Here is a 55,325-nt window from a genome sequence, read left to right as displayed (position 1 = left end):
GGAGGGCAACGTCTCCCGCGTGGGCCTCGCCGAGGTCGTGATCGAGGACGGCGTGCCCACCGGTGTCGAGCGCCGCGGCGTCGTCCTCGCCCCCGACGCCGGCTGGGAGCGCGGCAAGAACAACGCCGGCGTGGAGGACCCCCGTACGACGTGGATCGAGGCGCTGGGGCTGCACGTCATGTCCTACGTCGCCTACGGCCCGCTCGGCCCCAAGCCGGCGCTGGCCGTCTCCACGGACCTGGTCACCTGGGAGCGCCTGGGCCCGATCCAGTTCGCCTACCAGGCCGATCTCGACACCGACCTGAACCTCTTCCCGAACAAGGACGTGGTGCACTTCCCCGAGCCCGTCCCGGGCCCGGACGGCGAGCCCTCCTTCGCCATGCTGCACCGCCCGATGTGGGACCTCGGCTGGTTCCGCCCCGGCGAGGGCGTCCACCTGCCGGCCGGCGTGACCGACGAGCGGCCCGGCATCTGGATCTCCTACGTCCCCGTCTCCGAGGTCGAGAAGGACCTGGGCGCCCTGGCCCGCCCCCGCAACCACCGCCTGGTGGCGCTGTCCGAGCACCCCTGGGAGGAGCTCAAGATCGGCGCCGGCCCGGCCCCGATCCGCGTCGAGGAGGGCTGGCTGCTCATCCACCACGGCGTGTCCGGCACGATCGACGACCCCTTCGCCCAGCAGCAGAAGGTCAGCTACGCGGCGGGCGCGATGATCCTCGACCCGCAGGACCCGGCCCGGATCCTCGCCCGCACCGACGAGCCGCTGATGGAGCCGGAGACGGAGGAGGAGCGTTCCGGCACCGTGCCCAACGTCGTCTTCCCGACCGCGATCGAGGAGATCGACGGCGTCCGCTACGTCTTCTACGGCATGGCCGACGCACACATCGGCGTCGCCCGCCTGGACCGTGCCGAGTGACTGCGCTCGGTCTGGGCCTGGCCGGCTGCGGCGCGTTCGGCGCCTACCTGCTGGACGCCGTCGCCGACCTGCCCGGCATACGTGTCGTGGCGTGCGCCGACCCCGACGGTGACCGTGCCGCCGCCCTCGCGCGGCGGCACGGCGCCGCCGTCCACACCGACGCCGCCGCGCTGGCCGGCGTGCCCGGGGTGGACGTCGTGGCGATCGCCACTCCCCCGGCCACGCACGCGGAACTCGCCGTCGGCGCGCTGCGCGCCGGCAAGCACGTCTTCTGCGAGAAGCCGCTGGCCGTGACGCTGGAGGACGCCCTGCGGGTGGAGGCGGAGGCGGAGCGCTCCGCCGGGGTGCTGGTCGTCGACCACGTCCTGCGCTACAACCCCGTGTTGCGGATGCTCGAGCGGCTGCGCGAGGAGGAGCTGCTGGACCCGCTGGTGCGCTTCGCCTTCGAGAACGACGCCGCCGACGAGGACCTGGGCCCCGGCCACTGGTTCTGGGACCCCGCCCACAGCGGCGGCATCCACGTCGAGCACGGCGTGCACTTCTTCGACGCCGCCCGCGCCCTGATGGGCAGCGAGCCCGTCGAGGTGCACGGCACGGCCGTCCGCCGCGACGGCGGCCCGGTCGACATCGTCGTGGCCACCGCCGTCCACCCCGGCGGCGCCGTCGCCACCCACACCCACTCCTTCACCCACGCCCACCGCGCCGAACGGCAGTTGATGCGCCTGGACTACGGCTTCGCCGAGGCCCGGGTCACCGGCTGGATCCCCACCCATGCGACGGTCACGGCCTGGACGGACGAGCGGGACGCCCGCCGCTGGGAGGAGCTGCCCGCGCGCGCCGCCGGCCTGCTGGCCGTACCGGGGCTGCGCCCGCACGGCGAGGAGCGGATCACCGTCGCGGTGGAACGCGACGCGGGCCCGGCGGCCCCGGCCCGCGGCCGCGGCGTGGAGCGCACCGTCCCGCACCGGGTGACCTGCGTGGTCGACCTGGGTGGCGAGGCGCGCAAGCAGCACGTGTACGCCGAGAGCGTGCGCGCCGCCTTCACCGACCTGCTGCGCTGCGCGACCGGGGGCGGCACCCCGGTGGCCGACGCGTGGTCCGGACGGACCGCGGTCGCGGTGGCCGAGGCCGCCACCCGCTCCGCGCGGACCGGCCGGACCCTGCCCGTCCCGGCCGGGCGGCCAGGAGCATGAGGAGCACCGTGAGCAGCACCACCGGTCCGGAGCCGGCCGCGCCCTGGTGGCGGGACGCCGTCTGCTACGAGATCCACCCGCGTGCGTTCGCCGACGGGGACGGGGACGGCGTCGGCGACCTCGCCGGCGTCGCCGCCCGCCTGGACCACGTTGCCCGGCTGGGCGCGGACGCGGTGTGGATCACGCCGTTCTACCCGTCCCCGCTGGCCGACGGCGGCTACGACATCGCCGACCACACCGCCGTCGCCGCCGACCTCGGCACCGACGCCGACTTCGACGCCTTGGTCGCGCGCGCCCACGGCCTGGGACTGCGGGTGCTGATCGACCTCGTCCCCAACCACACCTCCGACACACACCCCTGGTTCCGCGAGGCCCTGGCGGCCGGCCCGGGGAGCGCGGCCAGGGGCCGCTACCTCTTCCGCCCGGGACGCGGCGCGGACGGGGAACTCCCGCCGAACGACTGGCAGTCGGCCTTCGGCGGCCCGGCCTGGACGCGGGTCCCCGCGCCCGAAGGCGGCCCGGGCGAGTGGTATCTGCACCTGCACGCGCCCGAGCAGCCGGACCTCGACTGGCGGCACCCGGAGGTCGTCGCGGACTTCGAGCGGATCCTCCGCCACTGGCTCGACCGCGGTGTCGACGGCTTCCGCATCGACGTGGCCCACACCCTCTTCAAGGCCCCCGGCCTCCCCGACGCCGGGCCCGGGCAGCACCAGGACATCCTGCGCAACCACCTGATGCCGTACCACGACCAGGAGGAGCTGCACCCGCTGTTCCGTTCCTGGCGCCGGCTCCTGGACACCCATCCGGCCCCGCCCGGCGCGGTCCCTCCGGGGCAGCGCGTGATGGTGGCCGAGGCCGCCGTGTTCGAGCCGTCCCGGCTGGCCCGGTACGTCAGCCCCGGCGAGATGCAGCAGGCCTTCAACTTCGCCTTCCTCGAGGCCCCTTGGGAGGGCCAGGAGCTGCGCGCGGTCGTCGGGCGGTCGGCCGCGTCGATGCGTGCCGTCGGGGCGCCCGTCACCTGGGTCCTGTCCAGCCACGACGCGGTCCGTCCGGTCACCCGGTACGGCGGCGGGCCGCTCGGCCGGCGACGGGCCCGGGCCGCCGCGCTGCTCATGCTCGCGCTGCCCGGCGCCGCCTACGTCTACCAGGGCGAGGAACTGGGCCTGCCGCAGGCCCACGTGCCGGACGACCGTCTGCGCGATCCGCTCTGGGAGCGTTCCGGCCACCGCGAGCGCGGCCGCGACGGCTGCCGGGTGCCGCTGCCCTGGGAGGGCACGGCGGCACCGTACGGGTTCAGCACCGCCGCCCCGGACGCGTGCTGGTTCCCGCAGCCCGATGACTGGGCGGACCTGACCGTCCGGGCCCAGGAGGACGACCCCGCGTCGATGCTCGCCCTGTACCGCTGCGCGCTGCGGCTGCGGCGGGGAGCGCCGGTCCCGGCGGACGCGGCGCCGGTAGTGGAAGGGCCAGCGGACGGTTCCTGGTTCGCCTTCGACCGCGCGCCCGGGCTGCGGTGCCTGACCAACTTCGGCCCGGAGCCGGTGCCCCTCGCGGACGGGGACGAGGTGCTGCTGGCCAGCACCCCGCTCGACGGCCGCTCGGTGCCGGCAGACACCACCGTCTGGCTCCGCACCGCCGGGAACACGACCGCGATCGCGTCCTGAGCCGGCGGTCCCCGGGGCGTGAGCGTCCACGTGCGCGCGCCGGGGCCCGCGGAGGTACCGGGGACGTGTGTCCGCGGGCCCCGCCGCCGTCGGGCGACGGCGGCCGCGACCTGAACAGGCGTGATCACCGATGCGCCACAACGGCTCGCAGCCCTGCCGGACCCCGGCTGACCAACGGCGTTCCATCCCCGCGAGCAGCACCACCCCGACCGGACCCGTGGAACCCGGCGCCCATCCGACGCGACAGCCGGGCCCCGCGGACTGCCCATCATCAAGCCCGAACCCCGAAACGGCCCACCGCAGAAACCGACGCACCGTCACGTGAGATCGGGGCTAGACGGCGATCGTCTGCTCGGTCCAGATGGTCTTGCCGCGCTCCCGGTAGCGGGTGCCCCAGCGCTCCGCGAACTGGGAGACCAGCAGCAGGCCGCGGCCGCCCTCGTCGGTGGTGCGGGCGTGCCGCAGGAAGGGTGCCGCACTGCTGGTGTCCGAGACCTCGCAGGTCAGTGCCCGGTCGCGGATGAGCCGGAGCTGGATGGGCGGTGTGGCGTACCGGATGGCATTGGTGACCAGCTCACTGACGATCAGTTCGGTGGCGAAGCACTCCTCCTGCAGGGCCCAGGCAGAAAGCTGACGAGTCGTCAGAGTGCGGGCGGTGGCCACCGCGGCGGGGTCGCACGGCAGGTTCCAGGTGGCGACGGAGTCCGGGCCCAGCGGCCGGGGGCGGGCCACCAGCACCGAGGCGTCGTGGCCCGGGTCCGCGGGCACCAGCGCGTCGGTGAGCAGCAGGCTCATGTCCTGCGGGGAGTCGCAGGGTGTGGCCAGCAGCCGTTCGAACTCCGCCCGGCCGGGCTCCTCCGGGTGGCTCTGCAGGAGTCCGGGGGTGCGGAGCACCAGCATGCACTCCTCGGGCAGCTCCAGGGTGGTCGTCCCGAACGACGGCCCGGGGCGGCCGAGCGGCTCGCCGGCGGGGGCCGCCGGGGTCCACACGGTGTGGTCGGGGTACACGACCGAGGGCGGCGGATGGCCCGCCGACGCCATGGTGCTCTGCCCGGTCACGGGGTCGTAGACGAGGTAGAGGCAGGTGGCGCCGGCCGGAAAGCCGGAGCCCGTGCCCGCGTGCTCCTCGGCGAGGTTGCGCACCAGGTCGTCCAGGCGGGCGAGGACCTCGTCCGGATCCTGGTCCAGGTTGGCCAGGGTGTGCACGGCCGCCCGCAGCCGGCCCATGGTGGCGGCCGTGCGCATGCCGCGGCCCGGCGTGCTGCCGCTGACGAGGGCGACCCGTGCGCCGGGCAGCGGGATGACCTCCGTCCAGTCGCCGCCGGCACCGGAACGCACCAGGTGGTGGCCCCACTCCACGGCGCTGGGCGCGGGCAGCCGCTGGGGCAGCATGCCGCGCTGCAGGGCCAGGACGGCGTTGCGCTCACGCACATAGCGGTGGGCGTTGTCCAGCGCCATCGCGCCGCGGCCGGCGAGGTCGACGGCGAGCGCGAGGTCGTCCTCGTCGAAGGGCCCGAGGTCCGGGTCCCACCGGTGGAAGGTGACCAGGCCCAGCACGCAGTCGCGGACCAGCAGCGGCACCACCATCAGCGAGTGCACCCGCTCCTCCAGCATCCTGCCGCCCCGCACCGGTTCGTCCCGGATACACGCGCTGTCCTGGCTGAGCCGGGGAACGAGGCGCGGCTCGTGGTCGGCGAGCACCTGCAGGGCGGGCGACCCCACCAGATGCGCGCTGACCGCACCCGTGGTGTACGCCCCGGTCTGGCCGCAGCGGGCGGAGGTCGCGGCGCGCCGCAGCCCCGTGTCGTCCTCGACCGGGCCCGCCGCCATCTCCTCGCCGCCGAGGAGGGGGGCCAGCAGGTCCACGCACACGCAGTCGGCGAGTACCGGGACGGCCACCTCGGCCAGTTCCTGAGCCGTGCGGATCGGGTCCAGGGTCCTACCGATCGTCCGGCCCGCCTCGGCCATCAGGGCCAGCCGCTGCTCGGCCAGATGGCGCTCGGTGACGTCGATCACGGCGTCGGCCACGCCGAGGATGCGGCCGTCCTCCGCCTCGAGCCGGAAGGCGGACGCGGAGTAGACGTGTTCCCGGCCGGGGTCGCCGGGCGGACGGCCGCGCTTCTCGAACGAGATCGCCGCCTCTCCGGTCCTGAGCACCCGGCCCATCACGCGCTCGGCGAGTTCCGCGCTGAAGTCGGGCCACGCCTCGGTGGGCCGTCGCCCCAGGGCGAGCTGCGATCGGTGGTCCTGCATGCCCTCCGCCGCCGGGTTGAAGCGCATCAGCCTGAGCTGCGGGTCCAGCACGAACAGGCCGATGGGCGAGCGGGTGAAGAGGGTCTCCAGCAGGGCGCGGTCGATGTCCGGGGTGAGCCCCGGCGCCCCGGTGAGCAGGTCGACGGTCAGGGAGGGGCCCGTCCCGTCGTCGCGTACCGCCCGAAGGGCCGGCCGGCAGGCCACCGTCCGGCCGTCGCGGTGCCGCAGGAGGACGCCACCGGATCCGGCGTCTGCGGTGCCCGGGTCCGTGGCGAGCAGGTCCAGTACGGGCCGGCCGAGCACCTCGCCCGCGGGGTGGCCGAGGAGGCGCTCGGCTCCCTGGTTCCACGCGACGACCGCGCCATGGGCGTCGATCACCATCCGCGCCGCCGTGCGCCCGGCCGACCCGTCGCGCTCTTCGCCGCGTTCCCGCGATGCCCAAGTGCCCATGACCGTCCCATCACGTTCCGGTCCTCCGGTTCCCAGTCTTGCGCAGGCGGCCGGGGTCACCACTCGGGGCCGCCTCAGCCGTGCAGGAAGGCCGTCACCTCCGCGAGGGGCGGGACCTCGGCGGGTGTGAGGCGCCGGGTCTCACCGCGGAAGGAGCGCACTTCCAGCCGGCTGGCGGGGTCGGCACCCGGCAGCGCCGCCATCAGTGCCTCGAGATCGGCGGTGCCGAACACCTTGAACGTCCGCACGGGGCGGTAGTGGGACGGCCGGACGTCGAAGCGGAGGTCGACGACCGGCCGCGGAAGGCGGGCCCAGTCGGCGTAGGGCAGCGAGCCGTGCCCGTGGATCCGCGCGTCGACCAGGACCTCGGGATCCGCGTCGCCGATCTCGCAGTCGAAGACCGGGAAGGCCGCGGCGACGCGGTCGGCGATGGCGGGGTACGCGGCACAGCCCCGTCCGAGCGCCGGTGCGCAGAAGAGTGCGTGGCTGAACGCCCCGACCGGTTCGGGCAGCGGCACCTTGTGATGCGAGAGCCCGTCGAAGGCCAGGTCACGACGGGTGGAGACGAGGTCCAGGAAGGCGGACACCGCCGCGGCGTCGCTCCGGTCGGCCCGTACCGCGAAGCGGACGGCGCTGCGTCCGTCGTCGCGGAGGACGACGTACTCGTGGAATCCCCCCGGCCGGCCGGGCGCGAGCACACGGCGGTACACCTCCTCATAGCCCTCGACCGGCAGGTATTCGGCGGCCGGGGAGTGCGGACGGGGGCCCGCCCGCAGTACGTCGAGGACCGTCGCCTCCGGGTGGAGTCCCGCGTCGGGCGACGGATCGACCTCCGTGAAGCCCTTCCGCAGCCACTCGCCGATCTTGCGCGCGGCATGACGCCGGGCGTGCTCCTCGTCGTCGAGTGTCGAGGTGCTTCCCGTGTCGTTCGCGCCGACGGAGCCCCAGCGGAGGAAGCAGCGGATGCCCTCCTGGCGGATCTCCCGGTACTCGGTCCCTCCGGCCCCCGGGGACTCGAACCGCCGCCACCTCGCCATCCGTCCTCCAACGTCCGCGGCGCCGCCCGTACGCTCCGCGCCGGCTCCCGGCGGCCATGTTAGAGCGCCGCGACGGGCGCGCCCGCTGCGATCCGGTACAACACGTTGGGGCGCAGCGGCCCTTCAGGGGCGGCCGGGTCGTCGAAGTCGCCGGCGGGGTCGCGGGTCATGCCGATGCGGCGCATGACGGCCTGGGAACGGAGGTTCCCGGCGGTCGTCACCGCGAGGATCTCGGGGAGCCCGAGGGTGCCGAAGCCGAAGGCCAGCACGGCCAGGGCGGCCTCGGTGGCGTAGCCCTTGCCCCAGGCCGCGCGGGCGAGCCGCCAGCCGATCTCCACTCCCGTGAACGGCAGGCCGTCGTCCACCCGGTCCAGGCCCGCGAAGCCGGCGAACTGGCCGGTCGCGCGGACCTCGACCGCCCACCAGCCGTAGCCGCGCTCGTCGAATTCGGCCCGGAACCGGGCCACGGAGGCATCGCTCTGCTCCCGGGTCAGCGGCTCCCCCAGGTGCTCCCGCACCTCGGGATCGGCGTTCATCGCCGCCCAGGGCGCGAGGTCGCGGTCGCGCCAGCGGCGCAGGATCAGGCGTTCGGTGCGCAGTTCGGTCACGCCGCCAAGCCAACGGGAGCCCGCGGCCCCGGGGCAAGGAGATTTCCCAGCTGAGTTGCTTTTTTAAATCCAGCTGCCTAGATTGGAGACACCTACCCAACCCCAGGAATGAGCGCCCCCATGGACATCAAGAACTCCGTCGCCGTCGTGACCGGCGCGGGCCGCGGCCTCGGCCGCCACCTGGCGACCCAGCTGCTCGACCGGGGGGCCGCCAAGGTCTACGCCGGGGTCCGCAACCCCGACGCCCTCGACCTGCCGGGTGTCGAGCCGCTCCGGCTGGACATCACCGACCCCGAGTCGATCGCCAGGGCCGCCCGGGCCGCCTCCGACGCCACCCTCGTGATCAACAACGCGGGCATCAGCACCCAGGTGGGGCTGGCCGACGGGGACATGGCCGACATCCGCCTGGAGATGGAGACCCACTTCTTCGGCTCTCTCGGCGTCACGCGGGCCTTCGCACCCGTGATCGCCGCCAACGGCGGCGGAGCCGTCCTCAACGTCCTGTCCATCCTGTCCTGGATCCACCTCCCGGAATACGGCGGCTACAGCGCGGCCAAGGCCGCCGAGCTGGCGATGACCAATGTCGTCCGGCGGGAGCTCGCTTCTTCCGGGATCGACGTCACCGCGCTCCACGTGGGCTACATGGACACGGACATGGCCGACCACGTCGCCCCCTCCGACAAGGTGGACCCCGCGTGGGTGGCGCGCCTGGCCCTGGACGGCATCGAGCAGCGGGCCCTGGAGGTCGTCGTCGACGACCGGAGCCGCGGCGTCAGGGCCGCCCTGTCCGGCGGTCTCGAACTGCTCTACCCCGACCTGCCCGCACCGAAGGCCCTCTGACCGGGGACGGAAGCAGGTCGCCCGGCGGCCACCGCCACGACAACGACTGAATTGCCGTGCACACGTTCGGCACCACCACACGGGTGGGGCCGCACACCACCGCCCGTCGGTCGCACTCGCGGCACAGAGCGTCCAGCAGTTCCACCGGCTCCCATGGAGCAGCCTCGCGACCAGCACCTGTTCCCAGTGCCCGATCACCGTTCCCACATCTTCAGCGCTCCCATGACGATGCGCCCGCCCGGGGCGCGGGCCCTGATGCCCCCGCGGCCACCCCATCAGCCGTACCGGGCCGATTCCCGGCCACCGCGTCCGGCGCCCCCGTGACCCCGGGCCCATCGGCCGATCCGGCGATCATCGCCCGCGCGGCGAGCGCTCTGGAGTGGCGGGGCGTCAAATCCGTCCATAGCGTCTGTTTTCGGCTGATCACGTATCACGGAAAGCAGGTGCACACACATGAAGCTCTGTCGGTCCCGCAGGGCCGTCGTCGCGGCGGCCGCCACGGCGACCATCGTGGGAGGCGCGGTCGCGTGCGGCGGCGAGTCGCAGCCCACGGCCTCGCAGTCCGCGGACGCGCAGCAGAAGATCTCCGTCCGCGCGGGGGAATCCATCCAGTCGGCGGTGGACCGCGCCAAGCCCGGCCAGGTCATCGACATCGCGGCCGGCACCTACCACGAGAGCGTCCAGATCAGCACGCCGAGGCTGACGCTGCGCGGAGCGGGCACGGGCACCGTCATCTCCCCGAGCGCCAAACGCGACGAGAACGCCTGCGCCAAGGCCGGGGAGGGCATCTGCGTCACCGGTACGGCGCAGAAGAAGGCGTCCGACGTGACGCTGGAATCGCTGACGGTCGCCGGGTTCAAGAAGGCCGGCATCCACGCGACGCAGGCCGACGGGCTGCAGGTCGTCCGCGTCACGGCGCGGGACAACAAGGTGCAGGGCATCCTCGTGGAGAAGTCGGTGCGCACCGTCTTCCGTGACAACACCGCCCGCAACAACGCCGATTCCGGCATCTTCCTCGCCAACTCCATGGACACCGAGGGCGGTGCGCTCGACACCCAGGGCGCCGTCATCGACGGCAACAAGCTGACGGAGAACCGGATCGGCATCGGTCTGCGCCGCGTCCGGGGCGTCACGGTCGAGAGCAACCAGGTCACCGGCAACTGCGGAGGTGTCTTCGTCGTCGGCGACGAGGGCGTCCCGCGCGGCGGCGCGCTGACCGTCACCCACAACACGGTCACGGGCAACAACAAGTACTGCGCGCCCAGCGCCCGCCTACCGTTCATCCAGGGCACGGGCATCCTGCTCACGGGCGTCGAGAAGACCGTCGTGACCAGCAACGAGGTGCGCGACAACAGCGGCAAGTCCCCGATGTCCGGCGGCATCGTGCTGTTCAGCAGCGTCGTGGGGACGTCCAACTCCGAGAACACCATCCGCGACAACGTCGCCCGCGGCAACAAGCCGGCCGACCTCGCCAACCGCGACCTCAAGGGCAAGGGCAACACGTTCGTCAACAACACCCTGGAGACCACCGAGCCCAAACAGCTGCCCAACAGCTCCCCCAGCGGCGCGTCGAGCACCGCGCCCAGCGTCGCGCCCAGCAGCTGACGTTCAGAGATCCGGCAGACGACGGAAGACCGCCCGGGCCCACATCGGCGGGTCCGGCGGCGGTCCCGGCGGTGCGGGGACCACGACCGCCCGGGGGGTCACCCGGGTCACCTGGTGGTCGGGGGAACTGTCCCGCGAGGGCCCCTCGTCCGGCCCGGTCGCGGCCGCCCGCAGGGCGCCCACGAACTCCAGGCAGGAGTCGTGACGGTCCTCGGGGACCTTCGCCAGCGCCTTGGCCATCACGCCGTCCATGGCCGGCGGGATGTCCGGCCGCCGCTCGGTGAGCGGCGGGGGCTGGTCGTACTGGTGCGCCCACAGCAGGGCCATGTCCTCCTCGCGCTCGAAGGGCAGGCCCCCGGTCAGGCTCTCGTAGACGACGCAGGCCAGGCTGTACAGATCGCAGCGGCCGTCCACCGGGCGCCCGGAGATCTGCTCCGGCGCCACGTAGTCCAGGGTGCCGACGAACTCGCCGACGGTGGTGAATCCGGTCAGTGACAGCGATTTCTTCGTCAGCCCGAAGTCCGTGAGGTAGACGTGCTCGGGGTGCTCGCTGTCGGTGCCCTTGGCCACGAGCACGTTCCCCGGTTTCACGTCGCGGTGCACCAGGTCGTGCTCGTGCGCCGCGTCCAGCGCGGAGGCCACCTGGGTGGCGATGCGCAGGGCGGTGGCAACGGGGAGCGGACCGTCCCGGTCGAACAGCGCCCGCAGGTCGAGGCCCGAGACGTAACGCATCGCGATGTAGAGGACACCGTCGGTCTCCCCGGCCTCGAATATCGGCACGATGTGAGGGTGGTCGATCGCGGCGGCCACCCGTGACTCGTGCGTGAATCGGCGGCGGAAGGTGTCGTTGCGGGCCAGCTCGGGGGCGAGCAGCTTCAACGCCACCGTGCGGTCGAGCCGGAGGTCCCGGGCGCAGTACACCACGGCCATCCCGCCACGACCGATCTCCCGCTCCACGCGGTAACCGGCGATCTGGGCCCCGATGAGCCCCGCGGACCGCCCGGCGTACACACTCACGTCATGCGGAATCGAATTCATCGCGTACCACCGTCACGCGGCCGGACGTCGGAGAACTTTCCCCGCCCCCTTTCTGCATTGTATCGACCGGGCCCCGGCGATTCGCGGCCGCGCGGTTCCCCCGCGAGTTGAGGTGCGGTTCCGGGGCTCTGTCGTCTCCGATGGAGGTGGGCGTCGCTCGTCCGAGATCCGCGATCACCGCGCGCAGTCGGCAGCCTTCCCGTGGGGCGTCACCATGATGCTCACAGGAAGCGGCGGATGGGCGCGGTCGCCACCTCCTGGGCCCGTTCCAGCGTGGAGCGGGCACGCCAGCGGTCGCCGTCGACGGGGGCGCTGCGCAGCAGGTCCTCGTCGAAGTGGGCGTCGAGGACGGAGGTGAAGTTCTCGTCGAGCACCGCCAGCATCACCTCCTCGTCGTGGTCGAGGGAGCGGCGGTTGAAGTTGGTCGAGCCGGTCAGGGTGGCGACCCCGTCCATGGTGATGACCTTGGCGTGCATCATGGTCGGCAGGTAGTGCCAGATCCGCACGCCGCAGTCGAGGAGCCGCTGGTAGTAGCGCTGCCCGGCCAGCTGGCAGACGCGCTTGTCGGTGTACGGGCCCGGCAGCAGGATCTCGACCTCCACCCCGCGCGCCGCCGCGTGGCAGAGCAGGCCGACGAAGTAGGGGTCGGGCGCGAAGTACGCGGTGGCGAGCCGGATCCGCTGCTCGGCGGAGGCGATCACCACGCGGAGCAGGGTGCGCATGTCCTGCCATCCGACGCTCGCCGAGCCCCGTACGACCTGCACGATCGCGCCTCCGCTCTGCTCGTGATCACAGAAGCGGTCGCGGTCGTCGAAGAGCCCGCCCTGCCGGCACTCGGCCCAGTTCTGCGCGAACGCCGCGGCCAGCCCGTCCACGGCGGGGCCGGTGACCCGGACGTGGGTGTCACGCCATTCGCCGGGTGCCGTGCGTCGCCGCACCACTCCTCGGCGATGCCGACGCCACCGGTGAAGGCCACCTCGGCGTCGACCACCAGGACCTTGCGGTGGCAGCGGTGGTTCTGCTTGAACGGCGAGAGCCGCACAGGCTTGCGGAACCAGGCGACGTCCACACCGGCCCGGTCCATGCCGTCCAGCAACTCCTGCTCGATCAGCCGCCCGCCGAAGCCGTCCAGCAGCAGCCGCACCCGCACCCCCTCCGCCGCCTTGGCGGCCAGCGCGTGCGCGAAGTCGCGCGCGATCCGGCCGCGCCAGTAGACGAAGGTCGTCATGTCGACGGTGTGCTTCGCCGCGCGGATCGCGTCCAGCATCGCGGGGAAGATCTCGTCCCCGTTCCGCAGCGCCTGCAGGCAGTTGCCCTCGGTCGCGGCGATGCCAATCAGCCGCTCCAGGCGACGGCGCAACTCCTGCTTGCGGTCGGCGACGGAGCGCTCCGGCCGGCCTCCGTCCGTGCGGTCGGTCTCCTCCAGTGAAGCGCCCATGCCGTCGTGCCCCCCGGTTCCGGTGCCGCCGCGGCCCGTCCGGCCGCGGCGTCGCGTGGCGTACTCCAGCCGTATGCCCGTCCGCAGCCGGCTTATCCGGAGTGACTATGGGTTCCCGTGGGGCTCGGGTGACTCCCTCCTGCCGCGCAGCACCTTGGCGCGGCCGGCGAGCGGCACCGTCGCCGCGAGGCTCCCGGCCACCAGCGCGGCCGCGCCCCAGGCGGGGGCGGGCCGCCAGCTCAGGCCGAGGACGTGGTCGAGCGACCACTCGCCCGGTCCGGTGAAGCCGAGGCACGCGGCGACCGCTCCGTAGAGGAACGGGACCTCGCAGCCGCCCTTCAGAGCCCAGAAGCCGTTGGGCGCCGTCGACGCGGCGGCCACCGTCATCGTCCCGACGACGACCGAGCACCCGCCGGGCGTCAGCAGTCCCGCCGCGACCGACGCCGCCCCGGTCAGCTCGGTCACCCCGGCGACCAGGGCCATCCGCGGCCCGGGGAGGATGCCGTAGCGCTCGAAGACGGCGCCGGTGCCCGCCAGGCCCGCCCCGCCGAACCAGCCGCGCAGCTTCTGCGTGGCGTGGCCGAAGAGCAGGGCGGCGAGCAGCAGTCGGAGCAGCAGCAGCCCCATGCTCATGTCCGGGTTCTCCTTCGTGTCACCACTGTCACCGTGTTCCCCGGGTCACCCGCGTCACTGGCCGTGCGTCGAGGCGCTGCGGTAGTCGGTGTAGGTGTAGGGGTTGTCGAGCACCTTCGTCTCGGGCACGTCGGGGTTCATCCCCTTGCGCCACTCCTCCTCGCCCATGGCGGACCGCAGGTGGTCGACGGTCTGCTCGACCTCGCGCCGCACGGCGGCCAGGTCGACGCCGAGCAGGCGGTGCTCGTGCTTGACGACCCGTCCGTCCACGAGCACGGTGTGCACGTCGCCGCGCTGCGCCTGGAAGGCCACCTGCCCGTACGGGTTGAGCAGCGGGAAGGCGACCGGCGAGTGGTCGTTCTTCAGCAGGACGATGTCGGCCTTCTTGCCGGCCTCCAGGCTGCCGAGGTCCTGCTCGCGGCCGAGGGCCCGGGCCCCGCCGAGGGTGGCCCACTCCACCACCTGGTCGGCGCGCAGCGCGCAGTGGGTGACGGTCTCGCCCTTGCCGTGCGCCTCCAGGTGCGCACGGGCGCGGTCGGCGCCGAGGGTGGTGCGCATCGCGGAGAACAGGTCGCCGCTCCACCACACGCTGGTGTCCATCGACAGGGAGACGGGGATGTCGTGCGAGCGGATGGCCCAGGTCGTCGGGTAGCCCTGGCCGGCGCTCTGCTCGCTCTCCGTCGACACCGACACCGAACCGCCGGTGGCCGCGATGCGGTGGTAGGAGTCGGCGCTGAGCGTCGAGGCGTGGACGTACACCGTCTGCGGCGTCATGAAGCCGTTCTCGTACATCAGGCGGATGCCGTCGTCGTTGGTGGCGCCCCACACCCCGGCGTGGGTGGTGACGGCGACGCCCAGGTCGCGGGCCACCTCGAAGGCGGGCTTCTCGGGGAAGGCGGGGTCACCCGTGACGTCGAAGGCGAGCTGGAAGCCGAGCATGTCGTCGCCTTCGATGCGGCGGCTGACGAAGTCGCGGAACTCCGGCGCGGCGGTCCAGTCCGCGGGCGCCTGCTGGATGTTGCCGTAGGCCAGTACGAAGCGGCCGGGCACGGACCGCAGGGCGTCCACGGCGGCGTCGGCGTGGTCCACGGTCTGCAGGCCGTGCGACCAGTCGACGACGGTGGTGACGCCGGCGTCGAGGGCCTCCACGGCCGCGAGCCGGTTTCCGGCGTGGACGTCCTCGGGCCGGAACTTCCTGCCGTGCTCCAGGTAGTACCAGACGAAGTACTGGGTGAGGGTCCAGTCGGCGCCGTAGCCGCGCATCGCGGTCTGCCACATGTGCCGGTGCGTGTCGATCATGCCCGGCATGACGATGCCACCCGCGGCGTCGATCTCCACCGTCCCGTCGGGTACCGCCAGTCGCGGACCGACCGCCGCGATCCGGTCGTCCACGACGAGCACGTCGGTGTCCGCGAGGACCTCCCGCTCACGGTTGACGGGCAGCACGGTCCCACCGCGCAGAACGATGGGCCGCCCCGGGGTGAATGTCTCGACCTTATCCATCATGAACTCCCTTGGCCGCTTGACGGACACGAGTACGCTATTCGGCCATCGAAGCGAGCGCTAGCCTCGCGACGCAGTTCGGAAGGCGCGCACTCCCGGACCGGCCCGGAGTCTGTCGCAAAACGAGACACCCTCGGCGATGGCAGGCCCCCGGCGGGCCCTGGCGTGGCTGATCACCCTTGACGCCCCCGCCGTACCGCAACAGAATCGAGTGGCGGACGATTGTCCGTCCTGCGGTCAGAAGAAAGGTGACACTGGATGTCAGAGAGCACCGCGCCCGCGCGACCGGGCCCGCTGGGCCCGCTGTCCGGGCTGCTGGTGGCCGACTTCTCCCGGATCCTCGCCGGGCCGTACGCCACCATGCTGCTGGCGGACCTCGGCGCGGACGTCGTCAAGGTCGAGGGCCCGCGCGGGGACGACACCCGCAGTTGGACGCCCCCGGTGCGCGACGAGGTGTCCACCTACTACCTCGGCATCAACCGCGGGAAGCGTTCCATCGCGCTCGACCTGCGCGACGAGGCCGATCTGCGGGCGGCGCGCGAACTCGCGCGCCGGGCGGACGTCGTCATCGAGAACTTCCGGCCCGGCGGCCTGGTGAAGTACGGGCTGGACTACACGTCCGTGCGGACCGGCAACCCGGCCGTCGTCTACGCCTCCATCAGCGGCTTCGGCTCCGGCGCCGGGCGTGACGTGCCCGGCTACGACCTGATGGTGCAGGCCGTCTCCGGGCTGATGAGCCTCACCGGGGAGCCCGACGGCCCGCCGTACCGGGCCGGGATCTCGGTCTTCGACGTCATGGCGGGCAATCATGCCGCCATCGGCATCCTCGCCGCGCTGCGCCACCGCGACGCCACGAGCGAGGGCCAGCACGTCGAGGTCAACCTGCTGTCGTCGGCGCTGACCGGACTGGTCAACCACAGCTCGGCCTACGTGGCCGGGGGCGAGGTCCCGTACCGGATGGGCAACGCGCACCCGAGCGTGTTCCCGTACGAGCCCTTCCCCACGGCCGACAACGACCTGATCGTGACCGCCGCCAACGACGGCCAGTTCCGCAGGCTGTGCGAGGTCCTCGGCATCCCGGGGGTCCCCGACGACCAGCGGTTCGCGCGCAACGACGACCGCACCGCCAACCGGGAGGAACTGCGGCCGCTGCTGGTGGAGCAACTGGTCAAGCGCGGCGCGAACGAATGGTTCGAGCTGCTGGTCGAGGCCGGCGTGCCGAGCGGGCCGATCAACACCATCGACGGCGGCTTCGCCATGGCCGAGCGGTTCGGGCTCGACCCGGTCGTCACCGTCGGCGAGGGCGACCGCGCGGTGCCCACCACGCGCCACCCGGTCACCTTCTCGGCCACTCCCGCCGTGTACCGTCTGCCGCCGCCGGAGCTCGACGAGCACGGCGCCGAACTGCGCGCGTGGCTGGCCCAGGACCCGGAGGACACCCGTGACTGACCCGTCCGCGCCCGCCGGCTACCCCACCGCGCTGGGCGCCTCGGACCGCGCCGGCATCACCCTGCTCGGCCAGGACCTCGCCCAGGACATCATGGGCACGGTCGGCTTCGGCGAACTCGCCTTCTGGCTCGCGGCACAACGCCGGCCCGGCCGCGGCGAGACCCGGGTCTTCGAAGCCGTGCTCGCCGCCCTCGCCGACCACGGCTTCACGCCCACGGCCATCGTCACCCGGCTGACCTACCTGTCCGCGCCGGACTCCGTCCAGGGCGCGCTCGCCGCCGGCCTGCTCGGCGGCGGCTCGCGCTTCCTCGGCGTGACCGAGGACACCGGGAGGTTCCTCCACGAGGCCCTGGCCGCACACGGGCAACCGCCCGTCGACGAGGCCGCCTGGGACGAGCTGGCGCTGCGCCTGGTGCGCGAAGAGCGGGCCGCCGGCCGGTTCGTACCGGGCCTCGGCCACCATGTGCACAAGGACGGCGACCCGCGCACGCCCCGCCTCATGGGCATCGCCGCCGAGGAGGGCCTGTTCGGCCCGCACCTGTCGCTGTTCGCCGCCATCGGCCGCGTGCACCCCCAGGTCCTCGGCAGGACCCTGCCGCTCAACGGCGCCGGCGTGTGCGGCGCCGCGCTCGCCGACCTCGGGCTTCCGCTGCCGCTACTGCGCGGCTTCGCCCTGCTCGCGCGCACCGCCGGGCTCATCGGCCAGCTCGCCGAGGAGATGCGGAGCCCGGTCGCGAACGACATCTTCCTCTCCGTCGACCTGAACAACCGGCCCGTCCCGCCCCAGCCGGACACCGAATCCGCAGGGAACACCAAGGAGTGACCATGTTCGTCAACGAGGACAACCTCACCGAGCTGGCGGCCCAGCGCTGGGCGACCTCGCACGACCCCCGCCAGGCGGAGCTGCTGTCGGCCCTGGTCCGGCACCTCCACGCGTTCGCCCGCGAGGTGGAACTCAGCGAGGACGAATGGATGGCCGCGATCCAGTGGCTGACCGAGGCGGGCCGGATCAGCGACGACAAACGTCAGGAACTCATCCTCGCCTCCGACGTGTTCGGGCTGAGCACGCTCGTCGTGCAGTTGAACAACAGGTTCGCGCCGCAGGCCACCCCCGCCACCGTCCTCGGCCCCTTCCACATCGACGGATCGCCCGCCGCCCCGTACGGCTTCGACATGTCCGACGGCATCCCCGGAACGCCGCTGTTCATCACCGGCAAGGTCATCGACCTCGACGGCAAGCCCGTTCCCGGGGCCGTGCTCGACGTGTGGCAGGCGGACGCCGACGGCGCCTACGAGGCTCAGCTCCCCGAGATCGACGAAGCCCGGCTGCGCGCCAAGTACCGCACCCGGGAGGACGGCACCTACTGCGTCCGCACCATCGCCCCGCTCGGCTACGCCATCCCCATGGACGGACCGGTCGGCGACCTGATCGGCACCACCGACATCAGCCACTACCGGCCCGCGCACGTCCACTTCCTCATCGACGAGCCCGGGTACGAGCGGCTGATCACCCATCTGTTCCAGGAGGGCAGCGACTACCTGGACAGCGACGTCGTCTTCGGCACGAAGGAGGCGCTGGTGGTGCGGTTCACCGAACGGCCGGCGGGACCCGCGCCCGACGGAACGGCCCTGGACGCGCCGTACTTGCAGGCCGAGTACGACTTCGTCCTGCAGTCCGGCTGAGCGGCCCCGGACGGACGCGTCAGCCCGTGGTAATACCGCCGGGGGCTGACGCCGCCGGCCGGACCTCGCCGTGCGGGCGGCTCTGCCACAGCGCCCAGTCCGCCGAGACGTCCCCGGCCGCGCGCAGCAGCAGGGGGAGGTACGTGCCGGTGAGCACCTCCACACTGGTCTCGGCGGCGTGCACGGTGACGTTCATCGCCGCGCGGACCACCCCGTCGCCGTCCCGCACCGGCACGGCGACCGAGCGTACGCCGGGGGCGAGTTCCTCGTCGGCCAGCGCCCAGCCGCGGGCCCGGACGGTGCGCAGCTCCGCGGCGAGCTCCCCGGGCGGCCGCCGCGTGGACTCCGGCAGCCCCGAGCGGCTGGGCTCGGCCAGGACGGCCTCCAGCTCCTGCGGCCCCAGGGCGGCCAGCAGCACCTTGCCCTGGGAGGTCTGCGGCGCGGGGAACCGGGTCCCGATGTCCACCCGCAGCGCGATGATCTTCGGCACGGATACCCGGGCCACATAGACGATGTCCGAACCGTCCAGCTGCGCCATCGAGGACGACTCCCCGGTCCGGGAGACCAGCGCCTCCATGTGGGGGCGGGCCACGTCCCACAGGCCGAGCGAGCCGACATAGGACATGCCCAGGCGCAGCACGCGCGGCGTGAGGGTGAACGCGCCCTGGTCGGCGCGGACGTAGCCGAGCTCCTCCAGCGTCAGCAGCAGGCGGCGCGCGGTCGGCCGCGCCAGCCCCGTCGCGGTGGCGATCTCGCTCAGTGACAGCCGGCGGTTCCGGGCGTCGAAGCAGCCGAGCACGTCCAGCCCGCGGGCCAGCGCCTCCACGAAATCCGGACCGCTTCCGCGCCCTGCCATCCGATGCCTCCCGCGTCCACGACGGCGATGCCCGGCCCGCCGGTGACCGCAGGGCGGACCGCCCGCAGACGGCGTCGCGCCTGCGTCCGATCCCCTTCACCGGCCCCCGCCTGCGCAGGCATCCTCTCGGTGGCCATTATACGGACGATCGTCCGAGGCCGACGCGACCCGCGGCGCCGTCGTCGGCCCGTTCGCGGGCAACCTCATCGGGTCGGCCCTCTTCGCGCTCGTGGTGCACGGCAGCGGAAGTCGACACCGCGGGCACCGCTCCCGGGCACACCGCGCCGGCTCACGCCCTGCTCACCGCCCTGCTCAAGACGAAGGCCGCGCAGTCCGGCGGGGCACTGTTCCTCCGCGCGTTCGCCGGCTCCGGCTTCGAGCACGTGCCGGACGCGACGGCCGCCGGCTTCGCGCGCAACCTGTTGTTCGTGGGCCTCGGCAACCTCGTCGGCAGCGGTCCGCTGGTCGGCGCGGCGTACGCGTTCGTGGGCCGTGGGCCGGGAACGGCCGCCGGCGGGCCCGCCGCCATGGAGACGCCGGAGACCGTCCCGGTCCGAGCGGCACCCGACGGTCCGGCGGCGGGCACGGGTGGCCGCCGCCGGACCGGGCCGGTCAGTGCGTGTTCCCTCGCGGCTTCAGCGGCACGTGCGGCAGTTCGGGGGCGGGCAGCGCGTCGCCGTCGTAGCCCTTGACCTCACCGAACCGGGTGCCCTTCATCCAGTCGGAGCGGGCCTGTTCGATGTCCTCCTGCGTGCGGCCGATGAAGTTCCACCACATGATGATCTGCTCGCCGAACGGCGGCCCTCCGAGCAGCACCGCCCGGGCGGGGGCGTCGGCGTGGTTGGTCAGGGTCAGGGTGTCGCCGCCGGGAGCGAGGTAGCCGAGTTCGGCCGGGCTCAGCCGCGTCCCGGCCATCTCGACGTCGCCGCTGTCGACGAGCAGGCCGTGCTCGTGGGCAGGGTCGATCGCCAGGGTGACGGTCGCACCGGGATCGAGGGCGAGCTCGGCGCCGAGCAGCGGGGTGAAGGTCGTCACCGGCGAGGTGTCGCCGGCCAGGGAACCGAGGAACACCCGGGCCACGCCGCCGCCGAGCACCACGGGCTGCGGGACGTAGTGCTGGAAGGCGGGGGCGGTGTCACGGTGCCGCTCGGGAAGCGCGACCCACAGCTGGACGCCGTGCAAAACCGTGGTGCCCTCGGTGGAGACCTCGGAGTGGCTGATGCCGTGCCCGCCGGTCATGAGATTGAGCTCGCCGGGCCGCACGTAGGCGTGCGTCCCGAGACTGTCGCGGTGCTCGATCTCGCCGCTGAAGAGCCAGCTCACCGTCTGGAGCCCGGTGTGCGGGTGGGGCGCGACGTCCATGCCCCCGGTGTCGGAGACGTCGTCCGGACCGTAGTGGTCGGCGAAGCACCAGGCACCGATCAGCGAGCGGTTCCGCTGCGGCAGGGTACGCCGCACCGTCATCGCGCGGGGTCCGCCGAGCGGGACGTCGCGGGCGGACAGGATCTCCACGGGGGTTCTCGCCTGGGACTGGCTCATGTCGCGCTTCTCACACAACGACTGCTTCGAATTTCAACAATCATAGAGGTGATGATACGGCGATGCCCGCGAGGTACGACGGGGCATCCCTCGGTGGCCGGAGACGGCCCGGCGAAGGAGTGCTGGTGAGCGACACCACGGCGGTTCGGCAGGGCAGGCGGATCTTCATCGACAAGCAGAGTCCGCGCGCCTACAAGGCGATGCTGGCGGCCGCCGAGACCGTGCGGGCCGTGGCCGCCGAGGCCGGGCTCGAACACGACCTGGTGGAACTGGTGAACATCCGCGTGTCGCAGCTGAACGGCTGCGCCTTCTGCCTCGACCGGCACACCAGGGCCGCCCTCGGCGCGGGGGAGACCCCGCAGCGGGTGACCGTGCTGCCGGCCTGGCGCGACACCCAGCTGTTCACCGCGCGCGAGCGGGCCGCGCTCGCGGTGGCCGAGGTGACCACGGACCCCACCGACGCCACCGCCCAGGAGCAGGCATACCAGGCCGCACGCGAGGTGTTCAGCGACGACGAGCTCTCGGCCCTCATCTGGGTGGCGATCACCATCAACTCCTTCAACCGGGTCTCCATCATGAGCAAGCACCCGGTCCGTCCCGGCCCGAAGCAGTGAGGCACGACCGTGGGCGAAGGGGCGCGGCCCGCCGTTGATGACGGCAGGACCGCGCCCTTCCCGCTGCGCCGGGATCAGCCCATCGGCTCCCGCTGGGCACCCGGGCCGCTCTGCACCCGCTCGATGTACTCCGGGGCGAGGCGGCTGACCTCGTCGAGCGCGGCGAGGTCGTCCTCGGTGAGCGTGAGCCCGGCCGCGGCGAGGTTGTCCCGCAACTGGTCCATACGGGTCGCGCCGACCAGCACGCTGCTGACCCCGGGCTGCTGCATCACCCAGGCGAGGGCCACCTGGGCGACCGTCGCACCGTGCCGCCCGGCGATCTCGTCGAGGCGGTCGACGACGTCGTAGCCGCGTGTCTCGTCGACCGGCGGGTTCGAGCCCTTGCCCCAGCGCGTCGACAGGTCGCGCTCCGCGTCGCGGCGGAACTTGCCGCTCAGGAAGCCGCCCGCGAGGGGGCTGTAGACCAGCAGCCCCAGCCCCTGGTCGCGCACGGCGGGAAGGATCTCGCGCTCGATGTCCCGGCCGACGAGGGAGTAGTAGGCCTGCAGCGAGACGAAGTGCTCGAGGTCGTGCAAGGCCGAGACGCCCAGCGACTTCATCAGCTGCCAGGCAGCGAGGTTGGAGGCGCCGATGTAACGCACCTTGCCCTGGCGGACCGCGTCGTCGAGCGTGCGCAGCGTCTCCTCGAGCGGCGTCAGCGGGTCGAAGCTGTGGATCTGGTACAGGTCGATCCGGTCCGTGCCCAGCCGCCGCAGGCTGTCCTCCAGCTGACGCATGACATGCACGCGGGACAGGCCCATGTCGTTGGGGCCGGTGCCCATCCGGGCGAAGACCTTCGTGGCGAGGACGACGTCGTCGCGCCGCCCGCCGAGTATCCGCCCGAGCACCTCCTCCGACTCGCCGTCGGAGTAGACGTTCGCGGTGTCGATCAGGTTCACGCCGGCGTCGAGCGCGGCGTCCAGCATCTTGCCGGACTCGGTGTCGCCGAGGCCGCCGAGCACCTTCCAGAAGTCGTGGTCGCCCCCGCCGAAGGACATGGTGCCCAGGCCGAGCCGGGACACCAGGAGTCCGGTGTTGCCAAGTCGCGTGTAGCGCATGTCGTCGTCTGCCTTGCCTTTTACGTGTCACTGCCTGGCGGACCGGACAGCGGTGCTCCGTTCACAGGGCACATCGGACAGTATGCACGACACGGTGTCGGACATGCTGTCCGACGCAGTACGGTGATCTGCGGACGAAGACAGTGGGCGTCCGGTCAACCAGGGAGCACGCATGGCATCGATCACCCGCCCGATCCGCCGGACCGGGCGCCGCGCGGATTCCGAGGCCGCGATCCTCGCCGCCACCGAGCGGCTCCTCCAGGCCGGCGCGACCTTCACCGAGCTCGGCGTCCAGCGCATCGCCGCGGAGGCCGGCGTGGCTCGGTCGACCTTCTACCTGTGCTTCCGGGACAAGAGCGACCTGCTGATCCGGCTCACCGCACACATGAAGGAAGGCCTGTTCCGGATCGGCGGCGACTGGCGGCCCACCGGCCCCGGCGGCGGCCCCGACGGCCTGGCGGTGATCTACGCCGAGCAGTTGCGCTACTACCGCGAGCGCGGACCACTGCTCGCCGCCATCGCGGAAGTGGCGGCCTACGACGCACAGATGCGCGAGGCGATGGTGCGGGAGATCGACCGGTTCACCCGGCACATCGCCTCGCTGATCGAGGAGGAGCAGGAGGCCGGCCGCCTCCACCAGGGGGTGGACGCGCAGGCCGCCGCCCAGGTGCTGGCCTGGGGCGGCGAGCAGGTCATCGCACGCCAGGTGGCGATCGGCGACCCGGACCGGGACGAGGCGGTGGCCCGCGACCTCGCCGATTCGCAGTGGTACGGCACTTTCCGGCGGCCGCGGGTCTGACCCGTCCTGCACGGCGGAACGTCCGTGCGCAAGATTTGGCGCGGTCGATTCTCGCCTTTACGTTCGGGGGGCGGGAGACGAGAGCCGCAGCCCTTCCCCCACCCCGGAGCGAACTCGACCAGCCGCTGCCCGCACGCCGGGTCGTCTGCGCCACCTGCCACACGACCGAGACCGCCGCCTGAGTGCGGCCACGACGGCACGTGGACTAGAGTTGACTTTGTCAAATCTCGTGCGCATCGTCGGGCGGCGGCCGGCCGCAACCCCTGCGAGCCGCCGCCCGCGCCGCGACCCGGAAGGAGCGTGACGCCGGCCATGGAGCAGTCTGTGGGCGACCTGCTCAGGAGCAAGGGCCTGCGCAGTACGGCACAGCGCCGCGCCATCCTCACCGCCCTGCGGGGCCATCCCCACTCCACCGCCGCCGAACTCGAGGCGAGGATCGGCGCCGGCGTCCCGGGCCCGGGAGGACTGTCCAGGCAAGGCCTCTACAACGTGCTCGACGACCTCACCAGGGCGCAGTTGATCCGCTGCATCGAACCCGCCGGATCCGCGGCACGCTACGAACTGCGCGTCGGCGACAACCACCACCACCTGGTGTGCCGCAACTGCGGCCGCATCGAGGACGTCGACTGCACGGTCGGGGCGGCGCCCTGCCTGGACCCCGTGGAGGACAAGGGGTTCGTCATCGACGAGGCCGAGATCACCTGGTGGGGCCAATGCGCCGAGTGCCGGAAGTCGGCCACCGGCGCGTGAGCGATCCGCCCAACAGGCACACCGCGCCCGCCCGGCACCGGGCCCCTGGATCCGCACCCCGGGTCCAGGGCCCCGCTCAGGGCGTTCACGCTCGGAGGCTCCCGCGCGCGCTTCACCCGGCTCACCTACCCGGACGCGGAGCACCGGCTCGCCCTGTGGTTCACCGGCCCCGCGGCCGCGCGGCCGCTTCGTCGACGCCGTCCTGCGCGACGGGGCGTGAACGTCTGGGCCCGTCAGCTCCGTTCGTATGGCCGCAGCGCGGCGACCGAGCGGCGTACGGCCTCGGCGTGCCCGAACAGCCCGGGCAGGCCGCCGGTGTGCAGGAAGACGGTGCGCTGTCCGCGGCGGATGTCGCCGTCGCGTACGGCGGCGAACAGCCCCGCCATGGCGCGGCCGGTGTAGGTGGGGTCCAGGGCGACGCCCTCGGTGGCCGCCGTCGTCCGCATGGCCTCCAGGACCGGTTCGTGGAGCGTCGCGTAGCCGGCGCCGACCTGGTCGGTGCGGATGCGCAGCGAGTCCGGGGCGACGGCACGGCGGGCGACCGCCCCGGCCAGGTCCGCCACGACCGCGGCGGGTTCGGTCACGGCCCCGCAGTGGACGCCGAGGACCCGTTCCTCGCCCAGCGCGGTGACCAGGCCGGCCATGGTGCCGCCGGAGCCGAGTGCCACCACCACGTGCGCGACGCCGGGCAGTTGGGCCTGGAGCTCCTCGCCGCCCTCGACGTAGCCGCGCGCACCGATGGGACTGGAACCGCCGAAGGGGATCAGGTGGGGCAGCGCGCCCTCGCCGCGCAGTCGCCCGCAGACGTCCTCGGCGACGCCCGCGAGGCCGGCCGGCTCGACGTCGCCGGACCAGACGACCCTGGCTCCGAAGAGGCCGTCGAGGACGAGGTTGCCGGTGCCGGCTTCGGGCTCCTTGCCGGGGAGGACGAGGACGACGTCAAGGCCGAGGCGCGCGCCGGCCGCGGCGGTCAGGCGGGCGTGATTGCTCTGCGCCGCGCCGACCGTCACCAGCGTGTCCGCGCCCGCGTCGAGTGCCTCGCCGATCGTCCACTCCAGCTTGCGGACCTTGTTGCCGCCGCCGCCCAGTCCCATGAGGTCGTCACGCTTGATCCACAGGTCGTCGGCGTCCAGGCCGAGGGCGGCGGCCAGCCGCGGCATGGACTCGACGGGGGTGGGCCAGGCGGACAGCGTGATCTTGCCGGGCATCGGCTGCGCTCCAGGGTCTGACGGCTACGGTGACCGGCGTTCGGGGGCGCCGGAGGAGTCCATTGTGGGCGACGCGGGCCGGCCCTCCGCTCCGGCAGGACGGGCGGCGGCGCGGTGGCTGCGGCCACGGGGCGGAGGGGCACTCGAATATCTCTCCCTGAGGAGGTGGGATCGCCGTGAGTGAGTTCGAGCGCTCCATGAACATGACGGCCTCCGCGGACCGCGTCTTCGACCGGGCGGAGGACCTCGGCCGCATGGATTCCTGGCTCCCGGACGAACTGCACGTCCGCTCCGCGCCGCCGAACCGTCCGCCGTCACCGTGCACGACGACGACACGGGACGAGACGCGGCCGCGCTGTTCCGGGCCGACCGCACGCGCAGACGTCTGGAGTGGGGCACCCGCGAGGACGACCGCTACGAAGGGTGGCTGCAGGTGGACCGGGCCGACGAGCGGACCAGCGAGGTCACCATCCACCTGTCGTTCTTCGACGAGAGCAGCGCGCCGCCGGTGGACATCGTCGACCAGGCGCTGGACGACAGCCTGCACCGGCTGTCCCGCATGGTCACCGCGTGAGTCCGGCGGGGCGGCCGGGCGCCGGGGCCAACTGTCGGCACCGGCCGCACCGCCGGGGCGAGTGGACGACTCCCGGGAAGACGCACGTCCCAGCGGACCCGGAATCCGCCCCCTCGTGCTCCTCAACGTAAATCCCAGTTTGGACTGAGTCAAATGTTGCCGCCGTCCGGACGCCGGTCGGCGCGGCGTCCCGGGCTTCCTGGGACTCCGGGTACCAGCCATCCACGCGGCCGGCACAGCACACTGAGGGCATGTCTGACCCACGACTGGGGCGTGCTCACCGTGACGGGCAGCGACCTGCGCATCATGGTGTACACCGCCGCACCCGGCACCGAGGACGCCGACCGGCTGGCCCTGCTCACCGTCCTCGGCACACAGGCACTCACCGGGTGACGGCCGTCAGTTGCTCGAACGCGGTCGGAAACGGCCTGCGGGGCAGGAAGTCACGGATGCGGCGGGCGCACTCCGCCGCGGATGCCTCGGTCGTGTCGCACTCGATGTCGTACCGGCCGTGGGCGTGGACGAGGCCGAACTGACGGGCCGCCAGCCCTTCCGGACGGTCCCCGCGCCCGCGCTCGCGCCGCCGGAGTTCCGCGAGCGAGCAGTGCACCCCGACCAGGACGACGTCCCGCGGGGGGAACAGCGCGAGGCAGTCCCGCAGCCGCCACGGCTCGCTGAGCACATGGTCGACCACCACGTTGTTGCCTCCGGCGGCCATGCCGGCGACCGCCCGGTGGAATCCCCGCCAGGTGCGCCGCAGTATGCCCGGCAGTTCCTCCGGGGTCACCTCGTGGCGGGACCGCATGGCGTGGAAGGCGTCCACGGGCATGTGGAAGTAGGTCCCGTCCAGAGTGCGCAGCAACTCCCGGGCGATGCTCGACTTCCCGGAACTGGACGTCCCGTTGAGGAAGACGATGAGGCCGCCGGACCCGGCGTCGGTGGCTGCGTCGGCTTCGGGCAAGGTGCCTCCTCCGCCGCCGCGATGCCGGGGCCGTGACGGGCGGCGCGCCCTACGGCGTCCGCGTGCCGGGCGCGTTGGGGCCTGCCGACGGCTGGGTGGGGGGAGGACTCACGATCCGGTCCTCCACTGCGGACAGGACGAGCATCAGCCCGAGCAGGAACACCGGCAGCCCGAGCACCAACGCGGCGATCATCGCAGATCCTCCGTGTGCGGCGGGGGCGTTCGCCGGCAGCGGGCCTCGGCGTCCGACGGATGGCGGCGGTCGTGGGCACGAGGGGACACGGGCGACATGGGCACCTCCACTTTGGCGTCGCATGCCCGCCTTCCCCGCTTCGGACGTTGTATGGGGGCGCGGCCCTGCGCTCCCGCGTCCCGGTCCCGGGTGCCGCGCCCCGTCGGGTCAGTAGCGGAAGGCGTCGGGGCCGTCGAGCCGCCTGAACCGCCGCGGGTGCGGGATCTGCTCCGGCCGCTGGGCCCACCGGGCGCGGCGGCGCCGGGCCCCTCCGTGCTCGCCCCAGTAGAGGACCGCGACGACACCGGCCGCCGCGCACAGCGACGCACCCACGACGACGCTGTAGACCGTGCCCGCCGAGACGGCCCCGACCACGGCGCCCAGCGCGACTCCCAGCATCCCCGCACCGAAAACGAGCCCGCGAATCTTCAAATCCATGAAGAATCACTCCCTTTCGCAGGAACGCATTCCCCGGTGAACCTCCGTCAATCCACGGATCCCCTTAACGAGTGACACCCGGGCCGGGATTGTGACGCGTCATCACGCCTTTCCGGCCGAATTCCACCGCGGAGGCGGAGTCGCGGTCTCAGGCGAGGGCGGCCGCGGCCGTGCGGTACAGGACTTCCTCGGCCCGGTCCCACGACCAGCCGTTCTCCACCACGAGCGTGCGCCAGCCGGTCGGGCCGAACCAGAACCAGAGCAGATCGGCCGTCTCCTCGGGCGAGTGACGCCGGACGGGCTCACTGACTTCCAGGAAATGCCGGGCCACCGCGCGCAGCGCCTCCCGGTAGTCGGCCGTCGCCCTTTCCCACAGCGCCTCGCCGCTCTCGTGCACGGGAAGCGCCTTGTGAATCGCCTCGTGGGCCCTGAACTGGCTCTCGTTGCCCGCCCGGGTGCCGCCCGCGAGGGCACGGAGGACGCCTTCGGGAGTCCGCACGGCCAGGATGCGCGCGACGGCCTCCTCGTAGCCGGACCGCACGACGGCCTTGTCCACGATCCGGTCCAAAATGTCCGACTTGCTGCCGACGCTCGCGAAGACCGTCTTCGACGCGACCCCGGCCGCCGCCGCGATGTCCGCGACCGTCACCCGTCCGTAGCCGCGTTCGGCGAAGAGCAGCTCCGCCTGTTCGAGGATCAGCGCGCGCGTCCGCGCCGCGGCCTGTTCACGGAGCGGGGAGACGTAAGCGCGCTTGGCGGGCATGGCGCCATCCTACGGGAGATCGATGTCGCTTTGACCTATCCAATCGGTCCTCTCTAACCTCAACATCGGACGTGCGGCTCGCGCGTCCGGCGAGACCGGCCCGCGGGGCGGGCCGGCGAAAGGTGGGAACGATGGCGATGGACGCCAAGGACCTGGCCGAGGGGCTCTTCCGGATCCTGGAGACGGGCGACGCGGCCCTGGCCGCCGAGGTCGTGGACCCCGGCAACCACAACCGTGAGGCGGCCGTCTCGCCCGCGGCCTGTTCGATACCCGGTCCGGCGGGGACGCTGGCCTCGGGCGCGTGGCTCCGCTCTGCCTTCAGCGACCTGCGCTTCCCGGTGCTGGGCATCGCCCGCAACGACGACCAGGTCTGGATCCGGCTGCGCATGCAGGGCCGGCACACGGGCCCGTTCGTCCGCTTCCGCGACGGCGTCCTCGACCAGGCGATCCCCCCCACGGGGCGCGAGGTCGACTTCGAGCAGGTGCACCTGCTCGACCTGCGCGACGGCAAGGTCGTCCGGCACGAGGCACTGCGCGACGACATCACGATGCTGGGCCAGCTCGGTGTCTTTCCCCCCTCACCGGCCGTGACGCTGAGCATGATCGCCTGGAAGGTCTCCGGACGCGCCAAGCGGGCGGCCGACGAGGTCACGAAGCTGGCCGCCGAGGCTGCCGGGCAGGCGCGCGGCTAGAACCCGCGCGCTGGGGTCGGCGGATCGATCCGGGTCGGCCGGCTCGGTTCAGCGGGTGCCCGAGGCGCCCCGGGCCAGCAGGAGCAGCGCGTCCACCAGGCTCTCCGCGGAACTGCCGGTGGCCAGGCGGCGCATCTGCATGCCGAACACCAGGGCCACGACCGTCGAGGCGGCCTCCTCGGCGTCCGGCACGCCGAGGGCGGTCAGGACGGACGCGGCGAGGCGGTCGTAGGCGGCGAAGCACTCCGCCGCGGCCTCCCGCAGCGCGGGGTCGCGGCCGGCCTGGACGTAGAGCTCGAAGGGCGCGAGGTGGGTGCTGTCGAAGCCCGTCCCCGCGGCCACCTGCCCGACCAGCGCGGCAGCGCCCCTGAGGTCGATGCCCTCCTCCTGCCCCTGAGCGGCCAGTTCGGTGAAGCGGCCGGTCTCCTCCGCCACGAAGTGCAGCAGGCTCTCCCGCAACAGGTCGTGCTGTGTGGCGAAGTGGTAGGTGACCGAGCCGAGGGACACCCCGGCCTCCTGGGCGATGCGCCGGTTGGTGAGCGCCGCGACACCGTCCTGACCGATGATCCGCAGGACGGCGGTGATGATGTTCTGGCGGGTGCCGGCGGGGTTGGGCATGCCGGTCATTGTCCCACCGCCGCGGGGGCGCGCTGCTCGTACCAGCGCTGATCGCTCTCCAGCTGCGCGGCGAGCGAGATCAGCTGGGGCTCGCTGTGGGCCGGCCCGAGGAGCTGGGCGCCCACCGGCAGACCGTCGCCGAAGCCCGCCGGGACGCTGATGCCGGGCCAGCCGAGCACGTTCCAGGGCCAGGCGTACGGGCAGGCCGCGATCACGGCCTGGTCGGTCCGCCGGGCGGACAGCTCCGTCAGGGCGCCGACGGCCGGGGGCGGGGTGGCGGTTGCGGGGGTCAGCAGCACGTCGAAGCGGGAGAAGATCTCCCCGATCCGGCGGTGCTGGGCGCCCTCCGCGCGGCGGGCGCGGCGCAGGGCGGCCCCGGCGAGCAGGCGCCCGTTCCGGGCGGCGGTCAGCGTGCGATGGTCGAGGAGCGTACGGTCCGGGACACGGTCGCTCCACTGGCTGACGCCGGCGAACGCACGGGGCAGGAAGCTGAGGCCGATCAGGCCGTAACGCGGCTCGGCCTCCTCCACGTCGTGCCCCAGCCGGGCGAGGGCGTCGGCCAGATCGCCGACCGCGCTGTGCACCGCCGGGTGGAGTGGGGCGCGGGCGGCGACGAACGGGGGCCGCCAGGACACCGCGATCCGCAGCCGGCCCGGTTCGCGTCCGGCGGCCTCGACGGCGGCGATGCCCGGGGGCCGGTGGAGGTCGCCCGGGTGCTGCCCGGCGGCGGCGTCCAGCAGCAGCGCGGCGTCGCCCACGGTACGGGCGAGCGGGCCGTTGACGGTCAGTCCGTGGAAGGACTCGGCGTCCGGCCAGGTGGAGACCCGGCCACGCTGCGGCTTGATGCCCACCAGACGCGTCCACGCCGCGGGAATGCGGACCGAGCCCGCCCCGTCCGAGCCCAGCGCCGCGGCGACCACTGCGGCCGCCACCGCCGCCGCGGCACCGCCCGAGGAGCCCCCGGGGGTGCGCCCGAGGTCCCACGGATTGCGGGTGGCGCCGAAGGCCGGGCCCTCGGTGAACGGCCACTGCCCCAACTCGCTCGCCGGCGGACCGCCCGGAGCGCGCCCGCGCTCGACCGCAAGGTGATGGTGCGGGGTCTCCGACGGCCGAGCACCTCGCCGCACCCGCGGTACGCGCAGAGCGCCGGCGCGGGCGGGCGCGGGCTCTTCCTCGTCGCCCGGTTCGCCCAGCGCTGGGGCGCGCGGCCGGACCGTTCACAGCTCCAGTCACATCTCCGGATACTGGCGGCGCCGCCAGATCCACGCGACCGCGGCGGCGGCCACCGCCCAGCCGAGGAGCACCAGGTAGGGGAAGGCGTACTGGTTGTCCGCGAAGTAGATCGCGTTGTGCTGCGCGTTCACCGACGCCCCGGGCGGCAGCCAGCGGCCGACGGCCCCCAGCGGCTGGGGCAGGAGCAGCCAGGAGACCGCCCCGCCCGAGGACGGGTTGCCCAGCAGCACCATGAGCAACCAGGTCGGCAGGATGGCCCACTTGCCGAACACCATGTAGAACGCCGTGAACACCAGCCCCGAGGTCACCATCGTGAGGGTCAGGATCGCCCAGGACTGCGGGAAGGGCAGGCGCAGCACGTGCAGGCCCCAGTCCACCACCGCGACGATGGACAGGCTGCCGAGCACGGAGTAGACGACGATGGTCAGGAAGCGCTCCAGCGGTCTCAGCTGCTCCGCGTGCACGGTCAGCTGCACCGCGCCGAGGAAGCCCACGATGACCGCGGCGAGCGTGATGTAGAAGATCGCGAGCCCCTGCGGATCGCCGGCCTGCAGCGGTCTGAGGTCGCCCAGGCTCAGCCGCACCCCGGCCTGCTCGGCCGCCGTCGGGGCGGCCGCCGCCAGGACACGGGCCACCGAGGCACCCGCGGCCGGCACCAGGTCGAACGAGACGGCACTGCGCCCGGCCTGCGTCTGCGCCACGGCGAACACACGCTGCCGGTCGACGGCGTCGACGGCGGCCGCCCGCGTGGCGAAGCGCCGCTGGACGAGCCGGGTGCTCAGGCCCGAGTCCATCCGCGCCACGAACTTCTGCAGCTGCGGGGAGTCGTCCACGACGCCGATCGGGACGTTGTGCGGCGTCGGATGCGCCATGGCGAAGCTGTACGAGCCCGCGAACAGCCCCGCGCCCACCGCCAGGAGCAGGACGATGACCACGGCCGGCCGGAAACGTGACAACTCGGAGGGGTGCGTCATCGGCATACCCTCATCGCGCCCTCCGGAAGGCCGGGCCCCTCCCCGGCGGCGTCCCGGCACGGACGGGGATATGAGGCGAACCCGCCGCCCAAATTACTGCCGGTGATCCACCCCCGCTACCTGAAGGGACGTGGGCCCCCGCGCACCGGCACGGCGGGCGCGGAGGCCGTCCGGTCACGCGGCGGCGGCCTCCAGGGCGCGCACGGCCCAGTCGAGGGCGGGCCCGCGGCTCTCCAGTACGGGCCAGCCGTTGACCACCGCGAGCAGCCGGGCGTACCGCTCCCGGCGCGGGTCGGAGGCGGTCCGCAGCCGGGTCAGCAGCCGCCGCCGGAGCTCGGCGTGGTCCGCGCCGCTGTCCGCTCCGCCGTCGCCGTCGCCGGCACCGACGAGTTCCGCGTACTCCGCGACGAAGGCCGCGACGAGCGGACGCGCCCGGACGGAGGCGGGGTCGACACCGGCGGCCACGGCGCGGCCGGCCCGTTCGCCGACCGAGGCGACGACATCGCGTCGCGGCAGCGTGGTCCCGGCACGGGCTCGGTCGGCCGCGTGCTCCTCGACCGCCCGGCGCATCACGGACCGGAAGCCGGGGTCCCGGGACAGCTCGGCCAGCTCCACCCACGCCTGGACCTGTTCCGGGCCGGGGTCCTCGGGCAGCGCCGGGGTGAGGGAGCGGCGCAGGCCCGCGAGCGGGGGGTCGTCCCCGTGGTCACCGGGCACGCCGAGGACGGCGTCGAGGAAGTCGTCGATGAGCCGCCCGCGTTCCTCCGCGGACAGCCTGGCCAGTTCGTCCATGAGCTCCGTCTCCTCCGGGGTGGACCCGCGCCGGGCCACGGCCGACAGCACCGCGCGCCGCCGCCGCAGGGTGCGGATCTGCGCGTCCAGGCCCGCGACGTGGGCCGCCGCGACCTCGGGCAGGGACAGCTCCCGGTCCACGACCCGCCGGATCGTGGCCAGGTCGAGTCCCAGGTCGCGCAGGGTCCGCACGAGCTCCAGCCGAGCCAGGGCCTCGTCGCCGTAGCGGCGGTAGCCGGCCGGGCTGCGGCCGGCCGGCGTCACGATGCCGCGGTCGGAGTAGAAGCGGATGGTCTTGACCGTCAGCCCGGTGCGCCGGGCCAGGTCACCGATCGAGTAGCGCGCGTCGCGTTCACGCCCCCCACTCTGCCGTCTCCCCTTGCGGGAGACTCAAGCCCCCGCTCGGGCCGCCACGGCACGTGCCGCCTCTGCCACGTCGCCCCGGCGGGCCGCGCCGGTGAGCGGATCGCTCGGTGCGTAGCGCACGGCGACGCCGTACTCGGCGCACCGGGCGGCGATGGCCGGGCAGGCGCGTTCCGCGAGGGCCGCGATGGTCAGGGAGGGGTTGACGGTGAGGGAGGTGGGGACGGCCGAACCGTCCGTCACGAACAGGCCGGGGTGGGTGCGCAGTTCGTTGAGCTCGGTCAGCGCGGAGATCGCGGCGGAGTCGCCGAGCCGGCAGGAGGCGAGGGGGTGGGCGGTCACCGTGCCCGCCACGTCTTCGCTCCACGGGCGGACGGTGGCGAGGCCGTCGCTTTCCAGCACCGCCCGCGCGTGGGCGTCGGCCTCGGCCCACCCGCGCCGGGTTCCGGCCGCCGGTGCGAACCGCATGGTGCCCAGGCCCAGCCCGTTGGCCAGCCGGGTGAAACTGCCGGTGAGGGGCGGCACCCCGAAGCTGCCCTCGGCCTCGTCCTCGGTCATGGCGAGCACGGTGAGCCAGGAGCGCCAGCGGGCCCGCAGCTGCTTCTTGGCGACGCCCGACCAGCGCTGCCCGGCGGTCTGGGCGAGGGTGTTGGTGACGGCCGGGAAGTAGATCTGCTGGAGGGTGAAGCGGGTGAACTCCGGCGCCCGCGGGTCGAGGCGGTCGAAGGAGGCCGCGGTGATCGGCATCCCGATGTGCAGCGCCTCGTACGCCACGGTCGCGCTCCGCGACAGCCCGAGCAGGGAGCGGACCTTGCCCTCGTCCATCTCCGCGACGCTGACCCGGTCGCCGTTGCCGGAGAAGTAGCCGCCGACGGCCGGTGGGACCCCGCCCAGGGCGAGCGCCGACCGCTGCAGCAGGACCGGTGTGCCGACCGCGCCCGCGGCCAGCACCAGGACCTTGGTGTGGAAGGTGCCCGCCCCGGTGGGGCAGGTGTAGTCCGCCGGGTCGACGGTGGTGTGGTCGACGGCGTATCGGTAGCCGGGCAGTGTGGACGGGCGGATCAGCTGGACCTCGTGCAGCGGGCGGATCTCGGCACCGTGGGCTTCCGCGGCGGGCAGGTAGTTGAGCAGCATGGACCGCTTGGCGCCGAAGCGGCAGCCCGAGAGCATCCAATTGCAGTCGGTGCAGCGGGCCCGGTCGACGGCGACGGGCACCGGGTTGCAGGTGTGCCCGGCGCGGTCGCAGGCGGCGGCCAGCACGCCGCCCGCGTACGAGACATCGGGCCAGTCGAGCTTCGTCACGGGCAGCGCCTGCTCGACCTGCTCGTACCAGGGGTCGAGGGCGGCGCGGCTGAGGGAGGCGGGCCACAGGCGCCGCCCGGACGTGTCGCGCCGGTCGAAGACGAAGGAGGGCGCGCGCAGTGAGGCGGCGAAGTAGACGACGCTGCCGCCGCCCACGCAGTTGCCCGCGACGACCGAGATGCCGTCGCCCTTGATCACGTCGACGATGCGGGGGTAGGCACCCAGGTTGAGGTCGTGGGTGAAGTCCTCGGTGGCCAGGCGCGGTCCGCGTTCGAGGACGGTGACCCGGGCTCCCGCGGCAGCCAGCTGGTAGGCGGGTATCGCGCCACCGAAGCCGCTGCCGATGACGAGGACATCGGTGGTCTGGGGGCTCATGCGGGGCTCCCGGAGGGGGTGGTGGCGGGGTGCGGCTCGGCGAGGGCCGTGCCGTAGGAGTGGGACGGATAGCGCCACAGGCCGTCGGCGTCGGGCGGTGGGAAGCCGGTCCAGACCAGGCCGGGGTGGCCCTCCGCGAGGGCCTGCGCGGTGTGACGGTGGGCGGCGGTGTCGAAGGCCAGGCCGACGAGGAATGCGAGCAGTTGCCAGACGGCGCGGTCGAGGTCGTCGGCCTGGAAGAGCCCGGCGACCAGGTTCGTACGGTGGTCGAAGGAGAGCCCGACGAAGGGCGGGCGGTCGAGCGGGAGCAGGATGAGCCGGCTGACCGCGTAGGCGGTGGCGCGCGCGTCGAGCAGCGCCGCGATACCTGGCAGGAGCGGGTTCAGCGGGAGGTCGGGCGAGGCCAGCAGGGCGATCGCGCCGGCCTGTACGGCGCCCGGGCCGGGTGCGGCGCCGGCGACGGCGCGGTCGGAGGACGAGCGCCGCTCCCCGGGCACGAGGGTGTCGGCGAAGGCCTCGAGAGTGGAGACGGGCCAGGAGCCGAGCGCGGCGGCCGCGGCGGGCGCTGCCGCGGCCGTGCCGAGCGTGGGCAGGGCGGCGACGGCGGCGGCCAGGCCGCGCAGCACGACGCGCCGGTCGATGGGAGGAGTGGGGGGCATCGTCATCGTCCCGCGCAGAGCAGACTGAAGGGCAGGGTGACGGCCAGTCCCGTCTCGCCCGCCTCGTCGCCGTACGCCTCGAGGGCGTCGGCGAGTTCGGGCACGTGCGGGCGCAACGCGGTCACCAGGTCGCCGATGCCGGCGGTGGCTCCGCCGACCTTGAAGTTCGTCAGGAGCATCGCCGCACGGCGGCCCCGCTTGTCGAACCAGTAGCGGCCGTCCCAGGAGACGTACGGGACGGCGCCGGTGGTGGACTGCACGCTCCAGTGGTCGCGTTGGTAGTAGCGGCACACGGGGAGGGCGAGCGCGAAGCGGGCCGGTTCGGCGAGCAGGAAGCGGACGGCGCCGCCGTTGTCGAGGGTGATGTCGCGCTTGGAGTACTCCACGCATACCGGGTCGGAGAGCCATAGCCAGGGGTCGGGCGTCTCGCCCTCCCCGTAGGCGTGCCAGTCGCAGGCGGCGGCGAACGGCGGCTCGGTGTACGGCTCGGGAGCGTTCGCGGAGGCCGGCGTGGCGGCGGCCGTGGCCGCGGTGGCGGCGAGCAGGGCGGCCGCGGCGGAAGCGAGCAGGCGTGAGGGACGGCGGAAGCGGGGCATGGGCAGACTCCGGCTGTCGTGGGGACGGGGGGTGCGGGGCCTGGGCACCACGCAGGATGCCGGTGACGGGCCATCAGGGCAAGAGGTTGCACACAGACTCATTGAATGAGTGGCTCATCCACTGCCTGAGTGTGTTGACGCTTGGCCCCGTCGCTCGGTGGGCTTGGGCCGGACCGCTTCGAGAGGACGACCACGGTGGAGCCACTGCCCCGCGAGACCATCGTCGACGTACTGGAACGCCGCCTGCAGGAGGACATCCTGGGCGGCACCCACCCGGCAGGCAGCCTGCTGCCCCCCGAACACCGCCTCGCCGAGGGCTACGGCGTCACCCGCACCACGGTGAAACACGCCTTCGGCCGGCTCACCCAGGCCGGCCTACTGGAGACCCGCCACGGCGTCGGCACCCGGGTCCGCGACTACCTGCGCCTCGGCGGCGCGGACCTGCTGCCCATGCTCGTACGGCACAATCCGGAATGGCTGGCCGACATCTTCGAAGTGCGCGCCGGAGTGGGTGCGTTGATCGCCGAACGCGCCGCCGGGGGAACCCCCCGGCAACGCGACCGGCTGCGCACCCTCCTGGACGCCGTCGCCGCTGCCGCCGACCCTGACGCCGTGCAGCTGGCCGACGCCGAGGTCCACCGCGCCCTCGCCCGGGCCACGGGAAATCGCGTCTACGTGCTCCTCACCAACACCCTCTTCGCCGCCTACCTGCCGCTGCGCTCCCGCCTCGTCGCCCCCTTCCGCGACCCGGCCGAGGCCGCCGCCCGCCTGGAACCCCTCGTCACCGCCGTCAGCCACGGCGACGCGAGCGCGGCCCGCACGGCGGCCCGGGCGTACCTGGCCGAGACGCAGCGCATCATGCTGGGGGCGCTGGAGACGTCCTGAGACACTCCCCCGTACTCCGGTCCACCCGGTGCGCAACGGGGGCTGGGGCGGGCCGGTGGGGCGGGGTCAGCGGGCCTGGTGGGCGGGGCGGATCAGGATCTCGTTCGTTGACCGCGACGTGGCCGGGCTGGGTGACTGCGTACGGGACGGCGGCGGCGATGTCCTCGGGCTGGAGGGTCCGCATGGACTCGGCCACGGTCTTCGCCATGGCCTGGATGGCCGGGTTGGTGATGTGGCTGGTCAGCTCGGTCGAGACGAAGCCGGGTACGACAACGACGACCCGCACGCCCCGCTCGGTGACCTCCTGACGGAGCGACTCCGCGAAGGCGGTGACGCCGGACTTCGCGGCGGTCGCCGTACGTCCCGAGGTCGAGGAGACCTGGACCACTGCGCCCTTGCGCTCGAGCAGGTGGGGCAGGGCGGCGAGCACCCGCGTACACCGGCGATGCGGGGCCGCGGTGGCGGTCGCCCCCGGCAAGGGGCTCCGTGGGGCTTCAGCCGGACGATCGTCCCCACGGGCGAAGGGATGAGGCCCGGGGTCACTGGCCCACTCACGGCACCCGCATGTGGTCCAACCCCGCGCCGGCCCGGATTGTTCCCGCGTCCCGGTGGTCCATGGCCGCGGAAGGCATGCGGGCGGTCCGCTGCGGGGAAGCGCGTTGCATGACGAAGACCGGTCTCCCGGAGGGCATCCGGGCCTGCCTGTTCGATCTCGACGGAGTCCTGACCAAGACCGCGGTCGTGCATGCCGCCGCCTGGAAGGAGGTGTTCGACGACTTCCTGCGGCGCCGGGAGGGCGCGGACTTCCGCCCCTTCGACAAGGTGGCCGACTACGACGAGTACGTCGACGGCCGTCCCCGCGCGGACGGCGTGCGGTCCTTCCTCGCCTCGCGCGGCATCGAACTGCCAGAGGGGTCAGCGGACGATCCGCCCGAGCGCGACACGGTGCACGGGGTGGGCAACCGCAAGAACGCGATCCTGCTGGAGAAGATCCGCACCGAGGGCGTCGAGGCGTATCCGGGCTCGGTCCGCTACGTGAAGGCCGTACGCGCGGCCGGCCTGCGGACGGCCGTGGTGTCGTCCAGCGCCAACTGCCGCGACATTCTGATCTCGGTCGGCATCGAGAACCTCTTCGACGTGCGTATCGACGGCGTGGTCGCCGCCGAGCGCAAGCTCCCCGGGAAACCGCGTCCCGACACCTTCCTGGAGGCGGCCCGCGAGTTCGGGCTGGAGGCGAAGGCGGCGGTGGTCTTCGAGGACGCGCTGGCCGGCATGGACGCCGGCCGCTCCGGCCACTTCGGGTACGTCGTGGGCGTGGACCGGGTGGGCCAGGCCGACGCGCTGCGCGCGCACGGCGCCGACATCGTCGTACGGGACCTCGCCGAACTTCTGGAGGCGGACGCGTGATCACCCACTCCTCCTATGTGGTCGAACCGTGGTGCCTGCGGGAGACCGAACTGGACCTCGATGTGCTCGCCCAGAGCGAGTCGGTGTTCGCCCTGTCCAACGGACACGTCGGCTGGCGCGGCAACCTCGACGAGGGCGAGCCCCACGGTCTGCCCGGCTCCTATCTGAACGGTGTCCACGAACGGCACCCGCTGCCGTACGCGGAAGCGGGCTACGGCTACCCGGAGGCCGGCCAGACCGTCATCAACGTCACCAACGGCAAGATCATCCGGCTGCTCGTCAACGACGAGCCCTTCGACGTGCGCTACGGGCGGCTCGTCTCGCACGAGCGCGTCCTGGACCTGCGCGCCGGGGTTCTGCGCCGCACCTGCGAGTGGACCTCCCCAGCCGGCTGCACCATCCGGGTGACCTCGACCCGCCTGGTCTCGCTCACCCAGCGGTCCATCGCCGCGGTGGTGTACGAGGTGGAGGCCGTGGACGACGTGCGGCTGGTCGTGCAGTCCGAGCTGGTGGCCAACGAGCAGCTGCCGACAACGTCGGGCGACCCCCGGGTCTCGGCCGTGCTGGAGTCCCCCCTGCAGCCGGAGGAGAACCTGGGCCTGGACAACCGTCTGCGCCTGGTGCACTCCACCTCGGTCACCGGGCTGCGGGTCGCTGTGGCGGCCGACCACACCGTGGAGGGACCGCCGTCGACCCGGAGCTTCAGCGAGAGCAGCGACGACACCAGCCGGCTCACCGTGACCAGCTCCCTGGCGGCCGGGGAGAAGCTGCGCCTGGAGAAGATGGTCGCCTACAGCTGGTCCCAGGTCCGTTCGCTGCCCGCCGTGCGCGACCAGGTGGAGGCGGCGCTCGCGGGCGCCCGCAGCACCGGCTGGCAGGGGCTGTGCGACGAGCAGCGCGACTACCTCGACGCGTTCTGGGCGCGGGCGGACGTGGAGATCGACGGCGACGCCGAGATCCAGCAGGCGGTGCGCTTCGCCATGTTCCACGTCCTGCAGGCGGGCGCGCGTGCCGAGCAGCGGGCGATCCCGTCGAAGGGACTGACGGGCTCCGGCTACGACGGGCACTCCTTCTGGGACACCGAGACCTTCGTCCTTCCGCTGCTCACCCTGACCTCGCCGGACTCCGTCGCGGAGGCCCTGCGCTGGCGCCAGGCCACGCTGCCCGCCGCCCGGGAACGCGCCCGCCAGCTCGGCCTCAAGGGCGCCGCCTTCCCGTGGCGCACCATCGACGGCTCGGAGGGCTCGGGCTACTGGCCTGCGGGAACGGCCGCCTTCCACATCAACGCGGACATTGCCGACGCGGTCATCCGCTATGTCTCCCTCACCGGCGACGAGGACTTCGAACGCGAGACGGGCGTGGAGATCCTGGTGGAGACCGCCCGCATGTGGCACTCCCTCGGCCACCACGATCCGCACGGGAACTTCCACATCGACGGTGTCACCGGGCCCGACGAGTACAGCGCCATCGCGGACGACAACGTCTACACCAACCTCATGGCCCAGGCGAACCTGCGCGCCGCCGCCGACATGGTCGAACGCCACACCAAGGAGGGCGCGGCCCTCGGCGTCGACGACGAGGAGACGGCAGCCTGGCGGGACGCGGCCGCGGCCATGACGGTCCCGTACGACAGGGCGCTCGGCGTCCACGAGCAGTCGGCGGGCTTCACCCGGCACCAGGCGTGGGACTTCGTCTCCACGCGGCCCGACCAGTACCCGCTGATGCTGCACTTCCCCTACTTCGACCTGTACCGCAGGCAGGTGGTCAAGCAGGCGGACCTCGTACTGGCCATGGTCAAGCAGCCGCAGGCCTTCAGCGAAGAGCAGAAGGCCAGGAACTTCGCCTACTACGAGCCGCTGACGGTAAGGGACTCGTCCCTGTCGGCGTCGACGCAGGCGATCATGGCCGCCGAGGTCGGGCACCTGCGCCTCGCCTACGACTACCTGGGCGAGGCGGCGCTCATGGACCTGCACGACCTGGAGAACAACACCCGCGACGGCCTGCACATCGCCTCCCTCGCCGGCACCTGGGCCGCCCTGGTCGGCGGCTTCGGCGGCATGCGGTACCGCTACGGCTGCGCCGCCTTCGCCCCCCGGCTGCCGGAGAAGCTGCGACGGCTCGCCTTCACGGTGCAGGTGCTGGGGCGGCGGCTCAAGGTGGAGATCACCGGTGCCGCGGCGACGTACACCCTGCTGGAAGGGGAGCCGCTGGAGTTGCGCCACTACGACGACCTGTTCACCGTCGCCATCGACCGCCCTCAGACGCGCAAGGTGCCGGCCCTGCCCCCGCGTACGGCCCCGGAGCAACCGCCGGGCCGCAGTCCCCGGCGCCGCTGACCGCCGCGCTCGCCGACCGGGCCCACCGGCTCACCGGCGTCGCGCGCCGGCGACAGGCGCGGCGCCGGGTCAGCGGCCGGGGAAGCGGGGCAGGTGAGCCGCCGGTGCGGCCCGGTGAGGCGGGTGAGGGCGGTGCTGGTCATGGCGGGGACCGTCGTCGGGTGCGGTGTGGGCGGGGACCGGCATTGCCGGCGTCCCCGCCCCCGCGGTCAGTGCCGGGAGGTGAGGGCCGGCTCCCCGGCGGGCGCGGCCCCGGTGACGACGCGGCTGCGCCGGCCGCCGCGGCCCTTCTCCAGTGCCGCGGAGAGGACCGCGAGCACGAGCGCGGAGGCGGTCAGGACCGCCCCGACGAGGTTCGGCGAGGTGTAGCCGAAACCCGCGGCGATGACGACCCCGCCGAGCCAGGCGGACAGGGCGTTGCCCAGGTTGAAGGCACCGATGTTGACGGCCGAGGCCAGGGTGGGGGCACCGGACGCCTGGTCCAGGACCCGCTTCTGCAGCGGCGGCACGGTCGCGAAGCCCAGGGCGCCGATGAGGAGGATCGTCGCGCCCGCCGTGACCTCGTTGTGCGCGGTGAGGGTGAACAGCGCCAGCACCGCGGCCAGGGCGCCCAGCGCCGTGTAGAGCATCGGCATCAGGGCACGGTCGGCGTACCTGCCGCCGACCAGGTTGCCGACGACCATGCCGACGCCGAAGAGGACCAGCAGCCAGGTGATGGAGGAGTCGGCGAACCCGGTCACCTCGGTCATCATCGGCGCGATGTACGTGATGGCCGCGAAGACGCCGCCGAAGCCGAGCACCGTCATCGCCATGGCCAGCAGGACCTGGACGTTGCGGAAGGCGCCCAGTTCGTGGCGGAGGCGCACACCCTGCGGCTTCGGCACGTCGGGCACCAGCTTGAGGATGCCGGCCAGGCCGACGACTCCGAGGCCCGCGACGACGAAGAAGGTCACACGCCACCCGGCGCTCTGACCGATGAAGGTGCCCAAAGGGACACCGATCACATTGGCCACGGTGAGGCCGGCGAACATCATCGAGATCGCGCGCGCCTTCTTCTCCGGGGCCACCAGTTCGGCGGCGACGACCGAGCCGATGCCGAAGAAGGCGCCGTGGGTGAAGGACGCGAGGATCCGCCCCGCCATCATCACGGCGAAGGAGGGCGCCAGGGCGGAGGCCAGGTTGCCGAGCACGAACAGGCCCATGAGCAGCATCAGCATGTTCTTGCGGGACACCTTGGTGCCGAGCAGCGTCATGATCGGCGCGCCGGTCATCACACCGAGACCATAGCCGGTCACGAGCAGGCCGGCGGTAGGGACGGAGACCCCGAAGTCGGTGGCGACCTCCGGCAGCAGACCCATGATCACGAATTCGGTGGTTCCGATCCCGAAGGCCCCGATGGCGAGGGCCAGGAGCGCGAGAGGCATGGCAGAGACCTTCCAGATGTTGCAGCGGCATCTAACAGGCGCAAACAATAATTGCATACGCGCGATAACGTCAAACGCTGGACATCTTCGGGTGGCGGCTTACCATGGCCAGTGACGGCGAACAGCCTTCGCCCGCAGCCGCCACACGAAGGGGACTTCGATGACCGCCACCGATCCGGCTCTGACCGCCCTCGCCCAGGGGTGGCACGCCCTGTCACTGCTGCACGGACGGATCGAGGGGCGGATCGAGAAGCAGTTGCAGACCCACCACGACCTGAGCGTGCGCGAGTACTCCCTGCTCGACGTCCTGAGCCGGCAGCACGACGGCGAGGGCGGCCACCTGCAGATGCGCCAGGTCGCCGACGCGGTGGTGCTCAGCCAGTCGGCCACGACCCGCCTGGTCACCCGGCTGGAGGACCGCGGCCTGCTGGCCCGCTACCTCTGCCCCACCGACCGGCGCGGCATCTACACGGACGTGACCGAGGCCGGCCTGAAGCTGCTGGAGGAGGCACGACCGACGAACAACACCGCCCTGCGTGCCGCGATGGACGAGGCGGCACTCGTCCCGGAGCTCGCCCCTCTGGTCAAGGCGGTGGAGGACCTGCAGGGCGCGAAGGTCCCGGCTTCCTGACGCGGACCATCCGCGCACGAAGCTATACGGCGCTTGCAATTAACTGCGCATGCAATTAGCGTGGCCGTGGAGCACGGGAAGGGCGCGTCCCCGCCCCTCCCGGGACGTTCACCCGTACGCACTCGCACCGGCGCCCGTCGCCGACCGCGACGCGAAAGGATCAGCACCATGACCACCCCCCCGGACATCACGCTGAACAACGGCGTCACCATGCCGCAGCTCGGCTTCGGCGTCTTCCAGGTGCCCGACGCCGAGACCGCGGCCGCCGTCACCTCGGCCCTGGAGAGCGGTTACCGCAGCATCGACACCGCGGCGATCTACGGCAACGAGGCCGGCGTCGGCCAGGCCCTCGCCGCCTCCGGCATCGCCCGCGACGAACTCTTCGTCACCACCAAGCTGTGGAACGGCGACCAGGGCTACGACAGCACCCTCGCCGCCTTCGACGCCTCCCTCGCCAAGCTCGGCCTCGACCACGTGGACCTCTACCTGATCCACTGGCCGGCCCCGGCCCGCGACACGTACCTGGACACCTGGCGCGCCTTCGAGAAGATCCACGCCGAGGGCCGGGCCCGCGCCATCGGCGTCTCCAACTTCCGGCCCGCGCACCTGCAGCGCCTCATCGACAACAGCGACGTCGTGCCCGCCGTCAACCAGGTGGAGCTGCACCCCCAGCTCCAGCAGGCCGAGCTGCGCGCCTTCCACGCCCGGCACGGCATCGCCACGGAGGCGTGGAGCCCGCTCGCCCAGGGCGCCGTCCTGAAGGACCCGGTCATCACCGGCATCGCGGGCCGCCTGGGCAGGACCCCGGCCCAGGTGATCCTGCGCTGGCACCTGCAGCTCGGCAACGTGGTCATCCCCAAGTCGGTGACCCCCGAGCGAATCCGCCAGAACATCGACGTCTTCGACTTCGCGCTCTCCGACGCCGACGTCGCGGCGATCACCGCCCTTGACAACGGCACCCGCATCGGCCCGGACCCCGACGCCTTCAACTGACCGTCAAAGGCCGGGGCCGTCCCGTCGGCCGGGCCGCCGACCGCACCCCGCGGCCCGGCGGGCGGTCCGGCGGGCGGCCTGCGGGGCTCACGAAGCGGTGCGCTCCTCGATCCGCCTGAGCGCCTGCTTGAGGTATCCGGCGAAGCGCGGGTAGTTCTCGCTCATCGGGAAGTGCCCGATCTCCTTCATCTCGATGAACTCGGCGCCGCGGATCTGCTTCGCGGTACGGGCCCCGTCCTCGGGCGTGGTCAGGTAGGGGGGAGCGCCGGCACGCGTTCAGCCCGTGAGCGTGGCGTGGAGCGCTTCGAGGCCGTCGCGGTAGATGCCGGAGAACAGCTCGACCACCTCCGCCTCGTCGGCGCCGTCGGGAACGAACCGGCCGCTCCACACGACTTCCGAGACCTCAGGCTGCCCGGGTACGGCGTGGACCCGAAGGTCGGAGACGTACCCGGTCACGGGGAAGGGCGCCTCCAGGATCGCGTACGCGTAGTGGCGCTCGGCTTCGCTGAACGCCACCATGCGTTCCACGATCACGTCGCCTTCGGGAGTGCGGAGGCCGCGCGCCCGTCCGCCCTCCAGCGGGGTGCTCTCGGGGATGAACGGGAGCCAGTCGGGCAGCGCGTGGAAGCCGCCGATCAGGTTCCAGACACGTTCGGGCGACGCGGGTACGACACGGCTGATCGAAGTGGACGCCATGGTCTTCCTCCTTGGCTTGTGGTGGGGGGCGGGGTGGGGCGGGAGCGGTTCAGGCGCCGTTCGGGAGCGGCGCGGCGGGGCTGACGAGGCCGGAGGCACGCAGATCGGCCCAGAAGGCGGCCGGGACGTCCTCCTGCAGCGCGGCGATGTCCTCGGCGATGCGGCCCGGCTTGGTCGCGCCGGGGACGGCCGCGACGGCCACCGGGTGCGCGAGGGAGAACTGCAGGGCCGCGGCCTTGACGCTCACCCCGTGACGCTCGGTGAGCTCCCTGATGCGCCGTACGCGCTCGACGATCTCCGGGGGCGCGTCCTGGTACTCGAAGTGGGTGCCGCCGGCGAGGACGCCGGAGCTGTATGGGCCGCCGACGACCATGCCGACGCCCTGCTCCTGCGCCTCGGGCAGCAGCCGCTCCAGCGGGCGCGCGTGGTCCAGCAGCGTGTAGCGGCCGGCGAGCAGGAAGCCGTCGGGCCGCGGCTCGTCCAGGTCGAGCGTCAGCTCGATGGGCTCGACCCGGTTCACGCCGAGGCCCCAGGCCTTGATGACGCCCTCGTCGCGGAGCCGGGACAGCACGCGGAAGGCACCGGTGCGGGCCTCCTCGAACTTGCTCAGCCAGAGGTCGCCGTGGAAGTCCTGGGCGATGTCGTGCACCCAGACGATGTCCAGGCGGTCCACGCCGAGGCGCTTGAGGCTGCCCTCGATCGACCGCTCGGTGGCGTCGGCGGTCCACTCGTGGAGCATCGCGTTCGGACGGCCGTGCTCGAACAGCCCGCCCTTCTCGCCGAGGTCGCGGGCGCCCGGCTCGGGCTCGTCCAGGACGACCCGCCCGACCTTGGTGGCCAGCACATACTCGTCGCGGGGCCGCCGCGAGAGCAGCTCGCCGAGCCGCAGCTCCGCGAGACCCGCGCCGTAGAAGGGCGCCGTGTCGTAGAAGCGGATGCCCTGGTCCCAGGCGGCCTCCAGGGTCGCGCTCACCTCCTCCTCGGGGATGGCGCGGAACATGTTACCGAGGGGGGCGGTACCGAAGCCGAGACGGCCGGGGATGAGTTCCTTGAGCGACATGATGGTGCCTTTCGACGACCGTGCGCGGGGGTGCGCGGGGTACTCCGCCGCGTGGCCGCGCTGTGAGGGGATTGCCTCCGGGATGCCGGGGCCGGCCCCGGTGTCCGCGGGAGGTGCGCCCGGGCGAGGCGTGCGCCACGCCGGAGCGCCTTGCGGGAACTTATATTACTTGCAGACGCTGGCTAATGCAAACGCTTAATATCGGCGCCTTCCATGAATCGCCGACCGTTCGGCGTGCGGGAATTAATCCGCGTGTGCAATTATTGACTCAGCCTGTAAGGCGCAGGCGCATGAACGATGAACCGACTCGACGCCGCGCGGCCCGGCCCCGACCGCCCCCAGAGGAGACAGCTTCGTGACCACCACCCTGTTCGAGCCCTTCACCCTCCGGTCGCTGACCATTCCGAACCGCATCTGGATGGCCGCCATGTGCCAGTACAGCGCCGCGCCGGACGGCGAGCAGGCGGGCGTCCCGAACGACTGGCACTTCGCGCACCTCGCGGCGCGGGCCACCGGCGGCACCGGACTGATCATCACCGAGGCGACCGCGGTCGTCCCGGAGGGCCGGATCAGCCCGTACGACCTCGGTATCTGGAACGACACGCAGGTCGAGGCCTTCCGGCGGATCACCGCGTTCCTGAAGTCCCAGGGCACCGTGCCCGGCATCCAGCTCGCCCACGCCGGGCGCAAGGCCTCCACCGAGCGGACCTGGGTCGACCGCGGCGCCCCCATCGCCCCAGGCGAGCAGCACGGCTGGACGCCCGCCGGCCCGAGCGCCGTCCCGTTCGACACCGGCTCCACCACGCCGGAGGAGCTCAGCACCGAGCAGATCGGCCGCGTCGTGGCCGCCTTCGCCGACGCCGCCCGGCGCGCCCTTGACGCCGGCTTCCAGGTCGCCGAGATCCACGGGGCCCACGGATACCTCATCAACCAGTTCCTTTCCCCGCACAGCAACCACCGCACCGACGGCTACGGCGGGGACTTCGCGGGCCGCACCCGCTTCGCGCTGGAGGTCGTCGACGCGGTCCGTGCCGTGTGGCCGCAGGACCTCCCGGTCTTCTTCCGCATCTCCGCGACCGACTGGCTGAGCGAGAACGCCGACGACGACCGCGAGGGCTGGACCGCCGACGACACCGTTCGCCTCGCCAAGGAGCTGCAGGCCCGCGGCGTGGACCTGATGGACGTCTCCACGGGCGGCAACGCCCCGAACGCCAAGATCGTCGCCGTGCCCGACTACCAGGTGCCGTTCGCCGAGCGCGTCCGCAACGAGACCGGTATGCCCGTCGCCGCCGTCGGCCTCATCACCGAGCCGGACCAGGCGCAGGCCATCGTCGGCTCCGGCAGCGCCGACGCCGTCCTCCTCGGCCGCGAGCTGCTGCGCGACCCGTACTGGGCGCGCCACGCGGCCACCGCGCTGGGGGGCAAGGTCGACACCCCGGTTCAGTACCACCGCGCCTGACCGGCGTAACACACCCCGTCCCCCGGACCGCGCCGTCCCCGTCGCACCGTCGTGCGACGGGGACGGCGTGTGTGGGCACGAAAACGCCTTGCACGGCGTCGCCCGGCCGGACACCATCACGTGCGTCATCCGTCCACGGCACACGAGGTTCCGGTACGTGACCTACACGCTGCGTGAGTACACCCCGGCCGACGAGACCTCCTGGCTGCGCTGCAGGGTGCTCTCGTTCCTTGGCACCGCCTACTACGACGACGTCGACCGCGCCAAACCACCGATCCCGGCCCCCGGCCTGGAACTCGTCGCCGTCGACACCTCGGGGACGGTCGTCGGCATCATGGACACCGTTGTCGACGCCGCCCTGGCGACGATCGACACCGTCGCCGTCCACCCCGACCACCAGCACCGCGGCCTCGGCCGCGCCCTGCTGCACCGCACCCGCGCCGAGGCCCGCGAACGCGGCGCGACGACCCTCGACGCCTGGACCCGTGACGACCCGGGCACCCTCGCCTGGTACCGCGCCATGGGCTTCGCGGAGGGCGACCACTACCTGCACGTCCACGCCCACCAGTACACCGCACCCGGCGAACCGGACCGCGCGATCCTCACCCCGCGCCCCGGCCTGCGCCTCATGGCCGCCTTCCTGCACGCGAAGCTGGAGGACGAGGCCCGCCTGCGCACGGAGTTCAGCCGGGTGCACGTGTGCCGGCGCTTCTCCATGGCGACATGAGACCCCGGCGACCAACGACGCCCGCCGGTCCTGAGCCCGGCCGTCGACAGCGACCATGACGTCCGGCGACGGCTCGCGCAGCACCCGGCCACCCCCGGACGTCCGGCATCGGCCGACGCCCGGATCGGTCCGGGCGAGCCGCCGCACATCGCCTCGGCCGCCCCCATCGAGATCGCGGAACTCCTCGCCTCGCCGAACCCGGCCGTACGGAGGCTCCCGGCCCGGCGACGGCCGGCGAGGCGCTGCGCCTGATCGCCCGGCACCGGCACACGACGGCCGCGGCGTCGATCACATGCCTGGCTGACGAACGGGCAAGGCGCGCTGCGGCGGGCCATCCGGCGCTGCCGCCCTCGGTCGTCGCCGAACTCCGCGCGGACGAGGACCGGCAGATGACGAGCGCGGCGGCCGCCGGTCCGTCCCGGTCGCCGGCGGCGATGGCACGTCCGTCGCGTGCGAGTGCGCCCGACGAACAGGTGCGCCGGCGCCTCAGCTCTTGACGGCCTCCGCGATCCGCAGAGCGGCCTGGGCGGGCGTGAGGTGCGTGGTGTCGACGACCTCGGCCTCGGCGTGCAACCAGGTACGGGCCGCCTCGGCGTAGGGCTCAAGGTACTTGAACCGGAACGGGGAGGGGCCCATCACGGTGTCCCCCTCGATGCGCCCGCGGAGGGTGTCCTGGTCGGCGTGGAGGACGAAGTGCCGTACCGGGATGGCATATTGGGCCAGGCCCGCGGTGATCTCGCGCCAGTACTGCTCGACCAGGACGGTCATGGGCATCACCAGGGTGCCGCCGGTGTAGTCGAGTACGCGGCGGGCGGTCTCGACGACGAGCGGCCGCCACGGCGGCCAGTGCTGGAAGTTGTCCGTCCCTGGCAGCCCTGGCGCGATGTCCATGAGCGTCTCGCCGACCTTCTCGGCGTCGAACACCCGTGAATCCGGGATCAGCTGTTGTACGAGCGCACTGGTCGTCGTCTTGCCCGCGCCATGGGTGCCGTTGAGCCATACGATCATGGGGCTTGATGCTAGCGCTACGCGGGCCACGGAAACGGGCGCAGCGGGCATCCGGTACGGCCTGGGCGATTCTCGGCATGGCGTCGACTCGCCTGCCTGATTACCCCGTCACAGAGGTGTGACTGAGCGCTTCACCTGGCGAGTGAGCACGTGAGTCGGTGACCGGAACATCCGGTGTCGACGGCTTGGTGAGCCGGGACAAGGGGCCACTCGCATTTGCTGGCCTGAACGCCACCACGGCGGACAAGACGTATGAGCGACGATCAAACTGTCAGTGGCGGACTTTAGGGTCAGCCCTATGACAGCAGACCTGGTCCAGGCCTCATGGACTCGCATCGACGCGTGGCTGCGCGAGCACGCACCCCGCACTTTCGCCACGCTACGGCCGCCCGCAGGGGACGACGAGATCGCGGCAGCGCAAGAGAAACTCGGTGTCACCTTTCCTCCGGACCTGGTCGCTTCACTCCTCCGGCACAACGGGGCGTTGGAGGGACCTGAGGCTTTCCGGTTCAGCACGGGCGACCGGCTGCTCGGAGTGAGCGGAATCCTCGGGGACACCGGGTTCATGCGCGGCATCGACCAAGGCCTCGACGGGGAGACCGAGGGCTACTGGCTTCACGACTACGTGAAGTTCGGTTCATACGACGTGACGTCGGACGGTCTTCTGATGGATTGCCGTATTGGGCGGGACTCCTTCGGTGCGATCGGGCGGTTCTTCGACGAGACCGGCACCAGTTTCGGGGAGGCCGACTCGCTGGGTGAGTATCTGGCCGAATTGGCCGGCAAGCTTGAGCGCGGCCAGGACGCTGGTGTCGTCACGTTCAACGGCCGGCTGTTCTGGGAGGGGCCTCTGCCTGCCAGGCCACAGTGCAGTGCCGACGAGCCCCTTCCCGGACCGGATGAGCAGCTGAGCTGGACCTGTCCTACAGTCCCACCGACCTGCTCCACGTGAGCCACCTGGACGGGCATGAGGAACTCGGTGCGCTGATCGCGATCCTGCCGCATGAGCGGGTGGTCGACGCCGCGCGGAAGCAGCTGCGCAGACTGGCGGTCGAAACGGGCCTGAACAACTACCCGGAGGTCAAGGCAGCCCTGGACGCTTGGGAGCGCGGTGTGGCCCCGCCACAGCCGGACCAGACCGGCCCGCTCGCCTTGCGACTCCGCGCGGTGCTCGCGCAGGCCGACACCGACCGAGACAGCATTCGTAGGTGGGCCGCGGAGAAGATAGCCCTCGGGATCTGGGGGTCCCCCTACAGGTCCGTGTGCGAGAGCGCGGAGATCCGGAGTCACTTCACTGTCGACTGGCGTGCGGATCTGCATGCGGACCTAGGTAATCCGCCACTGCCACCGATACCTGACGACCGATTCTGGGGGGCGCTGCGCAACCCCGCCATCGACTCCAGTTGGTACGCGGCTCAGTACGCGCAAGACCGGAGCTGTTGAGCAGGGTACTGGTACGGCCCAGTTGTTGATGTTGTTTTGGCTTTCCCCGCGTACGGCGCGTGCTCTGCGGTGTGCTCTCGTCATGGGTGACGTACAGGTCGTCGAGATTCCGGTGCCGGTGTGGTCCCATGCCTGCCGGCTGGACGACCTTGCGCTGCCATACGCGCTGCCCGAGCGGGCCACCGAGTGCCTGGATCTGGGGCCGGGATGGTCGCGTACGTGGACGGTGACGTGGAAGGTCGGGAAGTCCGATGTCATCGTCCCGGTGAAGGACCTGTCGGCAGGGCCGGCGATGGCATCGGTGCCGGTGCGGCGGTTCTCCTGGCGGACCGGTCAGCGTCACCGGCCCGGTTTGGAGTGCCTGGTGACGACCGGTCGGCAGCACGGCTTCGAGAGTCTGGCCGAACGCTGGCTGCTGCTGGTCCTGGACTTCGTCGGCGGGTTCGACGAGGTGCTGTCCCAGCCGTTCCGTCTGCGGTTTCTCTCCTCGCAGGGCAAGGGCTCGCATATTCCGGACTTCCTCATGCTCGCGGCGGGAGCCTCGTGGCTGGTGGACGTGCGTCCCGGGGGCCTGATCGTCGAGGAGGACGAGGTGCGGTTCGCGGCGGGAGCGCAGGTGGCGGCCGCCGCAGGCTGGCGCTACATGGTGGTGACCGGCTGGCGCCGGCAGGTGCTGGTGGGGATCGACGCGTTGTCGGTGCGGCGCCGTCCGATGGCCGATCCGCTCGGGCTTGAGCGGCATCTGCTGGCTGCGGTTGGCCAGCGTCCGTGGCGGTTCGCGGAGCTGGTGGATCAGACACACGTTCCGGCGGTGGCCCGCACGCACGCGGTCCATCTCCTCTGGCACCGGCGGATGGCCGTCGACCTGGCTCTGCCGTTCGGGATGCGGCCTGGGTCTATCCGGCGGGAGGCCGTGATGGATGACCAGAGGCGGCTCCGGCTAAGGGTGGCCCACTTCCTGGAGGCCGAGAGCGGCTTCCGCAGCGGCAGCCGGCACTGGCCCCAGGAGGGTGAGCCCCGGCCCGAGTACGAACCGGAGCGGACCACGCTGACCGAGCGGCGGCGGCCGAAGGTGGCCGAGCTGAAGGCTCTGCACCCGCACGACGCCCGTCAGCTGGGTCCGGGGCAGGTCAGCGAGCGCACGCTGCAACGGTGGTCTGCCGCCTGGCCTGAGCAGGGAATCATGGGGCTGGCGGACGGCCGCCTCACCCCGGTGCTGCGGGGGCACCACAAGATCGCCGGCCATCCGGTCGCCGGACGGCCGTTCTTCGCGCCCGAGACGGTGACCAGCGATCACGGCAGCGTCTACAAGAACCACCACCTGGTGCAGGTCGCCCGCACGCTGGGGACGGTGGTGCTGCCGGCGAGGGCGATGCGAGCTCAGGACAAGGCGGCCTGCGAACGCGCGTTCTTGGGGATCCAGTCGCTGCTGCTGGAACTGCTTCTCGGCTACCGCGGGCGGGATGTTGCCGACCGGGGTGCCGACCCGGAGGGCGACGCGGTCTGGACCCTGGACGAGATGGAGCATCTGCTGGCTACCTGGATCGTGGGGATCTGGCAAAACCGCAGGTTGGACCAGTATGCGCCCGCCTGGGACCCCGACGGTCGGCACAGCCCGAACACTCTGTTCGCCACAGCGGCGGCCCGCGACGGGATCGCTCTGCAGATCCCGGACGCGAGCCTCTACCATCGCCTTCTGCCCGCTCACTTCGTCAAGATCCACGGCCGTCGCCGGCATCTGGACCCAGGTCACACACGGCGAAACCCAATTTGCCCCACAACCGGCCGAAGCCCGAAACGACCCCGAGCTCGACGCTGCATGGACCAGGACCGGTTCACCATCGGTCGCTGGTTCCGGCAGAACAAGGTCCCCTTCTACCAGCAGATGAAGCCGCTTCTCGACGCCTACGCCGCCCGGCTCACCCGAGCCGCCGACGCCGCCCACTCAACTCGCCAACTCACACGCTCACTCGCCAAATAAAGCGCTCAGTCATAAGAGGCGGTGCGTCAGCGTTCGGGACGCGGGATCAGAACTCGAACTCGACGTAGTCGATGTCGGTGAAGTCGACCTGCAATCCCTGGGCGCGTCGGCCACGGTCCTTGAAGTAGATCTCCTGGAGGCCCTCCGCCGCGATGGCGCGCAGTTGGTCCTCGCCGGCGCCCGTGGACTGGGCGGCGAAGAGGCGGGCGGCGAAGTCGGGGGGCAGGGCCTGGGTGACGAGGCGGACGCGGGCGTCGTCGGTGGAGCCCGGGGCGGCCGTGAAGCCGAAGCGGGCACGGGTCTCGATGACGATGCCGCCGGTGGTGGCGGCGCGTCGGCGGGCGCGCTCGCGGACCCGGGGCTGCCACCGCCTGCGGACCTCGTCCTCGAGGCGGCCGGCGAGGTCCTTGCGGGGCCGTTTGATCTGGCCGGTCAGGTAGCGCTCGACGGTGCGCTGCGAGACGCCGAGCAGGGCGGCGACGGCCCTGGTGCCTTTCTCCTGCTTGACCAGGAACCGCATCTGGGCCTGCGCCGACTTGGGCACGGGCCGTGTGAGGGTCTTCGCCGTGGCCTTGTCGAGGCCGTCGCCGAGCATGCCCACCGGGCTCTCCTACTCTCCGTCGAGTGCGGCGTCGCCGCCCTTGATGTGGCGGGCGGGGTTGTGGCCGTCCTCGAGCAACTCCACGGCCCACATGAGGGACTGCGTGCCTTCGTGCTTGACCATCCCGGGCGAGACGCCGAGCCGGAAACCGCCGGGCAGCGGCTTGCCCTCCGGGGTGCGCGGCAGGAAGTCCAGCGGACCGGGACCGTCCGACAGGTACACGGCGCAGTCGGAGAGCACAGCCACCGGGAAGAGGCCCGCGCCGGCGAACCTGACCATCTTGCGGTGCATGTTGACGCGCGCGGTGGCGATGACGGCGGCGCGGATGTCGGGGCGCCAGGTGGGGCGGTCGAGGGCGGGCCAGCGTTCCCCCGGACGGTAGCCGGCGCCCTGGGGGCGTTCGCGGAGCTTGCCGATGCCGCCCTTGACGGTGGCCTTGACGGCCGAGAGGAGGGCGGCGCGCGCCGGGTCGGCCTGCTTGTGCTGTTCCATCGCCGCGATGAAGTCGGCCTCGGGCATGCCGGGGACGACGCCGAGTTCGGCCATGGTGGTCATGTAGGCGTCGCGCAGGCGGCCGTACCAGGCGTCGAGGTACGCACCGTGCTCGGGACGGACGTACGCCTCCGTCGGGCGCACCTCGTGGCCGAGTTCGACGGCATAGGCCACGGTGGGGGTGGCGTACCAGGCCGGGCCCTCGGGGCGGGCGCCGTCGGGGGTGAAGGGGTTCGGCAGGCGCGGGTCGACGTCGATGTGCGAGAGGTCGACGAGCCAGGACCCGGGCAGCGCCTTGTCGAACTGCGGTGCGCGGACGTGGACCGCGGCGCCGAGGCCGACGTTGAGGCGGTTCGCCGCGGCGGCGAAGGCCATGTTGACGTCGATCCCGACCGCGAACTTCCGGGCGCACTCGTGGTCGGTGAGCAGTTGCGGGTCCCGGATCCACTCGAAGGCCTCCTCGTCGAGGACCTCGTCCGGGGTGCGGCGGTGTCCGCGTGCGAACAGCGAGGCCACGACGGGGTGTTCGTCGGGGGCCTCGGGGGGTGCCGGGTCCACGGGCTGTGTGAGGGCGCCGGGGTTCGGTCCGGAGACCCAGGCGCCGGTCGCCTCGTCCCTGACGGCGCGGGTCGGCGGACGCAGGGCGGTCATCAGCTCCAGACCGCTCACGGCGGTGGAGCCGCGCGGGGTGATGACGCGTTGCGCGTAGTCCGCGAGCAACTGGGCGAGTTCGGGGGGCGGCAGGTGTTCGGCGTCGCCCCAGGAACGGGTGTCGAGGGCGCCCCACGACAGGACGGCGAGTTGCACGCACTGGCGCCTGCCGTCCTGCGCCGGGCGGTAGACGCGGGCCCAGGGGCCGAATCCGCGCCGGGTGAGCTGCCACTTGGCGCGGGCGATCCGCCGTACGACGTCGTGGTCCGCGGGCAGCCGCAGGGCCCTGCGGTCCTCCAGGACGGCGGGCAGGCCGAGGCGTTCGGCGGCCGCGGCGGTCAGGACGATCAGCGGGTCGGCGTCCTTGCCGTTGCGGTGCAGGCGCGGCGCACCGAGCTTCGCCTTGGTGAGGGTCCACTCGACGAGCGACGGGACGTCGGTCGCCGGGCACGGCAGCACGAGGCCGCCGGCGCAGTAGGCGGTGCCGTCACCGTCCAGCACGGCGAGGGGGCCGTGGGCGAAGCGCGGATCCGCCGCGGCGGGCGCGGGTGCCGCTTCCCTCCGCGCGACGGCAGGGGCGGGCCTGGTGACGGCCGCCGGAACAGGCGCGCACTCCGGAACAGGCGCGGACTTGGGCACGGGTGCGGACTTGGGCACGGGTGTGGGAGCCGTGGCGCCGAGCTGCGCTGCGATCCCGTCCAGGAGCTTGGCGTACGCGGCACGGGTGGCACCCTGCGGCTCGCTGCGGCCGGCCTCCCAGCCGGCCACGGTCGTCCGGGTCACGTCGAGCGCCTCGGCGACCTCCGCCTGGGTCAGGCCGTACTCGGTGCGCAGCCGGGAGCGTTCGGCGGGCTCGGGCAGGCGGGTCCGCCGCGGCCCCGGCTTGAGGAGGGCATCGACGGGATCGGACGTGCTGGCCATGCGGCGGTGGGCTCCTTCACTGCTTCAGTCCTGGCCGGTTCCGGGGACACGACGGGGTTCCGCGTCGAGGAACTCGCGCAGGTGCTGCCCCGTGAGGATACGGGCCGGGTTGCGCCCCGGGGGCAGCGGAAGCCTGCGGCCCAGCGCCCACCGGAAGCGTCCCGCGGGTGCCAGGTCGAACACGTACTTGCCGCCGCTCCGGTCGTCGGTGCGGCTGCCGCGGATCTCGAACGCTCCGACGCAGACCCCTCCGTCGACGAACGCCAGCAAGAAGTCCCCGTGCTGGGCGACCGTCCGGGACGAGAAGCGCCAGGCCCGGGCCGCGCTCTCCTCGACGGTGCGCCCGTCGCGCAGTGCCTGCCGCACGTCCACCGCCAGCATCCCGGCCCTCCCTCCGCCGTCGCGTCCGGCCCCGGGCCCGTTCCAAGCCCGCTTCGACTGACTTTATCGGCCGATAAAGCGGTCCGTGGACAGCGACGCGCCCGGAAGGGCCCCATCGTAGGGTGTGGTCCGTGGATGACGTGCTGGGCTGCCTGATCCTGGCGGCCGTACTGGCCGCGATCATGGGCGCGTTCGGCTGGCTGGCTCGTGTGATCCGGCGCCGCGGTGTCGCCGGGCACGCGGTCGCCGCCGCCCTGGCCTCCTACGAGGAGGCGTTTCGCGTCACCTCCTACGAAGCGCATCAGGAGACCCGCGTCCAGGCCGAACGCAGGCTGCCCTTCGAGTCGCCGGACGAGCCGTGGCGCCCGGCTCGGGCGGCCCTCCCGGCCCGCCCGGACGCACGCCCGGCACGAGGGCCGCGTACCTGGGTCCGCCGACTGCGGCGGCGGGGGGGGGGGGGGGGGGGGGGGGGGGGGGGCGGGGGGGG

Annotated in this window: 52 protein-coding genes and 3 pseudogenes (1 of these 55 running past the window's edge); 25 read left to right on the top strand and 30 right to left on the bottom strand. The window is 72.7% G+C overall.

Translation table 11 applies throughout. The features are described from left to right. The 3 genes in view from ACRWNP_RS27840 to ACRWNP_RS27830 are tightly spaced (each overlapping or abutting the next) and all read left to right on the top strand, a layout consistent with a single transcriptional unit that may run on beyond the window. Positions 1-913, top strand: partial view of a glycoside hydrolase family 130 protein gene (locus ACRWNP_RS27840; RefSeq protein WP_431966061.1) — the 3' portion only. It extends 104 nt beyond the left edge of the window; the window shows 913 of its 1,017 coding nt (coding positions 105-1,017); its start codon lies beyond the left edge, outside the window; its stop codon occupies positions 911-913. Continuing rightward, positions 910-2,106 carry a Gfo/Idh/MocA family protein gene (locus tag ACRWNP_RS27835; RefSeq protein WP_431966045.1) on the top strand — a complete coding sequence of 399 codons (1,197 nt, stop codon included), beginning with the start codon at positions 910-912 and terminating at the stop codon, positions 2,104-2,106. The genes ACRWNP_RS27840 and ACRWNP_RS27835 overlap by 4 nt, the downstream gene beginning before the upstream one ends. Then, a complete protein-coding gene (locus ACRWNP_RS27830; RefSeq protein ID WP_431966043.1) occupies positions 2,103-3,770 on the top strand; it encodes a glycoside hydrolase family 13 protein in 1,668 nt (555 codons plus the stop codon). Before ACRWNP_RS27835 ends, ACRWNP_RS27830 begins: the two co-directional genes overlap by 4 nt. A 333-nt stretch (positions 3,771-4,103) precedes the next feature. Here the strand turns inward: ACRWNP_RS27830 and ACRWNP_RS27825 are convergent, their stop codons facing one another. The 3 genes from ACRWNP_RS27825 to ACRWNP_RS27815 all read right to left on the bottom strand — a co-directional run bounded on the left by ACRWNP_RS27825 (position 4,104) and on the right by ACRWNP_RS27815 (position 8,118). Then, entirely contained in the window at positions 4,104-6,473 is a 2,370-nt protein-coding gene (locus ACRWNP_RS27825) for a SpoIIE family protein phosphatase (protein WP_431966041.1), read from the bottom strand. 74 nt (positions 6,474-6,547) lie between these two features. After that, on the bottom strand, positions 6,548-7,510 hold the full coding sequence (locus ACRWNP_RS27820) for a WGR domain-containing protein (protein ID WP_431966039.1): 963 nt from the start codon (positions 7,508-7,510) through the stop codon (positions 6,548-6,550). Positions 7,511-7,569: 59 nt separating this feature from the next. After that, positions 7,570-8,118, bottom strand: coding sequence for a GNAT family N-acetyltransferase (locus ACRWNP_RS27815; RefSeq protein ID WP_431966037.1), 549 nt, complete (start codon positions 8,116-8,118; stop codon positions 7,570-7,572). A gap of 120 nt (positions 8,119-8,238) precedes the next feature. On the opposite strand from ACRWNP_RS27815, the gene ACRWNP_RS27810 reads away from it, so the two are divergent. Further along, positions 8,239-8,958 carry an SDR family oxidoreductase gene (locus tag ACRWNP_RS27810; RefSeq protein ID WP_431966035.1) on the top strand — a complete coding sequence of 240 codons (720 nt, stop codon included), beginning with the start codon at positions 8,239-8,241 and terminating at the stop codon, positions 8,956-8,958. 453 nt (positions 8,959-9,411) lie between these two features. Then, positions 9,412-10,563 carry a right-handed parallel beta-helix repeat-containing protein gene (locus ACRWNP_RS27805; protein WP_431966033.1) on the top strand — a complete coding sequence of 384 codons (1,152 nt, stop codon included), beginning with the start codon at positions 9,412-9,414 and terminating at the stop codon, positions 10,561-10,563. 3 nt (positions 10,564-10,566) lie between these two features. On the opposite strand, the gene ACRWNP_RS27800 is transcribed toward ACRWNP_RS27805, so the two are convergent. The 4 genes and pseudogenes from ACRWNP_RS27800 to ACRWNP_RS27785 all read right to left on the bottom strand — a co-directional run bounded on the left by ACRWNP_RS27800 (position 10,567) and on the right by ACRWNP_RS27785 (position 15,178). Next, on the bottom strand, positions 10,567-11,601 hold the full coding sequence (locus tag ACRWNP_RS27800) for a serine/threonine-protein kinase (protein ID WP_431966031.1): 1,035 nt from the start codon (positions 11,599-11,601) through the stop codon (positions 10,567-10,569). 221 nt (positions 11,602-11,822) lie between these two features. Beyond that, positions 11,823-13,039 (bottom strand): annotated as a pseudogene (locus tag ACRWNP_RS27795) (phospholipase D-like domain-containing protein). Between the two features lie 105 nt (positions 13,040-13,144). Then, entirely contained in the window at positions 13,145-13,672 is a 528-nt protein-coding gene (locus ACRWNP_RS27790) for a DoxX family protein (RefSeq protein WP_431966029.1), read from the bottom strand. Positions 13,673-13,726: 54 nt separating this feature from the next. Next, positions 13,727-15,178, bottom strand: coding sequence for an amidohydrolase family protein (locus ACRWNP_RS27785; RefSeq protein ID WP_431966027.1), 1,452 nt, complete (start codon positions 15,176-15,178; stop codon positions 13,727-13,729). A gap of 255 nt (positions 15,179-15,433) precedes the next feature. On the opposite strand from ACRWNP_RS27785, the gene ACRWNP_RS27780 reads away from it, so the two are divergent. The 3 genes from ACRWNP_RS27780 to ACRWNP_RS27770 are packed head-to-tail and all read left to right on the top strand — an operon-like array spanning position 15,434 to position 18,307. Next, positions 15,434-16,624 carry a CaiB/BaiF CoA transferase family protein gene (locus tag ACRWNP_RS27780; protein ID WP_431966025.1) on the top strand — a complete coding sequence of 397 codons (1,191 nt, stop codon included), beginning with the start codon at positions 15,434-15,436 and terminating at the stop codon, positions 16,622-16,624. Beyond that, positions 16,617-17,447 (top strand): citryl-CoA lyase, encoded by an 831-nt coding sequence (locus ACRWNP_RS27775; protein WP_431966023.1) that lies wholly within the window; start codon positions 16,617-16,619, stop codon positions 17,445-17,447. Before ACRWNP_RS27780 ends, ACRWNP_RS27775 begins: the two co-directional genes overlap by 8 nt. A gap of 2 nt (positions 17,448-17,449) precedes the next feature. Next, the gene (locus ACRWNP_RS27770) at positions 17,450-18,307 is read left to right on the top strand and encodes a dioxygenase (protein ID WP_431966021.1); all 858 of its coding nucleotides are present in this window, start codon (positions 17,450-17,452) and stop codon (positions 18,305-18,307) included. 19 nt (positions 18,308-18,326) lie between these two features. On the opposite strand, the gene ACRWNP_RS27765 is transcribed toward ACRWNP_RS27770, so the two are convergent. Both ACRWNP_RS27765 and ACRWNP_RS27760 read right to left on the bottom strand, forming a co-directional pair. Beyond that, on the bottom strand, positions 18,327-19,163 hold the full coding sequence (locus ACRWNP_RS27765) for an IclR family transcriptional regulator domain-containing protein (protein WP_431966019.1): 837 nt from the start codon (positions 19,161-19,163) through the stop codon (positions 18,327-18,329). A gap of 612 nt (positions 19,164-19,775) precedes the next feature. Continuing rightward, complete coding sequence (locus tag ACRWNP_RS27760) at positions 19,776-20,702, bottom strand: pirin family protein (protein WP_431966017.1); 927 nt, start codon at positions 20,700-20,702, stop codon at positions 19,776-19,778. 125 nt (positions 20,703-20,827) lie between these two features. Between ACRWNP_RS27760 and ACRWNP_RS27755 the strand changes: the two genes are divergently transcribed. Next, on the top strand, positions 20,828-21,316 hold the full coding sequence (locus ACRWNP_RS27755) for a carboxymuconolactone decarboxylase family protein (RefSeq protein ID WP_431966015.1): 489 nt from the start codon (positions 20,828-20,830) through the stop codon (positions 21,314-21,316). A gap of 74 nt (positions 21,317-21,390) precedes the next feature. Here the strand turns inward: ACRWNP_RS27755 and ACRWNP_RS27750 are convergent, their stop codons facing one another. Continuing rightward, positions 21,391-22,413 carry an aldo/keto reductase gene (locus ACRWNP_RS27750; RefSeq protein WP_431966013.1) on the bottom strand — a complete coding sequence of 341 codons (1,023 nt, stop codon included), beginning with the start codon at positions 22,411-22,413 and terminating at the stop codon, positions 21,391-21,393. A 172-nt stretch (positions 22,414-22,585) separates the two neighbouring features. On the opposite strand from ACRWNP_RS27750, the gene ACRWNP_RS27745 reads away from it, so the two are divergent. Both ACRWNP_RS27745 and ACRWNP_RS27740 read left to right on the top strand, forming a co-directional pair. Then, complete coding sequence (locus ACRWNP_RS27745) at positions 22,586-23,212, top strand: TetR/AcrR family transcriptional regulator (RefSeq protein WP_431966011.1); 627 nt, start codon at positions 22,586-22,588, stop codon at positions 23,210-23,212. Between the two features lie 312 nt (positions 23,213-23,524). Next, a complete protein-coding gene (locus ACRWNP_RS27740; protein ID WP_431966009.1) occupies positions 23,525-23,962 on the top strand; it encodes a Fur family transcriptional regulator in 438 nt (145 codons plus the stop codon). A 233-nt stretch (positions 23,963-24,195) separates the two neighbouring features. Here ACRWNP_RS27740 and ACRWNP_RS27735 read toward each other — a convergent pair whose 3' ends face one another. Further along, a complete protein-coding gene (locus ACRWNP_RS27735; RefSeq protein ID WP_431966007.1) occupies positions 24,196-25,170 on the bottom strand; it encodes a D-cysteine desulfhydrase family protein in 975 nt (324 codons plus the stop codon). 319 nt (positions 25,171-25,489) lie between these two features. On the opposite strand from ACRWNP_RS27735, the gene ACRWNP_RS27730 reads away from it, so the two are divergent. After that, positions 25,490-25,744 (top strand): hypothetical protein, encoded by a 255-nt coding sequence (locus ACRWNP_RS27730; protein ID WP_431966005.1) that lies wholly within the window; start codon positions 25,490-25,492, stop codon positions 25,742-25,744. A gap of 255 nt (positions 25,745-25,999) precedes the next feature. Continuing rightward, a pseudogene (locus tag ACRWNP_RS27725) lies at positions 26,000-26,137 on the top strand (transcriptional regulator); the annotation flags it as partial. Here the strand turns inward: ACRWNP_RS27725 and ACRWNP_RS27720 are convergent. The 4 genes from ACRWNP_RS27720 to ACRWNP_RS27705 all read right to left on the bottom strand — a co-directional run bounded on the left by ACRWNP_RS27720 (position 26,127) and on the right by ACRWNP_RS27705 (position 28,138). Continuing rightward, a complete protein-coding gene (locus ACRWNP_RS27720) occupies positions 26,127-26,705 on the bottom strand; it encodes a chloramphenicol phosphotransferase CPT family protein (RefSeq protein WP_431966003.1) in 579 nt (192 codons plus the stop codon). The pseudogene ACRWNP_RS27725 and the gene ACRWNP_RS27720 overlap by 11 nt on opposite strands. Before the next feature lie 49 nt (positions 26,706-26,754). Then, positions 26,755-26,898 carry a hypothetical protein gene (locus ACRWNP_RS27715; protein WP_431966001.1) on the bottom strand — a complete coding sequence of 48 codons (144 nt, stop codon included), beginning with the start codon at positions 26,896-26,898 and terminating at the stop codon, positions 26,755-26,757. Between the two features lie 207 nt (positions 26,899-27,105). Further along, on the bottom strand, positions 27,106-27,375 hold the full coding sequence (locus tag ACRWNP_RS27710) for a hypothetical protein (RefSeq protein WP_431965999.1): 270 nt from the start codon (positions 27,373-27,375) through the stop codon (positions 27,106-27,108). A 148-nt stretch (positions 27,376-27,523) separates the two neighbouring features. Further along, a complete protein-coding gene (locus ACRWNP_RS27705; protein ID WP_431965997.1) occupies positions 27,524-28,138 on the bottom strand; it encodes a TetR/AcrR family transcriptional regulator in 615 nt (204 codons plus the stop codon). A gap of 131 nt (positions 28,139-28,269) precedes the next feature. On the opposite strand from ACRWNP_RS27705, the gene ACRWNP_RS27700 reads away from it, so the two are divergent. Next, positions 28,270-28,830, top strand: a complete 561-nt coding sequence (locus ACRWNP_RS27700; protein WP_431965995.1) for an ester cyclase — start codon at positions 28,270-28,272, stop codon at positions 28,828-28,830. Positions 28,831-28,878: 48 nt separating this feature from the next. On the opposite strand, the gene ACRWNP_RS27695 is transcribed toward ACRWNP_RS27700, so the two are convergent. The 7 genes and pseudogenes from ACRWNP_RS27695 to ACRWNP_RS27665 all read right to left on the bottom strand — a co-directional run bounded on the left by ACRWNP_RS27695 (position 28,879) and on the right by ACRWNP_RS27665 (position 35,742). After that, the gene (locus tag ACRWNP_RS27695; RefSeq protein ID WP_431965993.1) at positions 28,879-29,448 is read right to left on the bottom strand and encodes a TetR/AcrR family transcriptional regulator; all 570 of its coding nucleotides are present in this window, start codon (positions 29,446-29,448) and stop codon (positions 28,879-28,881) included. A 5-nt stretch (positions 29,449-29,453) separates the two neighbouring features. Next, positions 29,454-30,530 (bottom strand): annotated as a pseudogene (locus ACRWNP_RS27690) (amidase); the annotation flags it as partial. Positions 30,531-30,677: 147 nt separating this feature from the next. After that, on the bottom strand, positions 30,678-31,655 hold the full coding sequence (locus ACRWNP_RS27685) for an ABC transporter permease (protein WP_431965991.1): 978 nt from the start codon (positions 31,653-31,655) through the stop codon (positions 30,678-30,680). Between the two features lie 174 nt (positions 31,656-31,829). Beyond that, on the bottom strand, positions 31,830-32,780 hold the full coding sequence (locus ACRWNP_RS27680; protein ID WP_431966059.1) for a MerR family transcriptional regulator: 951 nt from the start codon (positions 32,778-32,780) through the stop codon (positions 31,830-31,832). 57 nt (positions 32,781-32,837) lie between these two features. Next, complete coding sequence (locus ACRWNP_RS27675) at positions 32,838-34,487, bottom strand: FAD-dependent oxidoreductase (protein ID WP_431965989.1); 1,650 nt, start codon at positions 34,485-34,487, stop codon at positions 32,838-32,840. After that, positions 34,484-35,146 (bottom strand): DUF5987 family protein, encoded by a 663-nt coding sequence (locus tag ACRWNP_RS27670; protein WP_431965987.1) that lies wholly within the window; start codon positions 35,144-35,146, stop codon positions 34,484-34,486. The genes ACRWNP_RS27675 and ACRWNP_RS27670 overlap by 4 nt, the downstream gene beginning before the upstream one ends. Before the next feature lie 2 nt (positions 35,147-35,148). Further along, positions 35,149-35,742 carry a hypothetical protein gene (locus tag ACRWNP_RS27665; protein WP_431965985.1) on the bottom strand — a complete coding sequence of 198 codons (594 nt, stop codon included), beginning with the start codon at positions 35,740-35,742 and terminating at the stop codon, positions 35,149-35,151. A gap of 195 nt (positions 35,743-35,937) precedes the next feature. Between ACRWNP_RS27665 and ACRWNP_RS27660 the strand changes: the two genes are divergently transcribed. Further along, positions 35,938-36,627 carry a FadR/GntR family transcriptional regulator gene (locus ACRWNP_RS27660; protein WP_431965983.1) on the top strand — a complete coding sequence of 230 codons (690 nt, stop codon included), beginning with the start codon at positions 35,938-35,940 and terminating at the stop codon, positions 36,625-36,627. On the opposite strand, the gene ACRWNP_RS27655 is transcribed toward ACRWNP_RS27660, so the two are convergent. Continuing rightward, positions 36,599-37,057, bottom strand: a complete 459-nt coding sequence (locus ACRWNP_RS27655) for an SDR family NAD(P)-dependent oxidoreductase (RefSeq protein WP_431965981.1) — start codon at positions 37,055-37,057, stop codon at positions 36,599-36,601. The two genes, ACRWNP_RS27660 and ACRWNP_RS27655, sit on opposite strands and share 29 nt — an antisense overlap. Before the next feature lie 233 nt (positions 37,058-37,290). Here ACRWNP_RS27655 and ACRWNP_RS27650 point away from each other — a divergent pair, with 233 nt between their 5' ends. After that, the gene (locus ACRWNP_RS27650) at positions 37,291-38,034 is read left to right on the top strand and encodes an HAD family hydrolase (protein WP_431965979.1); all 744 of its coding nucleotides are present in this window, start codon (positions 37,291-37,293) and stop codon (positions 38,032-38,034) included. Next, complete coding sequence (locus tag ACRWNP_RS27645) at positions 38,031-40,370, top strand: glycoside hydrolase family 65 protein (protein WP_431965977.1); 2,340 nt, start codon at positions 38,031-38,033, stop codon at positions 40,368-40,370. Before ACRWNP_RS27650 ends, ACRWNP_RS27645 begins: the two co-directional genes overlap by 4 nt. Positions 40,371-40,579: 209 nt before the next feature. Here ACRWNP_RS27645 and ACRWNP_RS27640 read toward each other — a convergent pair whose 3' ends face one another. Then, a complete protein-coding gene (locus ACRWNP_RS27640) occupies positions 40,580-41,794 on the bottom strand; it encodes an MFS transporter (protein WP_431965975.1) in 1,215 nt (404 codons plus the stop codon). Between the two features lie 160 nt (positions 41,795-41,954). Here ACRWNP_RS27640 and ACRWNP_RS27635 point away from each other — a divergent pair, with 160 nt between their 5' ends. Further along, complete coding sequence (locus ACRWNP_RS27635; RefSeq protein WP_431965973.1) at positions 41,955-42,425, top strand: MarR family winged helix-turn-helix transcriptional regulator; 471 nt, start codon at positions 41,955-41,957, stop codon at positions 42,423-42,425. Positions 42,426-42,593: 168 nt separating this feature from the next. Next, the gene (locus ACRWNP_RS27630; protein ID WP_431965971.1) at positions 42,594-43,418 is read left to right on the top strand and encodes an aldo/keto reductase; all 825 of its coding nucleotides are present in this window, start codon (positions 42,594-42,596) and stop codon (positions 43,416-43,418) included. Between the two features lie 276 nt (positions 43,419-43,694). Here ACRWNP_RS27630 and ACRWNP_RS27625 read toward each other — a convergent pair whose 3' ends face one another. After that, positions 43,695-44,114, bottom strand: coding sequence for an SRPBCC family protein (locus tag ACRWNP_RS27625; protein ID WP_431965969.1), 420 nt, complete (start codon positions 44,112-44,114; stop codon positions 43,695-43,697). Between the two features lie 49 nt (positions 44,115-44,163). Further along, on the bottom strand, positions 44,164-45,174 hold the full coding sequence (locus ACRWNP_RS27620) for an aldo/keto reductase (RefSeq protein WP_431965967.1): 1,011 nt from the start codon (positions 45,172-45,174) through the stop codon (positions 44,164-44,166). Positions 45,175-45,529: 355 nt separating this feature from the next. On the opposite strand from ACRWNP_RS27620, the gene ACRWNP_RS27615 reads away from it, so the two are divergent. Beyond that, on the top strand, positions 45,530-46,633 hold the full coding sequence (locus tag ACRWNP_RS27615) for an NADH:flavin oxidoreductase/NADH oxidase (RefSeq protein ID WP_431965965.1): 1,104 nt from the start codon (positions 45,530-45,532) through the stop codon (positions 46,631-46,633). Positions 46,634-46,790: 157 nt separating this feature from the next. Further along, on the top strand, positions 46,791-47,360 hold the full coding sequence (locus tag ACRWNP_RS27610) for a GNAT family N-acetyltransferase (protein WP_431965963.1): 570 nt from the start codon (positions 46,791-46,793) through the stop codon (positions 47,358-47,360). Positions 47,361-47,846: 486 nt separating this feature from the next. Here the strand turns inward: ACRWNP_RS27610 and ACRWNP_RS27605 are convergent, their stop codons facing one another. Then, positions 47,847-48,368, bottom strand: coding sequence for an ATP-binding protein (locus ACRWNP_RS27605; protein WP_431965961.1), 522 nt, complete (start codon positions 48,366-48,368; stop codon positions 47,847-47,849). 298 nt (positions 48,369-48,666) lie between these two features. Here ACRWNP_RS27605 and ACRWNP_RS27600 point away from each other — a divergent pair, with 298 nt between their 5' ends. From ACRWNP_RS27600 to ACRWNP_RS27590, 3 genes are all read left to right on the top strand, one after another. Beyond that, positions 48,667-49,320, top strand: a complete 654-nt coding sequence (locus ACRWNP_RS27600; RefSeq protein ID WP_431965959.1) for an SMI1/KNR4 family protein — start codon at positions 48,667-48,669, stop codon at positions 49,318-49,320. Continuing rightward, positions 49,317-49,811 (top strand): hypothetical protein, encoded by a 495-nt coding sequence (locus ACRWNP_RS27595; RefSeq protein ID WP_431965957.1) that lies wholly within the window; start codon positions 49,317-49,319, stop codon positions 49,809-49,811. The genes ACRWNP_RS27600 and ACRWNP_RS27595 overlap by 4 nt, the downstream gene beginning before the upstream one ends. Positions 49,812-49,893: 82 nt before the next feature. Further along, on the top strand, positions 49,894-51,792 hold the full coding sequence (locus ACRWNP_RS27590) for a TnsA-like heteromeric transposase endonuclease subunit (RefSeq protein WP_431965955.1): 1,899 nt from the start codon (positions 49,894-49,896) through the stop codon (positions 51,790-51,792). A gap of 46 nt (positions 51,793-51,838) precedes the next feature. On the opposite strand, the gene tpg is transcribed toward ACRWNP_RS27590, so the two are convergent. Genes tpg through ACRWNP_RS27575 form a run of 3 tightly spaced genes read right to left on the bottom strand, consistent with a single transcriptional unit; the run spans position 51,839 to position 54,838 of the window. Continuing rightward, entirely contained in the window at positions 51,839-52,387 is a 549-nt protein-coding gene (gene tpg, locus ACRWNP_RS27585; RefSeq protein WP_431966057.1) for a telomere-protecting terminal protein Tpg, read from the bottom strand. A 15-nt stretch (positions 52,388-52,402) separates the two neighbouring features. Next, entirely contained in the window at positions 52,403-54,457 is a 2,055-nt protein-coding gene (gene tap / locus ACRWNP_RS27580) for a telomere-associated protein Tap (protein ID WP_431965953.1), read from the bottom strand. Between the two features lie 24 nt (positions 54,458-54,481). Next, positions 54,482-54,838, bottom strand: a complete 357-nt coding sequence (locus tag ACRWNP_RS27575; RefSeq protein WP_431965951.1) for a hypothetical protein — start codon at positions 54,836-54,838, stop codon at positions 54,482-54,484. A gap of 131 nt (positions 54,839-54,969) precedes the next feature. Between ACRWNP_RS27575 and ACRWNP_RS27570 the strand changes: the two genes are divergently transcribed. Next, the coding region (locus tag ACRWNP_RS27570) for a hypothetical protein (RefSeq protein WP_431965949.1) at positions 54,970-55,325 on the top strand (356 nt) is incomplete at its 3' end.

This window comes from Actinacidiphila sp. bgisy160, from assembly GCF_965342435.1.
Lineage (GTDB): Bacteria > Actinomycetota > Actinomycetes > Streptomycetales > Streptomycetaceae > Actinacidiphila.
Note: the sequence above shows the minus strand (reverse complement) of the source record. Positions and strands in the feature narration are given on the sequence as shown.

Excerpts from the sequence above, each read along its gene's own strand:
- ACRWNP_RS27675 (WP_431965989.1), bottom strand. The coding sequence starts at position 34,487 with ATGAGCCCCCAGACCACCGATGTCCTCGTCATCGGCAGCGGCTTCGGT.
- ACRWNP_RS27735 (WP_431966007.1), bottom strand. The coding sequence starts at position 25,170 with ATGCCCGGCAAGATCACGCTGTCCGCCTGGCCCACCCCCGTCGAGTCC.
- ACRWNP_RS27605 (WP_431965961.1), bottom strand. The coding sequence starts at position 48,368 with ATGATCGTATGGCTCAACGGCACCCATGGCGCGGGCAAGACGACGACC.
- ACRWNP_RS27650 (WP_431965979.1), top strand. The coding sequence starts at position 37,291 with ATGACGAAGACCGGTCTCCCGGAGGGCATCCGGGCCTGCCTGTTCGAT.
- ACRWNP_RS27785 (WP_431966027.1), bottom strand. The coding sequence starts at position 15,178 with ATGATGGATAAGGTCGAGACATTCACCCCGGGGCGGCCCATCGTTCTG.
- ACRWNP_RS27635 (WP_431965973.1), top strand. The coding sequence starts at position 41,955 with ATGACCGCCACCGATCCGGCTCTGACCGCCCTCGCCCAGGGGTGGCAC.
- ACRWNP_RS27620 (WP_431965967.1), bottom strand. The coding sequence starts at position 45,174 with ATGTCGCTCAAGGAACTCATCCCCGGCCGTCTCGGCTTCGGTACCGCC.
- ACRWNP_RS27665 (WP_431965985.1), bottom strand. The coding sequence starts at position 35,742 with ATGCCCCGCTTCCGCCGTCCCTCACGCCTGCTCGCTTCCGCCGCGGCC.
- ACRWNP_RS27810 (WP_431966035.1), top strand. The coding sequence starts at position 8,239 with ATGGACATCAAGAACTCCGTCGCCGTCGTGACCGGCGCGGGCCGCGGC.
- ACRWNP_RS27710 (WP_431965999.1), bottom strand. The coding sequence starts at position 27,375 with ATGGATTTGAAGATTCGCGGGCTCGTTTTCGGTGCGGGGATGCTGGGA.
- ACRWNP_RS27715 (WP_431966001.1), bottom strand. The coding sequence starts at position 26,898 with ATGATCGCCGCGTTGGTGCTCGGGCTGCCGGTGTTCCTGCTCGGGCTG.
- ACRWNP_RS27590 (WP_431965955.1), top strand. The coding sequence starts at position 49,894 with ATGGGTGACGTACAGGTCGTCGAGATTCCGGTGCCGGTGTGGTCCCAT.
- ACRWNP_RS27685 (WP_431965991.1), bottom strand. The coding sequence starts at position 31,655 with ATGACGCACCCCTCCGAGTTGTCACGTTTCCGGCCGGCCGTGGTCATC.
- ACRWNP_RS27740 (WP_431966009.1), top strand. The coding sequence starts at position 23,525 with ATGGAGCAGTCTGTGGGCGACCTGCTCAGGAGCAAGGGCCTGCGCAGT.
- ACRWNP_RS27770 (WP_431966021.1), top strand. The coding sequence starts at position 17,450 with ATGTTCGTCAACGAGGACAACCTCACCGAGCTGGCGGCCCAGCGCTGG.
- ACRWNP_RS27765 (WP_431966019.1), bottom strand. The coding sequence starts at position 19,163 with ATGGCAGGGCGCGGAAGCGGTCCGGATTTCGTGGAGGCGCTGGCCCGC.
- ACRWNP_RS27825 (WP_431966041.1), bottom strand. The coding sequence starts at position 6,473 with ATGGGCACTTGGGCATCGCGGGAACGCGGCGAAGAGCGCGACGGGTCG.
- ACRWNP_RS27750 (WP_431966013.1), bottom strand. The coding sequence starts at position 22,413 with ATGCGCTACACGCGACTTGGCAACACCGGACTCCTGGTGTCCCGGCTC.
- ACRWNP_RS27800 (WP_431966031.1), bottom strand. The coding sequence starts at position 11,601 with ATGAATTCGATTCCGCATGACGTGAGTGTGTACGCCGGGCGGTCCGCG.
- ACRWNP_RS27780 (WP_431966025.1), top strand. The coding sequence starts at position 15,434 with ATGTCAGAGAGCACCGCGCCCGCGCGACCGGGCCCGCTGGGCCCGCTG.
- tap (WP_431965953.1), bottom strand. The coding sequence starts at position 54,457 with ATGGCCAGCACGTCCGATCCCGTCGATGCCCTCCTCAAGCCGGGGCCG.
- ACRWNP_RS27640 (WP_431965975.1), bottom strand. The coding sequence starts at position 41,794 with ATGCCTCTCGCGCTCCTGGCCCTCGCCATCGGGGCCTTCGGGATCGGA.
- ACRWNP_RS27830 (WP_431966043.1), top strand. The coding sequence starts at position 2,103 with ATGAGGAGCACCGTGAGCAGCACCACCGGTCCGGAGCCGGCCGCGCCC.
- ACRWNP_RS27760 (WP_431966017.1), bottom strand. The coding sequence starts at position 20,702 with ATGAGCCAGTCCCAGGCGAGAACCCCCGTGGAGATCCTGTCCGCCCGC.
- tpg (WP_431966057.1), bottom strand. The coding sequence starts at position 52,387 with ATGCTCGGCGACGGCCTCGACAAGGCCACGGCGAAGACCCTCACACGG.
- ACRWNP_RS27700 (WP_431965995.1), top strand. The coding sequence starts at position 28,270 with ATGGCGATGGACGCCAAGGACCTGGCCGAGGGGCTCTTCCGGATCCTG.
- ACRWNP_RS27695 (WP_431965993.1), bottom strand. The coding sequence starts at position 29,448 with ATGCCCAACCCCGCCGGCACCCGCCAGAACATCATCACCGCCGTCCTG.
- ACRWNP_RS27805 (WP_431966033.1), top strand. The coding sequence starts at position 9,412 with ATGAAGCTCTGTCGGTCCCGCAGGGCCGTCGTCGCGGCGGCCGCCACG.
- ACRWNP_RS27630 (WP_431965971.1), top strand. The coding sequence starts at position 42,594 with ATGACCACCCCCCCGGACATCACGCTGAACAACGGCGTCACCATGCCG.
- ACRWNP_RS27625 (WP_431965969.1), bottom strand. The coding sequence starts at position 44,114 with ATGGCGTCCACTTCGATCAGCCGTGTCGTACCCGCGTCGCCCGAACGT.
- ACRWNP_RS27705 (WP_431965997.1), bottom strand. The coding sequence starts at position 28,138 with ATGCCCGCCAAGCGCGCTTACGTCTCCCCGCTCCGTGAACAGGCCGCG.
- ACRWNP_RS27745 (WP_431966011.1), top strand. The coding sequence starts at position 22,586 with ATGGCATCGATCACCCGCCCGATCCGCCGGACCGGGCGCCGCGCGGAT.
- ACRWNP_RS27600 (WP_431965959.1), top strand. The coding sequence starts at position 48,667 with ATGACAGCAGACCTGGTCCAGGCCTCATGGACTCGCATCGACGCGTGG.
- ACRWNP_RS27820 (WP_431966039.1), bottom strand. The coding sequence starts at position 7,510 with ATGGCGAGGTGGCGGCGGTTCGAGTCCCCGGGGGCCGGAGGGACCGAG.
- ACRWNP_RS27575 (WP_431965951.1), bottom strand. The coding sequence starts at position 54,838 with ATGCTGGCGGTGGACGTGCGGCAGGCACTGCGCGACGGGCGCACCGTC.
- ACRWNP_RS27790 (WP_431966029.1), bottom strand. The coding sequence starts at position 13,672 with ATGAGCATGGGGCTGCTGCTGCTCCGACTGCTGCTCGCCGCCCTGCTC.
- ACRWNP_RS27670 (WP_431965987.1), bottom strand. The coding sequence starts at position 35,146 with ATGCCCCCCACTCCTCCCATCGACCGGCGCGTCGTGCTGCGCGGCCTG.